Genomic DNA, 54684 nt, shown 5'->3' on the forward strand with positions numbered 1-54684 from the left:
CCGATGCGCGCAAGCATGGCGAAAGCGAGCGCCGCCTGAACCTGCTGCCGGCCTGGCGTGAAGTGAGCTGGTTCACCCCGCGCGAGCGCGCCGCGCTGGCGTGGACCGAGGCGCTGACGCTGCTGCCGCAAAGCCAGGCGCCGGATGCGGACTACCAGGACTTGCGAGAGCAATTCTCGGAAAAGGAAATGGCCGACCTGACGCTGCTGATCTCGGCCATCAATGCATGGAACCGCTTCGGCGTCGGTTTCCGTCGCCAGCCGCCTGCGCTCTGAGCCACGGCGCACATCCGCCCGACCCCAGCCTGACCCGCGCCGTGGCCTGCCGATTGACAAGCCGCGGCGCAGTGCATTAGCTTCTGTTGCAGATGCTGCACAAATGGCAACCGCCGGCGGCGCCGGCATTGGGGGCATGGTGGCGACACGTCAGGAGGGCGGGCAAGCCGTGGCCAAGGGTACTGTCGAGGCCCGGCGCGAGCGCGGCAGGGCCGCCCGCCAGCAGGTGCCGCGCGGTGCGCACGAGGCCATCGGCAACGTCGACCGCGACCCCGTCGAACTGCTGGAAATCAGCAGCCAGGGCCGGGTTGAGCGGCTGGTGCCGCTGCGCTACGGCCGCATGATCCAGTCGCCGTTCGCGTTCTACCGCGGCAGCGCCATCCTCCAGGCCCACGACCTGGCCGGCACCGCGGATTCCGGCCTGCATATGCAGATCTGCGGCGACTGCCACCTGGCCAACTTCGGCGGCTTTGCCACGCCCGAGCGCGCGCTGCTGTTCGACCTCAACGATTTCGACGAAACCAGTCCCGGTCCGTGGGAATGGGACCTCAAGCGCCTGTGCGCAAGCTTCGTGGTGGCGGCACGCCACCTGCGGCACAAGTCCGCTGTGGCCGAAGACATGGTGCGCGAGGCGGTGGGCAGCTACCAGCGCCGCATGCTCGCCTATGGCGAAATGGGCATGCTCGACACCTGGTACGACCGCATTACCTTCGAGCGGCTGCTTGAAGAAGACACCTTGCCCGAAGTCCAGAAGCGCATCCGGCGCGGCATGGAGCGCGCCGCCGACCGCACCCACGAGTCGCTGCTGCCCAAGCTGGCCGAGCGCATCGGCGACCGCTGGTCGATACTCGATGCGCCGCCGGCGATCTTCCACGTGCGCGGCGAGCAGACGCTGTTCGGGCCGGGCGACGACTGGCTGGCCGCCAGCGACGCGGACCTGGCGCTGGACCAGGCCTACCAGGACTACCTGTCCACGCTGGCTGCAGACCGGCGCCGGCTGCTCGGCCATTTCACGCGCCATGACCTGGCCTTCAAGGTGGTCGGGGTGGGCAGCGTGGGCAAGCGCTGCCTGGTGCAGCTGCTGGTGGACCAGCATGACAAGCCGCTGTTCCTGCAGGTCAAGGAGGCCACCAGGTCGGTGGTGGCGCGTTACTTCAAGAGCGCGCCGACCGCGCACGAGGGCCGCCGCGTGGTCGAGGGCCAGCGGCTGATGCAGGCCGCGAGCGACCTGTTCCTCGGCTGGACCAAGGGGCCGTTCGGGCGGCACTTCTATCTGCGGCAGCTGCGCGACATGAAGCTGTCGGCACAGATCGAGCTGATGGACGGCGAGCTGCTCGGCCGCTATGCCTCGCTGTGTGGCTGGGTGCTGGCGCGGGCGCACGCCAAGGCCAGCGGACTGGCCGCCGAGGTCAGCGGCTACCTGGGCCGCAGCGACCGCATGGCCGAGGCGATGGTAGGCTATGCCAATGGCTATGCTGACCAGGTCGAGCGCGACTACGATCAGTTTGTCGCCGCGTGCCGTTCGGGGCGCCTCGAGGCGCGCACCGATGCCGACATGGCTGCTGATTTCCGCGTGTAGCCCACGCGCCTTGCCTGGCCAGGAGTCTGCCCATGACAGAAGACACCCTGCTGCAACTGATGACGGAAGTCGAGAAGGAAGACCCCATCGACTACGCCGACCTGCCGTTCGACGACGCCGCGCTGCGCCGGCTGGCGTGCCGGCTGATCGCCGAGCGCTCCAGCGAGATGGAGGCGTCCGGCCTGCCGGTGGAAGCGCTGCTGGCCACGATGTGGGCCTCGACAGCCAAGCTGGTGCTGGAAAACCTGGTGCTGAACGCGCGCTTGCTGAGGCTGCAGGGCCTGCCCGACGACGCCCAGGCGCTGATCGAGCGCATCGCGCGGCAGTCGCGCGGCGGGGCCTGAACGCGCCAGCCTGACTTCCCGGCCCGCACCACGGGCCATGTGCCGCAATCGTCTCAAGCTGCGGCGGCTCTGCCGTTTCGCTAAAATACGCGTTTTCACCCAGCCGGTCCGCGCTGTGACTGACACGCGGCGGAGGCGGCTGACCAGGAGGATTTCGGTGATCAAGTGGATTATCGTCGCGGGCTACCTCGGTGCCGTGCTGTATGTGCACTTCCGCGGCAAGGTGCGCCTGCGCATCTGGCGCCAGCTGCTGGACCATTCGGCCCTGGTGGCCCCGATCAACTGCTTCATGTATGCGTTCTCGGGCGTGCCCCGCACGCCGTACATCCCGGTCGACAATTTCCCCGACCTGGAAAAGCTGCGCGCCGCCTGGCCCGAGATCCGCGACGAAGGGCTGGCGCTGACCGCGATGCGCAAGATCAAGGCAGCGGACAAGAACGACGACGCCGGCTTCAATTCCTTCTTCAAGTACGGCTGGAAGCGCTTCTACCTGAAGTGGTACGAGGCCCAGCACCCGTCGGCCGAGCAGCTCTGCCCCAAGACCGTGGCGCTGCTGCGCGAGCTGCCCACGGTGAAGGCGGCGATGTTTGCCGAGCTGCCGCCGGGCGGCAAGCTCAACCCGCACCGCGACCCGTTCGCCGGCTCGCTGCGCTACCACCTGGGCCTGGCCACGCCGAACGACGACCGCTGCTTTATCGAGGTCGACGGCGAGCGCCACAGCTGGCGCGACGGTGAGGGCGTGGTCTTCGACGAAACCTACCTGCACTGGGCCGAGAACCGCAGCGATGCCAACCGGCTGATCCTGTTCTGCGATATCGAGCGCCCGATGCGCTACAGCTGGGCTGCGAAGTTCAACCACTGGATGGGCCGCAAGGTCATGACCGCGGCCAGCTCGCCCAATGACGAGCACGACCAGACCGGCATGATCAACCGGCTGTTCCGCTTTGTCTGGCTGGGCGGCCAGTATCGCCGCCGCTTCAAGGCCTGGAACCGCCAGCTTTACTACGTCACCAAGTTCGGCCTGATCGTGCTGGGCGTGGGGCTGATCGTCTTCCTGTAAGAAGCAAAATCCGGCGGTTTGCTCCCCTCTCCCGCCTGCGGGAGAGGGGAGCAAACAATGGGCCCGTTTCTTTTGCTCGCGGAGATCCCGATGCGCACCCGTATTGCAGTGTTGCTGGCCTTCGCTGTCGTTGGCGCGGCCGCTTGCAGCAACACCCCGGCAGAGCGCCCGGGGAGCGCCCAGACAATCGGCAAGCCCAACCCCGCCTCCGTCAACTGCACGCAGCGCGGCGGCAAGCTGCAGATCGTGTCGACCCCGGCCGGCCAGTCCGGCATCTGCATCTTCCCGTCAGGCAAGCAATGCGAGGAGTGGGCGCTGATGCGCGGCGAATGCACCCCGGGCTGAGCCGCCAGGCTTCAATCGCGGCGGCGTTCGTTGGCCAGCGTGGTGTAGTAGTCGCGCTTGGCTTGATACATGCGGCTGTCGGCCAGCTTGACGACCTCATTCAGCCGGTCGCCCTGCAGACAGGTGGCGTGGCCGATGGAAAGGCTCAGGCGTGTGCCCGGGTAGAACTGGTTGTTCAGCTCCACCACCTTGCCGATCTGCTCGACCACCGTGGCGGCGCCGCGCTCGTCGCGCCCGGGCAGCAGGATCATGAACTCGTCGCCGCCGATACGCGCCACGCAGGCCTGCTCGCCCACCGCCTTCTTCAACACCTCGCCGGTGCGGCGCAGCAGCCCGTCACCGTCGGCATGGCCGAACTGGTCGTTGACCACCTTGAGGCCGTTCAGGTCCACCGCCACCACGCTGACCGGCCACGGGCCCTTGCGGCCCAGCCGCGCCAGCTCGTCCTCATAGTAGGCGCGGTTGTAGAGCTTGGTCAGCACGTCGTGCTTGCCCAGGAACTCGACATAGGCTTCTGCCTTCTTGCGCGCCGTGATATCGGTCAGCGACACCAGCACCTGGTCCCAGTCCGCTTCCCGCCCGGGGAATACCGACCACTGCATGAAGACGTCCACGGCGCGGCCATCGAGCGCGTAGTTGATGACTTCGCGCTGCTGCCACAGCTTCTCGTGCCAGAGGTCGATCAGCTGCTCGGCAAAATGGATGCGCATGTCGTCGCGGAACACATCGCCCAGCCGCGACAGCAGGGCCTGCTTGCTGTCCGCGCCGAACATCTGCAGCGTCTGCTGGTTGACGTCGAGCACTCGGATCTCCTGCATGCAGCGTGAGACAAAGTCCGGATGCACGTTGAGGAAGGTGCGGAAGTCGGTGATGCCGGCGCCGCGCACTTCATCGAGCAGCACCTTGACCGCGCTGAAGTCCTCTACCCACAGCGACACCGGCGAATGCTCGAACAGTCCCAGCGCATACTGCTCGCTGCGGCGCAGTTCACGCTCGGTGCGCATGCGCGGGGTGATGTCCCTGATCGACAACAGCACGCGCTCCCAGGTATCTTCGTGGCCCGGCAACACCGTGGCCTCCAGCTGGATATCGAGCCGCTCGCCATCCAGCGCGTAGTTGACGGACTGGCTGGCGAAGCGATTGCCGCCGTCCCACAACTGGCCGAGCTCCTCGACATGCTGGTCGAGCATGTCGTCGCGGAAGACTGTGTCGAGGTTGGCCACCAGGTCGTCGAGATCGGCTGCCCGGAACAGCTCCAGCGTGCGCCGGTTCACGTCGATCACGCGGATCAGCGCCGAGCACTGCGCCGCCTGCCGCGGGTCCGCGCGCAGGTGGGCGCGCAGGTCGGTGACACCTTCCTTGCGCAGTTGCGCAAAATACTCGCGCACGGCGCTGAAGTCTTCCAGCCACAGCGAGACAGGTGCCAGTTGGAACAGGGTTTGATAGTCGTCCAGGTTGTTGCCGGCAGGGTTGCCGGCACTCTTGCCGACGGACGTTGCCGCGGATGCACTGCTCAAGGCTTTTCTCCTTTTTCTTTTTCCCGTGGTGCACGGCGCCCCGTGGTCGGTCTTCGCCCCCGGAGACCAGCCGGGCCGCCCCTGCGCACCAGCGCATTAGCATAGGCGAGGCGCAGGCAAAAGGGGAGGGATATTGCAGGCAGGCGCCAGGGCTAGCCCGCCAGCCGCTGCACGATGGCGGCCAGCGTGCCCAGCGCCCGCTCGATCTGCGCCGAGCGCGGCGTGCCGCAGTTGACGCGCAGGCAGTGGTCGAAGCGGCCGGCGTTGGAGAACATCACGCCCGGCATCACGCGGATGCCGGCCTGCAGCGCCTGGTCGAACACCGCCTCGGACGATATCTGGGCGGGCAGTTCCACCCACAGGTGCATGCCGCCGCGCGGGGACCCCAGCCGCGTGCCGGCGGGAAAGCTTGCGGCGATGGCCTGCGCGAACCATTCGCGCTGCGCGCACAGCCGGGTGCGCAGCCGGCGCAGGTGGCGGTCGTGCGCGCCGGAAGCCAGGAAGTCGGCGGCCGCCATCTGCGACAGCATCTCGTTGGGCCGCGACAGGCCGAACTTGAGCATTTCCACGCGCGCCTGCCATTTGCCGGCGGCGATCCAGCCCAGGCGCATGCCGGGCGCCAGCACCTTGTGCAGCGAAGCGCAGTGGATCACGTTGCCGCTGCCATCCCAGGCCTTGGCCGCGGCCGGCGGCGCATCGCTGTCGGCGGTGGCCGAGAAGCAGTCGTCCTCGATCAGCGCGATGCCGCGCGCTTCGCACCACTGCACCAGCCGCGCCTTGTGCGCGTCCGGCATGATGCAGCCGAGCGGGTTCTGCAGGTTGGGCACCACCGCCACCGCACGGATGTTGTCGTAGTGCTGCGCGGCCAGCTCCAGCGCCTCCAGCGAGATGCCGGTCTGGGGGCTGCACGGGATCTCCAGCGCGCGCATGCCCAGGCTTTCCAGGATCTGCAGCAGGCCGTAGTAGGTCGGCGATTCCACCGCGATCACGTCGCCCGGCCCCGCCACCGCGCGCAGCGCGAGGTTGAGCGCCTCGGTGCAGCCGTTGGTGATGACGATTTCTTCCGGCGCGAGCTGCACGCGCGCCCGCAACGCCTGGCGCGCCAGCGCGGAGCGCAGCGGCTGGTAGCCCTCGGGCTCGACCGCTTCGCCGAACAGCATCGGATGCCGGCGCAGCGCACGGGTCGCGGCGCTGCGCAGCGCCTCGGTCGGATACAGTGACGGCGCGCAATAGGCGCCGCCCAGGTTGGTATGCACATGCTGGTGCTGGCCACGCGCCAGCAAGCCGGAAATGCGCTGGTGGATGCCGACATACTGCGCCGGATCAGGCAAGGCCGCGGCCGGCTCGGCCAGCGCCGCCAGCGGCGAACGCAGCGGTGCCGCGACGAAATAACCCGAGCGCGGCCGCGCTTCCAGCAAGCCGTCGCTCTCGAGCTGCCTGCATGCCTGCAGCGCGGTGGACAGGCTCACACTGTGCAGCGCCATCAGCGCGCGCACCGACGGCATGCGGTCACCGGCGGCGAGCGTTCCGGATTCGATGGCGCGGCGGTAGTGGCCGGCAACCTGGCGGTAGAGCGGGGCGGATTCCATTGGGGCCATCGTGGCGCGGTTGGCCGCATCAGTACAGATACAGAAGCGGGGCAACTGTATCGTAACAGGGCTGAATTCGCATGGCTGTTCCGGTCCAGGCGGTTCCGCGGTGTGCCTGCCGCGGCTGAGATCAGGTCGATAGGCTGGAGTCCTGTGCCTGTTACCGGAGTCCTGCCATGCAAAGCGATCTCAACGACACATCAACCGTGGTGCCGCTTCTGGCCGGCCAGTGCCTGCGCCTGCGCGTGGCGGCGGGCACCGTGCTGCATGCCGGCGCGGGTGAACTGGAGCTGGCCGGGCCGCCCCAATGGCTGGCCGAGACCTGCTACGTACCGCGGCGGCGCCTGCGCGCGGGCGATACGTGGACCGTGCCCGCGCGCGGCTGGCTGACGCTGTCGGCAAGCCGCGCCGGCGCATTGTCGATCACTGACCCGCCGGGCTGGCTGCCCCGGCTGCAAGCCTGGCTGGCGTTGTCCTGGCGCCGCACCGGCCCGGCCCGCCAGCCCGAATCCCGCCAGATTCCCGACTCCGCGCCCGAAAGCCTATAAAATTGCGCTCCGGCCGGCCTGGCACATTGGTGTGCCCAACCCCCCGGCCGCAGTTCTCGGGTTCCCCATGCTACGTCTAAGTGAAGTCAAACTCCCGCTCGACCATACCGAAAGCGACCTGGACGCCGCCGTGCGCACCAGCGCCGCGCAGATCGGCGTCAAGGGAGACGCCCTGATCGGCTATACCGTGTTCCGCCGTGCCCACGATGCGCGCAAGCGCTCGGATATCAAGCTCACCTACATCATCGATATCGAGGTCGGCGACGAGGCCGCGGCAATCAAACGCATGGCCGGCAAGCCGAACTGGAGCGTGACGCCCGACATGGCGTACCACTTCGTCGCGCGCGCGCAGGCGGGCAGCTCGCATCCGCGCCCGGTGGTGATCGGCATGGGCCCGTGCGGCCTGCTGGCCGGCCTGATCCTGGCGCAGTCGGGCTTCCGCCCGATCATCCTGGAGCGCGGCAAGGAAGTGCGCGAGCGCACCAGGGACACCTTCGGCCTGTGGCGCAAAAGCGTGCTCAATCCGGAATCGAACGTGCAGTTCGGGGAAGGCGGCGCGGGCACGTTCTCGGACGGCAAGCTGTACAGCCAGATCAAGGACCCCAAGCACTATGGCCGCAAGGTGCTCAACGAGTTCGTGCGCGCCGGCGCGCCGGAGGACATCCTGTACAAGGCGCGCCCGCACATCGGTACCTTCCGGCTGGTCAGCATGGTCGAGAAGATGCGCGCCGAGATCATCGAACTGGGCGGCGAGATCCGCTTCGAGACGCGCGTCGACGATATCGACATCGACAACGGCCAGGTGCGCGGCCTGAAGCTGTCCAGCGGCGAATACCTGGAAGCCGACCACGTCATCATGGCGGTCGGCCACAGCGCGCGCGACACCTTCGAGATGCTGCACAGGCGCGGCGTGTTCATGGAGGCCAAGCCGTTCTCGCTGGGTTTCCGCATCGAGCATCCGCAGGGGCTGATCAACCGCAGCCGCTTCGGCAAGTTCGCCGGCAACAAGCTGCTGGGCGCGGCCGATTACAAGGTCGTGCATCACTGCAGCAACGGGCGGTCGGTGTACAGCTTCTGCATGTGCCCGGGCGGCACGGTGGTGGCGGCTGCGTCAGAGCCGGGCCGAGTGGTGACCAACGGCATGAGCCAGTACAAGCGCGCCGAGCGCAACGCCAATGCCGGCATCGTGGTCGGCATCACGCCCGAGGACTATCCCGGCGGCCCGCTCGCCGGCATCGAATTCCAGCGCAAGTGGGAAGAGCGCGCGTTCGAGCTGGGCGGCAGCAACTACTGCGCGCCGGGCCAGCTGGTGGGCGATTTCATCGCGGGACGGCCGTCGACGTCGCTGGGTTCGGTCGAGCCCTCGTACAAGCCCGGCGTGACGCCGACCGACCTGAGCACGTCGCTGCCTGACTACGTGATCGCGGCGATCCGCGAGGGCATTCCCGAGATCGACAAGAAGCTGCCTGGCTTTGCCCTGCATGATGCCGTGCTGACCGGGGTGGAGACGCGCACCTCGTCGCCGCTGCGCATCCGCCGCAACAACGATGACTACCAGAGCATCAATGTGAAGGGCCTGTACCCGGCGGGCGAAGGCGCGGGTTATGCCGGCGGCATCTACTCCGCGGCGATCGACGGCATCGAAGTGGCCGAGGCGGTGGCGCTCAGCATCGTCGGCGGCAAGGCCGCCTAAGCCTGCTGCAGGTAAGCCGCGGCGCCGAGCGCTGCGGTGCGCCCGCTGGCAAAGCACGCCGTCAGCAGGTAGCCGCCGGTGGGTGCCTCCCAGTCCAGCATCTCGCCGGCGCAGAACACGCCCGGCAGCGCGCGCAGCATCAACCCTTCATCCATCGCCTCGAAGCGCACGCCACCGGCGCTGCTGATCACTTCGTCGATGGGCCGCGGGCGCAGCAGCCGCAGCGGCAGCGCCTTGATCGATGCGGCCAGCGTGCCGGCATCGTGCATCGCTTCCTTCGACAGGCATTCGCGCAGCAGTCCGGCCTTGACGCCGGTGAGGCCGAGCCGGCTTTGCAGGTGGCTCGACAGCGAGCGCGCGCCGCGCGGATGCGTTACCTGCGCGCTGACATGTTCGGCGCTATGCGCCGGCAGCAGGTCCAGGTGGATGGTGGCGCCGCCATCGGCCTCGATGCGGTCGCGGATCGGCGCGGACAGCGCGTAGACCAGGCTGCCTTCGATGCCGGTCGCGCTGATGACGAACTCGCCCTGCCGGTAGTGCGCTTGCCCGTCGCGGTCGGTCAGGGCGATGGCTACTGGCTTGACCGGCTCGCCGGCAAAGCGCGCCGCAAACGCTTCGCTCCACGCCACATCGAAGCCGCAGTTGGCAGGCCGCAGCGGCGCAATCTCGACGCCGCGCTCGGCCAGCCGCGGCACCCACGCACCATCCGATCCCAGCCTTGCCCAGCTGGCACCGCCCAGCGCCAGCACCACCGCGCGTGCCTGCACGACCGTTTCACCGTGCGGCGTGGCAAAGCGCAGCGCATGCTGCGCGCCCTCGTCCCAGCCCAGCCAGCGGTGACGCATATGGAACTGCACGCCGGACTCGCGCAGGCGGTGCAGCCACGCGCGCAGCATCGGCGCGGCCTTCATGTCGGTCGGAAAGACGCGGCCGGAACTGCCGACGAAGGTCTCGATGCCAAGCCCGTGCACCCAGTCGCGCAGGGCCTGCGGGCCGAAGCCCGCCAGCATCGGCGCGATCTGTGCGGTGCGGGCGCCATAGCGGCCGAGGAAGGCCGGCTCCGGCTCCGCGTGGGTCAGGTTCATGCCGCCCTTGCCGGCCATCAAAAACTTGCGCCCGACCGACGGCATCGCGTCGTAGACGGCCACGCTGGCACCTTGCGCCGCCAGCACTTCGGCCGCCATCAGGCCGGCCGGACCGCCGCCGATGACGGCAACGTCGACGCTGGCTTGGGAAGGGGAGGAAGTGGCGGAAGAGGGCATCAGGAGGCTCGGCAGGGGGCGGGGTGTTTCCGCCGCGGATTATAGAGCCTGCGGCAGCGCTAGAATGACGCTTTGCCGCGCATCGCCATCATGACCTCCGCCACTCACTCCGCAGACACCGTCATCGCCGCCACCCGCCACTGGCTGGAGCGCGCCGTGATCGGGCTCAACCTGTGCCCGTTCGCCAAGAGCGTGTATGTGAAGGAGCAGGTGCGCTACGCGGTCAGCACCGTCACCGAAGCGCCGGACGTGATGGACGACCTGGAGCGCGAACTGCGCCTGCTGGCAGACGCCGACCCCGACCAGATCGACACCACGCTGCTGATCCTGCCGGATGCCGTGGCCGATTTTCTCGACTTCAACGACCTGCTGTATTTTGCCGAGCGCCTGCTCGGCAGCCTCGGGCTGGAAGGCACGCTGCAGATCGCAAGCTTCCATCCGCAGTACCAGTTTGCCGGGACCGAGCCGGACGATATCGAGAACTACACCAACCGCGCCCCGTATCCGATCCTGCACCTGCTGCGCGAGGACTCCATCGCCCGCGCGGCGGCGGCGTTCCCGGATGCGGCGGATATCTACGAGCGCAACCAGGCCACCATGCGCCGCCTGGGCCACGAGGGCTGGCAGCGCTGGATGGCGGGCGAGGACGAGCCCGGCAAAGGCTGATTACGCAGCCGACACCGGCGCGGTGAAGAAGCGCTCGCGCATCTCTTCCAGCCCCAGTCTTTCCAGCACCTCTTCCAGCCGCTCGGCCGGGCGGCGGCGCGGCAGGTCCTTGTACTGCGCGATGATCAGCTCGTTCTTCATCGAGTGTTCCCAGCCCACCAGCTCGGTCACGCTGACCTGGTAGCCATGCGCCTCCAGCTGCAGGCAGCGCAGCACATTGGTCACCTGGCTGCCGAACTCGCGCGTGTGCAGCGGGTGGCGCCAGATTTCCGTCAGCGGATTACCCGCCAGCAGCTTGCCCTTGTGCTTGCGCAGCACGCTGGCCACCTCGGCCTGGCAGCACGGCACCAGCACGATATGGCGGGCCTGCTTGGCCAGCGCAAAGCGGATCGCGTCGTCGGTCGCGGTATTGCACGCATGCAGCGCGGTGACGACGTCGACGGTGGGCGGCAGCTGCGGCGAGGTGATCGAATCCGCCACCGACAGGTTCAGGAACGACATCCCAGCAAAGCCCAGCCGCGCAGCCAGCGCCTGCGAGGTCTTCACCAGTTCTTCACGGGTTTCGATGCCGAAGATGTGTGAGTCGTCCTGCAGCGCCTTGAAGAACAGGTCGTAGAGGATAAAGCCCAGGTACGACTTGCCGGCGCCGTGGTCCACCAGCGTGACGCGGCCGCGCTCGGCCTTGACCTCCTGCAGCAGCGGTTCGATGAACTGGAACAGGTGGTAGACCTGCTTGAGCTTGCGCCGGCTGTCCTGATTCATCTTGCCGTCGCGCGTCAGGATATGGAGTTCCTTGAGCAGTTCGATGGACTGGCCGGGGCGGATTTCGTGGGTATTTGACATGAGGGGGACTGCGCAGGCTGCGGGACGCGGCGCGTCCCGGAATGCCGACAGTTTACCGAAAAGTCCCGCTTGGTCCCCGAGTGACGCTGGCCTCACCGGTGCGGGGCGCGGTGTGGTTGGCGCTTTCGCATCGCCGGCACGGACTCTCGGCGGGCTCGATCGAGCTTGCGAGCTGCTGTCGGATAAATGGTAAAAGTATTAAAAATGCTGCATTGTTACCGTCACGGGATGCCTGCGTTTCTCCGGGCGTCTGCCGCTCGGCTCCGGCGAAAGCGCGGCAAATGGTCAGAAACCGCCTGCCTTGGCCACCAGCGGCGGCGTGTCGCATCTGGATCAAGGCTGAATTCCGAAATCGGCAATGATCCTGAAACAACATAATTGACACGATTTGTGTCATGAATTCGAAATACGCAAATTTGGCAGACGGGATTGTCGGGATGAGGTGCCGGGCTGGCGGCGCAGGCCCGCGCGGCGGGACGTCCGGCGGCGCGGCGCGCCGCCGGAACAGTGCCCTCTACTGCAGGGAAGCGCATTTCCCGCCAAGAAATGCGAGGACTGAGGAAATGCCGTCGGTGGTGGCGGAGTAAATCATGAACCGCCCTTGCTGGCGGCTTTTAACCAACCCCGTCCTGACCAATTCCTTCAAATGGAATGTTACGGAAGAGGGAGTTAAATCGGAAGATGCGGAGATAATACCTGCCGGTATTCCTTCCGGTCCGGAATCGGCGAGCAGTAAAAATATCCTGAGCCGATTTTCCTGTGCTAACGCCCCCAGTATTTCCACTGCATTCTTTATATCCAGTTCTGCCATTTTTTTGCTTCTTTATTTTATGCCGCGGGCAGCTGGCAGGGGCGGTATGACTGCCCCGGTTCGCCTTGAAGTCCAGCAGGCAGGCCGCATGCGGCCTGCCGCCCGTGGCGCGGCTTGTCATCCGTAAATCAACGCTCAACAGCACCCCATTGCTGGCAATGTGCCGGTTCCGAGAATAGTTCGTATAACCTCCGCCCATTGTGAAGGATTACTTTTTGTTACATTCGGGGGAGTCCCTGGTAGGGTTATTTCAACGCTATTAAAAATATTGAAATTATTCCTCTTCGGCCCTAAGGAACCTTTTGATAGCATGCACGCCGCTGCTGCCGGATAACCGTTCGCATCAGTGTTTTCCTTTACATATGGCTTCCATATGAGGCGCCTTTCATATGGCGCAACCGTTTCTGTGCATTCCCATGGAAGGAGTCGTTATGACATTCGCAAATCTGCGCCGCAAGGCGCGTCAGCAAGGTCAGGGCATGACCGAATACATCATCATCGTGGCACTGATCGCCGTGTCCGCGATCGGCGTCTATGCCATGTTCGGCCAGACCATCCGCAACCAGACCGCGGGCCTCGCCCAGGAAATGGCCGGCAAGAACTCGGCATCCAAGCAGGCCATCAAGCAAGCCGGCAGCGCCGCGGACGATGCCAGCTCCAAGGCCAACCAGGGCAAGGGGCTGAACAACTACAACGTCGGCAACGACACGGGCAAGAACAACTAAGCGGCATCGCCGCCAGTTGCTCGCTGCGCTCCAGCACTCGCGATCCCGGAACATGGGCAAAACAGGTCTTGCGCATCGACGCAGCCGTCCCGGCCAGCGCGGTCAGGCACTCGCCTTCGCGCTGGTGTTCCTCGCCATCGGCGGGCTGGCCCTGTATCTCGCCTTCAACGCGAGCCAGCTGACCAGCGCCAAGACCAAGCTGCAGAACACGGCGGACGCAGCGGCCTATAGCGCCGCGGTGCTGCAGGCGCGCGACTACAACTTTGCCGCCTACGCGAACCGCGCGATGGTGGCCAACCAGGTGGCCGTGGCCCAGGCCGTGAGCCTTAAGTCGTGGATCGACGAGCTGAAGGGCACCTACACGGAAAACACCTGGATCGACACGCTGGTCAAGATCTTCTCCGACGGGCAGTTGCTGTGGACCACGCCCAAGCAACTGGGCAAGGCCGCGATCACGCCGGTGCGATCCGCCCTGAACACGCTGCTGCCGCCGCTGGTGACCGGGCTTGATGACATCATCGCCGCGCTCAGCATGGCGCAGCGCGCCTACCACGCGGGCACCATCGCCGCGGTACCGCTGGTGACCGACGAAGTCGCCAAGCGCAACCAGCCGGATTCGACGGTCAGTTCCGGCTACTTCTTTGGCCCGCGCTATGGCGTTCAGCTGGCCCGCTGGACCAAGTTCACCACCGTGACTGATCCGCAGAATCCCAAGCAGGGTTCGGCCACCGGCAAGGACCGCTTTGCCGACGTCACCACCGACGGCACCACGCTCGACGGCTTTTTGAAGGACCGCGGCTCGCCGCGCTCGCCGACGGCGGTCCCCACTGCCTACAAGGGCTGCAAGGGCGCGGTGGTGGCCATCATGGTGACCGTCGTCACGCATGATGGCGGCACGCATCTGCGCCGCGACAAGAAGGGCTGGGAAGCACTCGATGCCTCGCAGGCCAACGGCACGCTTGCCTGTGTCTGGGCCACGCCGGCCGGCCCGGTCGGGTTTGCGATTCCCACGGTGTCCAGTGTCGGGCGCGGCGGCGCGGCCAATGGCCCGGGCGGGCGCTATTCGGGCCGCTCCGGCTATGGCGGCTACAGCAACTTCGGCGGTTCGCTGCTGAACCCGCTGACGCTGATCGCCGCGCAGATGCAGTACTCGTCGGGCCCGGGCAAGACCCTGCACAACAAGCCCGCGGGGCTGCAGGAGTACGCCGACCTGAGCAACCAGCCCAAGCCTGGCACCGGGCCCGTGGACGATTTCAACCGCGCGCCCTCGATCACGATCGAGGCGCAGCGCCAGGACACTTCAGTCGTCACCAGTTCGCGCGTGCTGCCGGGCGGAGATCGCCTGATGCTGGACGGGCGCATGGCCGGCGGCATGATGCGCGCGCTGGCCAGCGGCAGCGCGTACTTTATCCGCCCGACCGACAGCGGCGGCATGGCGGGTGCGCTGCGCAGCGCGGCGGGGTGGCGGCGCGCCGATTCGCGCATCGAATACCCGAGCCTCTTCAGTCCGTACTGGCAGGCATCGCTGACGCAGACCAGCGATCTCGAACGCGTTGCCGCGATCGCGGCACAGGGCAACTGAGGGAGCGGACATGCGCATGCGCAGGCCAGCCAGGCCGAACCGGGCAGCCGGACAGGCAATGATCGAATTCGTGATCGCCGCGATGACGGTGCTCGGCGTGCTGTTTCTCGGCATGGCGATGCTGGGCAAGTTCAGCGACGTGCGCAACAAGGCGCTGATGGCCTCGCGCTATGCCGGCTGGGAGCGCACGGTCTGGACCGTCGACCCGGGCTGGCGCGCGTCGCACGGCAGCTTCGCCAGCAAGGGCGACGAAGAGATCCGCAGCGAATTCGTGCAGCGCGTGCTGGGGCACGACCAGGCCGCGCTGGCGTCGAGCGACCGCACCGCGCGCCGCCTGCCCGGCGGCATGGCGCCGATGTGGAAGGACCATGCCGGCGTCGACATGCTGCGCAACTATGCCGACGTGACCCTGGGCAGCGGCGTCGACGAAACCCCGGCAGCCACGCTCAAGCCGATCACGGCTGCCATGGGTGCGGCCAACGCGGTCAGTGCCGGCTTCGACCTGGCCACGCGCAACCTCTACCGGGCCGAGGTGGGGTTGTCCGTCGCCGGCGACAACGCGGCCCTGCGCGCGCTGTGGCCGGGCTGGACCGGCTTCGGCATGCAGGACCACACCGTGCTGCTGACCAACGCCTGGACGCCCGAGGGGCGCAACGGCACGCTCGCCGTGATCAAGGAAGCGGTGCCCACCAGCAAGGGCGGCGTGATCGACACCGCGCTGACCGTCGGGCTGGCCGCCTTCGGGCCGGAAATCCTGAAACTGGACCTGGGCCGCATCCAGCCCGACGTGGTCCCCGCCGACCGCCTGGGGAGCCGCTGAGATGAAAGCCTGCATGCATGGCGTGCTGATGCGCTGCCTGGCCGCGCTGCTGCCGGCCGCGCTCGTCTGGTCCGCGGCGGCAGCGACCGCGACGGACTGCACGCGGCAGCCGGTTGCGCCTGCCAGGGCGCATGCGGTCGGCACCGACATGGTGGTCAACGGCCTGCCCACGCGGGTGCTGACGATGGAGTTCGCCGGCACCGCCGAAGCGGTCTCGGACGCGTGGCGCCAGTACTGGACGCGCGAAGGCGTGCCGGCGCGCGGGCAGCGGGCCGGCGGCCAGTACGTGCTGAGCGCGATCGACGGGCTTTGCCACTATGTGCTGTCGCTGGAGCCCAGGCCCGCGCCGGGCGGGCATGTGGCGGGCATCTTCTCGGTCAGCAAGCTGGCGCCGGTGGCGTCCGGCACCGGGCTGGGCGACCTGGGCCTGCCGCCCGGCGCCAAGGTCCTGTCGGATGTCCAGAGCACGGACCGCGGCCAGCGCGGGCGCACCCTGGTGGTCCGGCTGCCCGGCAACGCGCAGGCGGCGCGGCAGCGCGCCGCCGAGCGGCTGGCGGCGCAGGGCTGGAGTTCGGTGGTGCAGATGCCCGCGCCCGTGGCCGACGGTTCGGGCCGCATCGAGGGCCTCACGCTGGCCATGCAGCGGCAGCAGGAACGCATGGATGCCACCTTTGTCGACCGCGCCGGCCAGACCGACGCGGTGATCACCGTGGCGCGGCCGGAGTAGCGCGATGGCAATCCGTAGCAGGCGCCAGCGCGGGCAGGCCGCGTTCGAATACATCGTCATCACGCTGCTGGTCGTTGCCGTGCTGGTCGCCGGCGGCGACAACTCGGTCATCAGCATGCTGGCCGCGGCGTTCAGGTCCTTCTTTCAGGCATACAGCTTTTCCCTGTCACTTCCCTGACGCACCGCCAGCGGGCGGCGTCTGGCTACTGCAAGCACATTCATGCTGAAGAAAATCAAGATTCATTCAATCATCGGGAATCCCTGGGTCGTCCTTGTCATCGCCGTGCTGGTCGCCGGCCTGCTGACACTGTGGATCTACCGCTTCCTGAGCGGGCGCGAAGCGGCACTGAAAGAGCAGCTGGCCGCGCAGCTGAACGAGGGCCGCCGCGTGGCTGTCATGGTGCCGGTGCGCAACGCCGCGCCGGGCACGGTGATCGACGGCAATGGCTTCGCGGCACGGGAGATTCCGGCCGACCTGGTCTACGAAGACATGATCCTGGCGAGCAGCTTCGACAAGGTGGCGAACCTGCGCCTGGTGCGCCAGGTGCGGCAGGGCCAGCCGGTGCGGCGTGCCGACGTTGAAGCGCTGCAGTCGCGCGATTTCTCCGACCTGCTCAAGCCCGGCAAGCGCGCCTTCACCATCGAGGTCGACATGGTCAACTCGACGGCCAAGATGCTCAAGCCTGGCAACCATGTCGACCTGTTCCTGATCAGCTCCACCTCGCCCACCGCGGCAGGCACCGACAAGCAGACCGCGCGGCTGCTGATGTCGGACATGCTGGTGCTGGCCACCGGCCAGGACGTGCGCCCGCGCGACTATGGCGAAGCCATGGCGGCGCAGGCCGCGGAAGGCGCGGAGGGCGTGGACACCAACCCGGATTACGACAGCCTCACGCTGATGGTGTCGCCCGAACAGGCGGCGCGGCTGGCGCTGGCGCAGAAGGTCGGCAGCCTGCGCGCGGTGCTGCGCAATGCGGCCGACAAGACCGCGACCCCGCAGATCGCGGTCAGCGAGCACGCGCTCTTCGCCGGTGGCGACGAAGCGGCCATCGAATACATCGTCGGTGGCCGTTCCGCGGGCGCCAACATGATCTCCAAGCTGCCTACCGCGCAGGACATCGGCAACGCCATTTCTTCGGCGCTGGCCAATGGCGGATCCATGGGCGGTTCCGCGGGCGGCATCGCCCAGGCCCAGCAGGGCGCCGTTGCCAACGCCGCCAACGCCATGGCGGGCCGGCCGGCCTCGCGTTGAGCGCGGCGGCCGCACGACATCGGATTATCCAGAACACCAACTGACGGAACACGCAATGGATGGGTCTTTCGCGCAGCGCGGCGGCATCGCCGGGCGCCTGCAGGCGGTCACGGTACACGGAGCACCGGACGGGAAAACGGGTAAGGGGGCGCGCCATGCGGTGCGCGGGGGTATGGCAGCACTGGCGGCAGCAGCGTTGGCCTCGGGAGCCTGGGCCGCCGAGCCCGTGACCACCGCGGCCCGCACAGGCGCGCAGCCGCCGTCGTACGAGCTGCCGGCGCGCTTTGGTGCGATCGAGCTGTTCAAGGGCGAGGTGCGCGCGCTCGAGGTGCCGGGCACCATCAAGCGCGTGGCCATCGGCAATGGCGCGCTGGTCAGCAGCACCGTGGTCGACGGCCGCCTGCTGCTGCTGGCCGAGGAGATCGGCACCACCAGCCTGATCGTCTGGAACGAGCGCGGCGTGGCGCTGCAGGGCAAGCTGCGCGTGGCGCCGGCCGATACCGCCGACGTGGCCCAGCGCCTGCGGGCGTCGCTGGGCAGCGTGCGCGGCCTGAAGATCGAGGTGGTCGGTCCCAGCGTGGTGCTGTCGGGCATCGTCGATCCGCAGATGGTGCCGCTGATCAAGACCGCCACCTCGGGCCTGGACAGCGTGGTCAACCTGGTGCGCGCCGACGAGGGCGATGCGCTGAAGAAGACCGTGCACTTCAAGGTGCACATCATGGAGATCACCCGGCGCGGCATGGAGAAGCTTGGCATTGCCTGGCAGCAGAGCTTCAACGGCCCGCAGATCGCGTTCGCGGGCAATCCGGTGCACACCGGGCGCTATCGCACGCTGCCGTCCACCGATGCGGCCACCTTCACCGATACCCCGAGCCAGGTGGCCGGCGCCGCCAGCGGCTTCTATCTCGGCATTGCCACGACCATCTTCTCGCGCATCAACCTGGCCATTTCCGATGGCGATGCCTACGTGCTCGCCGCGCCGGAGCTCAACAGCAAGAGCGGCGGGCTGGCCACCTTCCTGGCCGGCGGCGAAGTGCCGATTCCCAAGGCCGGCGCGTTCGGCACCACCGACGTCGACTACAAGCCGTACGGCATCAAGCTCAACATCCGCCCGGCGGTGAACGTCGACAATGTCATCTCGACCACGCTGGAAACCGAGATCAGCCAGATCGACCCGTCGGTATCGTTCGGCGGCTTCCCGGCCTTCCTGACGCGCCGCACCACCTCCGAGACCTCGATCCGCGCGGGCGAAACGCTGGCGATCTCGGGGCTGGTCAATGCCGACGCATCCAAGGCCGTCGACAAGGTGCCGCTGCTGGGCAGCATCCCTATCCTCGGGCGATTGTTCCGTTCCGACGAATTCCGCAACAACAAGAGCGACCTGGTGATCTTTGTCACCCCGGTCGTCTATGACCCGGCCAGCCCGGAGAACGCCGCGCTGCTGCAGCGTGGCGCGGATGTCGATGCCAACTACCGCCACCGCTTCGGCGAGCCAAGCCCGCTGCCCGCTGCGAATGCCGTGCGTGAGCAGGAAGTGATGGAGCAGAAGCGGCCGCCGCTGCCCCCGCCCGGCGTCGATCCGATGAACGGAGGCTGATCCGGCCATGCTCAATATCCGCCTGCAGCAGCGCAATGGCAGCGCCGAGGTGATCCATGTGAAGGGGCCGGGCTGTACCATCGGCAAGGATCCCGGCTGCGACATCGTCCTCAAGGGCCTGCTGATCGGCAAGGTCCACGCCCGCATCGAAGGACACAACGGCGGCTGGTATATCGAGGATCAGGGCGGCATTGCCTCGACGCTGATCAATGGCGACCCGGTCACGCGCTATGGCCCGCTGGCGGCGGCCGACCAGATCGAGATCGGCGGCTTCGTGCTGTCCGTCGTGGCCGAGCCGGGGCGAGCGGGAGCGGGCGTGGCGGCGCAGCCATCGCCGCAGCAGCACCACGCCCAACCACCACAGGATGCCGCGGCGCCTCAACCGGTGGTGCCGGTGCCCATGCCTGTGCCGCCTCCGTCGCCGCCGCGGGAGGCGGTGACCCTGTCGCCATCGCCCCAGGCAAGCGTGCCGGTGCCGCGCGAAGCGGTGCCCGCACCCAGGCCGCCGGCACCTGCGCCGAAGCCAGCGCCGGTGGCCGCCAAACCTGCGCCGGTGGCGCCGCTCGACGAGGCCTTGCGCGCACCCATCAACTCGCCGCGCGGCGTGGAACTGCGCAAGCAGGCGCACCAGCGCCTGATCGCTGCGCTCGACCTGCGCCGCGTCAACGTCGCGCGCATGGCCGAGGACGAGCTATGCGAACTGGTCGGCTCGCTGCTCGACGACATCCTCAAGGAGAGCGTGTTCCGCAGCCAGGAGATCCCGCTGGACGCGCTCAAGCAGAGCGTCTTTGACGAAGTGATCGGGCTGGGTCCGCTCGAAGAGCTGCTGGACGATGACGCGGTCTCGGAAATCATGGTCAACTGCCATGACGAGATCTTTGTCGAGCGCGCCGGCAGGCTGACGCGTTCGCCGGTGATCTTTACCGACGACCGCGCCGTGCTGGGCGCCATCGAGCGCATCGTCGCGCCGCTGGGACGGCGCATCGATGAAAGCTCGCCGATGGTCGATGCGCGCCTGCCCGATGGCTCGCGCGTGAACGCGGTGATCCCGCCGCTCGCCCTCAAGGGGCCGAACATCACCATCCGGAAGTTCTCGCGCAAGAAGCTCAGGGGCGAAGACCTGGTCGGCTTCGGCTCGCTGTCGCCCGAGATGCTGGAGTTCCTGCGCACCGCCGTGGAGCGGCGCGCCAATATCGTGATCTCCGGCGGCACGGGCTCAGGCAAGACCACGCTGCTGAACGTGCTGTCCAGCTTCATCCCGGATGACGAACGCATCGTCACGGTCGAGGATGCGGCCGAGCTGCAGCTGTCGCAGCCCAACCTGGTGTCGCTGGAGGCGCGGCCGCCCAATATGGAAGGCAAGGGCGCGGTGACGATCCGCGACCTGGTCAAGAACTGCCTGCGCATGCGCCCGGACCGCATCGTCGTCGGCGAATGTCGGGGCGGGGAAGCGCTGGACATGCTGCAGGCCATGAATACCGGCCATGACGGCTCGCTGACCACGGCCCACGCCAACTCGCCGCGGGACTGCCTGTCGCGTCTTGAGGTGATGACGCTGATGGCGGGGCTGGACCTGCCGGTGCAGGCCATTCGCGAACAGGTCTGCTCGGCGGTCGACGTGATCGTGCAGCAGACGCGCTTCTCCTGCGGTTCGCGGCGCGTGACGCATATCACCGAGGTCAGCGGCATGGAAACGGGCGTGGTGCAGCTGCAGGACGTGTTCATGTTCCGCGAGGAAGGCTACGGTGCCGACGGCAAGGTCAAGGGGCGCTATGTCGCGACCTCGTATATCCCGGATTTCTACCAGGACCTGATCCGGCGCGGCATCCAGGTCAATACGGGCATCTTCACCGCCCGCGACGAGTAAGGAGGCAATATGAACGTTGCCCTGGTGCTGTGCGGCGCCTTCCTGATGACCGTGCTGATTGCGTGGGCCGTGCTGTCGCAGGGCAAGCGCTGGTTCGTGCGGCATACGCAGACTCTGGCGACCGAGGTCGAGGCCTCGCTGGCCGATCTCTTTATCTTCATCAATATGCGGCAGGTGGCCGGCATCTCGGTGGTGGCGGTGTTCGCGCTGCCGCTGCTGACCTGGCTGGTATCGCAGAACGTGTTCTTCGCGATGCTCAGCATTCCGGTGAGCCTGCTGCTGCCGCGCGCGCTGGTGAAGAAGATGCAGCGCAAGCGCCTGATGGCCATCGAAGACCAGATGCCCGACGCGCTGCTGATGATGTCGAGCGCGCTGCGCGCCGGCGCCAGCTTCCCGATGGCGCTGGAAAGCGTGGTGGCGGAGTCGCGCCCGCCGATCTCGCAGGAGTTCGACCTGCTGATGCGCGAAGTCCGGCTTGGCGTGGACCTGATGGACGCGCTGCGCAATATGGAAAAACGCATTCCAGTGCCCGACTTCCTGATGGTGACCGCGGCCATCACGATCTCGCGCGAGGTGGGCGGCAACCTGGCCGAGACGCTGGAGTCGGTGGCGCGCACGCTGCGCGAGAAGCATCAGATGGAAGGCAAGATCCGCGCGCTGACCGCGCAGGGCAAGATGCAGGGCCTGGTGATGACGGGCTTGCCGCTGTTCCTGATCGTGGTGCTGAACCACATGGAGCCGGTGGCGATGGCACCGCTGTTCAGTTCGCCGATCGGCTGGGGCACGCTGTCCGTGATCGCGGTGATGGAGCTGCTTGGCTACAAGGCGATCAGCAAGATCACCCATATCGATGTCTGACCGGGGCCGACCATGATGCTTGTTGTTGCCTTCGCCCTTGCCGCCGGCCTGGTCGGCGTGCTCGCCGCCACCACCATGGCCATGCGCCGCCTCACCGTGGCCGTTCCCGACGAGGCGCGCGACTACCTCGACCCGTTGCCGCCGTCGCTGCGCGCGGTCTGGCCGGTGGTGCGCTTCTTCGATCACCATCTCGTCTGGATCACGCCGAAGTCGCTGCGCGCCGCGGTGGACGAGCAACTGCGCCTGACGGGCATGTCGTTCCTGATGACGGCGCGCCAGTTCCTGTCGCTGTCGATCGTTTCGGCGCTGGCGTTCTGCCTGCTGGCGGGCATAGCCATGCTGGGGCTGGGCGTGTTCTCGCCGCTGCTGCTGCTTGCCGCCAGCGCGCTGGGCTTCTTCTATCCGCGCATCTGGCTACGCGACGTGCGCAAGCGCAACCTGCTGCAGATCACGCGCCACCTGCCGGTGTTTCTGGATTTCCTGACACTGAGCGTAGAGGCCGGCCTGAACATCAACGGCGCCCTGCTGCAGGCGGTGGAGAAAGGGCCTGAGGGCCCGCTGCGGCGCGAGTTCGAGCACGTGCTGCGCGACCTGAAGTCGGGCCTGAGCCGCGCCGATGCGCTGCGCCGCATGGATGACCGCCTGCGCGTGAAGGAGGTCACCAATTTCGTCGGTGCCGTGATCCAGGCGGAGCGCATGGGCTCGGGGCTGGCCGCCACGCTGCGCTTCCAGTCGGAGCAGCGGCGCACCGAGCGCTTCCAGCGCGCGGAGAAGCAGGCCATGGAAGCGCCGGTCAAGCTGATCTTTCCGCTGGTGGTGTTTATCTTCCCGGTCACCTTTATCGTGCTTGGCTTCCCGATCGTGATGAAGTTTATGCAGGAAGGGCTGCTGTGAGGCAGGCGCGCCTCTACCTGCGGGCCGGCCACAGCACGCTCGACACCGGCGTGCGCGTGTCGGTGGCGGCCACTGCGCGCGAACGCATGACGGGGCTGCTCAGCCGCGATTCGATGGCACCGGACGAAGCCTTGCTGCTGTCCCCCTGCGGCGCAGTCCACACCTTTGGCATGCGCATGGCGATCGACGTGGTGTTTCTCGACAAGCGGCAGCGCGTGCTGGCGGTGCACCCGTGCGTGGGACGCCTGCGCGTGCGTGCCCACTGGCGCGCGCGCCAGACGCTTGAGCTCGGCGCGGGGCGCGCGGCGGCATTGGGGATTGCGCCGGGCCAGAACCTGGAACTGCGGGAGGAGGGGCCATGACGCACCAGCAAAAGCACGCGGCGCGGCGCGGGGCACGGGGACAGTCCGCGGTGGAATTCCTGATCATCGCGCCGGCGCTGCTGCTGCTGTGCCTGGGCGTGATCCAGTTCGGGCTGCTGTACCAGGCCAAGGCCACGCTAGACCACGCCGCCTTGCAGGCCACGCGCGAAGGCGCCGTCGACCACGGCCGGCTGGCCAGCATGCGCAAGGGGCTGGCGCTGGGGCTGACGCCGCTGTTCGTGCGCTCCGCCGACCGTACCGCGCATGCCACCGGCTATGCCAAGGCCCAGTTCGAGGCCCGCACCCAGGCCAGGATCGACGTGCTGAACCCGACGCCGGCGGCGCTGCAGGATTTCGGGCGAAGCGGCTACTACGCCGGCAAGACCACGCGGGAGATCCCCAACGACAGCCTGATGTACCGCGCCACCAGCGCGGGGCCGTCCTCTGGCGTCAATATCCAGGACGCCAACCTGCTGAAGATCCGGGTCACGTACTGCTACGAAATGTTCGTGCCGTTTGCCGACCGCACCATCTACTCGCTGGTCAACGGCATCCGGAATTTTGTTGCGACCGGTTCGTACCGCGGCATGGAGGTCCCGACCACGCCCAATTTCTGCACCGGACGGGCCACGCTGGCGTCGGAATGGCGCATCCCGCTCGAGTCCGAGGCGATCGTGCGGATGCAATCGCCGTATCGCGGCAACTGACGCATCCGCAGTCGCCGTTTTTGTAAGTATTTGTGAAAATTTGCCGGGATAAGCCCGAAGACACCGATGCCAGAATCGACAAGGTCGACAAAATTGCCGAAGCGGGGTTGTTTGGCGTTGCTGTTGTTGTGTAACCTCGGGTTCGTGCCGCAACCGGCGCTGGCGGCGATGGAGGTTTCTCGCTCCGAAGGCGTGCAGATCATCACCACGCGGCGTGCGCCGCCGGCGGTGAGCGGCGCCGTGCCGGCGTCGGCAGCGCGGGCTCCGGCGGCTTCCGCGCCCCAGGCAGCGGCACCGTCCGCACGCGGCAACGCGCCCGACCTGGCGCAGGCCGCCGTCGCGGGGGCCGCGCAGGCGGCGATTCCGAGCGTGGCGGCCAGCGATGAGCGCGAGCTGGTCAAGCGTGCGCTGGCCGAAGAGCAGCGCGGCATGAACGAGGCGATCGCGAACTACGCGCGCGCCAGCAAGGCCGGAGCCGGCCCGGAAACACTGGCGCCGCTGGAGCGCGAAGTCCGCGTGCGGCTGCAGAAGATCGACATGCTGATGCGCGCCCCGCATTGAGGCGCGTACCGGACAGGCCGGCATCACAAAAAGAAGAAGGGGAAGTACCTTGAAGGGAATGACGTTTGGACTGACGACCCGCAAGGCCGCCATTGGCCTGGGCGTCGTGGCCCTGCTGGCCTTGGCGGGCTGCAAGAAGAAGCCTGCTGACAGCGCCGCTGCGCAAGGCGATGCGCAGCCCGCGCCTGCAGCGGCATCGGCGCAGCCCGTGGCATCGGCGCCGGCAACGCCCGCGCAAACCAACGTTGCCGGGCTGTGGTCGGGCGCGTTCGTGGTCAACCGCGACAAGGAAGACCGCTCGTGGTATCCGCTGCTCAATGAGATTCCGGACCATGCCGGCTTTATGCGCAACGGCAGCCGGCAGGAGCTGGTGATTGCGCTGGCGCAGGCCTCGTCCGTCGACGTGCTGCGCTTCCGCGGCCTGTCCGATGCCGGGGCGCGCAGCAATGCGCGCCATGCCCGCGTCGAAGCCTCGGCCGGCGGCACGCAAGGCCCCTGGACCGTGATCTACGATGCGGACCTGCCGGGGCAGGACGGCTACGATACCCGCGTGCCGCTGGCCCAGCCCGTCAAGGCCGGGGCCCTGCGCCTGACGCTTACCGGCAACCGCTGGCCGGGCGACCAGGACGAGGGCCAGATCGGCCTGCAGCAGTTCATGGCCTACGGCAAGCCCGAGGCCGCGGCCGACAAGGTGCGCCAGGTGGGCGGCATCTACCAGTTTCCGGTGGAATTCGGTTCGTCCGGCTACGTGCTGCTGCACCAGGATGGCGCCGCGGTGGAAGGCTGTTACGTGGAAGGCGACTACAGCAACAAGCAGATGAAGATCACGCAGGTGCTGGGAACGATTTCCGGCGGGCTGGAAAACGGCGCCCTGCTGGCCTTCCGGCGCACCACCGAGGGCACGCCTGAGAAGGGCGCCATGGCCTTCAGCCCCGACGGCAGCCATGCCTACGCAGCGCTGGTGAAGGGCGATGCCCGCACCTTCGACAGCGTGCGCGAGGCCGGCGGCTGGCGCCTGGCGGACAAGGCGCCGCCGTGCTTCCCGAAGGCCGAGGCCGCCCCCGATCCCATCGGCCAGGCGCTGGAAGGCGCGGGCCGCGTGCAGCTCTACGGCGTCAACTTCGAAACCGATTCCGACGTGCTGAGCGCGGCGGCCCGGCCGCTGCTGGACCGTGCCGCCAAGGCGGTGCTGGCGCACCCCGACTGGCGCCTGCGCGTCGAGGGGCATACCGACAGCACCGGCGGCGACGCGCGCAACCAGCCGCTGTCCGAGCGCCGCGCCGCCGCCGTCAGGCGCTATCTGGAAAGCGCCGGCGTGCCCGCCGACCGGCTCGATGCCAAGGGCTATGGCGCCACCCATCCGCTGATGTCCAACGACACGCCGTTCGGCCGCGCGCAGAACCGCCGCGTGGAGCTGGCCAAGCAGTGATGCCTGCGCTTGTGGCCGCGCCGGCGCGCGGTGTGGTGGCGGCAATGCTGCTGGCGGGCGCGGTGCCGGCCGGCGCCGAGATCGTGATGCATGCCGACCGCGGCAGCGGCGTGACCTTCCTCACGTCGCGCAGCGCCGCGCCGGCACGGCTGGCGTCCACCGCGGCGCCCGCGGCATTGCCAGCGCGGGCGTTTATCGGGCTGCCAACGCTGGCGGCGGCAAAGGCCGCGGTCGTCAGCGCCAAGTCCCCACCCTCTGAGCTGGTTGCCCTCGCGCACCGCGCGGCGCAGGCCGCGGCGGTGGACCCGCATCTGCTGATGGCCATGGTGGAGGTGGAGTCGGGCTGGAACCCGCAAGCCACCTCCGACAAGGGCGCCATCGGCCTGACGCAGCTGATGCCGGCCACGGCTCGCATGCTGGGCGTGACCGATGCCTATGACCCGGCCCAGAACCTGCAGGCCGGTGCGTCCTACCTGGGCGGCCTGCTGTCGCGCTTCAACGGCGACACCAGCCTGGCCCTGGCCGCCTACAACGCGGGCGAAGGCGCGGTGCTGCGCCACGGGTCGCGCATCCCTCCGTTTGCCGAGACCCAGGCCTACGTGCCGCAGGTGCTGGGCCGCTATGCGCGCTTGCGCGGCGGCCAGGACGGCAGCGCCGCGGCGCCCTTGCGCCAGCCGGCGTCGCCGGCGCAGCACGGCGGCCTTGCCATTGTCTCGTATCAGAACCCCCCGCCTCCGCGGTGAAGAAAGAGGAGAAGTCATGATGTCGTACTGGATTCCGCGTGCCTGCCTGCCGGTCATGCTGGCGCTGGCCGTTGCCGGCTGTGGCAAGGAAGAAGGGCATTCCGTAGCGGCCAGCGATGCCTTGCCGAAGGCCTGCCAGGAAGCCGAGGCCGCGCAGCGCGCCTGCACCGAGAACATGGCGGCCAAGCTCGACAAGTCGGGGCAGGCCGCGGCCGCCCAGACCCTGCGCGACGGGCTGCCCGGCGAGCTGGAATCGATCCGCACGCGCTGGGCCGGCGTCTCCGACAAGGATGGCCTGGCGCAGTCCTGTGCGACGGTGCGCGACAGCTTCCGCGACATGCCGCAATGCAAGGACTGACTGCCGGTGCTTTGCTGAACTGACCAATGGAGAGGCGACAGATGCCGAAGAATTCCGACCGCGCTAGCGCGCGGCAATCCCTGGACCGCCGCACGGCGCTTGGCGCAAGCGTGGCCTTCGCTGCGCTGCTGCTGCCGGCAGCCGCAGCGGCCGGCGTTTGCGATGCGCCGTGGATGCATGACGGCGGCGAGATCCGCATGACCATGCAGGGCGGTGCGCCGGGCACGGCGACCATGTCCGTGTCCGGCGTGCGCAAGTCGGGCAAGGGCCAGTGCAATGCCAATATCAGCGTCGTGTCGAATGTGGCCGCGGCCGGCTCGGGCAACGAGACGCGGCTGGACTACACCATGGCGGTGATCGAAGACCGCCTGTCCATCTCGCGCGGCGGCGCGCCGGGCAAGGTCGAGGGCAAGAGCGCCGCCGGCACGGCATCGGGCATGCTCGACAGCAGCGCGGTCGGGACCCTGGCCTATGGCGGCGTCATTGAAGCGGAAGGACAGCGGCTGCCGGGCGAATCGCAGACGGTGCGCATGGACCTGCAGATGACCGCCGCCGGCCAGAGCGCCGGCCAGGCCAGGATCCCGTCCGCCAAGGTCACCATCGGCGGCAAGGTCGTCGGCAAGCGCGCGACCATCCCCACCCGCCTCGGCCAGAAATCCTGCTGGCCGGTCCGCTACGAGCGCAGCACGACCATGGCGCCGGTCACGGTGGCGGGCCACACCGTGTCGGTGCCGCCGGCGAGCGCCAGCGTTACGGACTGGTACTGCCCCGACATGGGCCTGGTCATGAAGCAGGAGGTCGTGCAGAACGGCCAGACCGGGACCATCGAGGTGGTCTCGGTCAAATAGCCCGGACATCGTCCGGATCGTCCCCCAGGCTTCTCCACGAAGGCGATGGCAGCCCGGCCGACGCGGCAAGGTGTGCGCTAAAGTTCTCCGCGCTGCTGCCGTTGGTTTATGGATCGATAACAAGCGGAGCGCCGGCACCCGCCGCGCGGCTGCACAAGACGATTCAGGGGACGCATGACGCATGAGTCGGGTTTGCGCCTGGAGCTTGCCGAGCCAGGCGAGCAGGTGCATGCGCGCTACACGCCGCAGCCAGGCAGGCTGCCGCCGGACCAGGCCAGCCTGCGCCAATGCCTGGACAGCCTGGGCTGGGCCGGGGCGCGGCTGGATGCGCGCGCGGTGGCGCAGTTCCTGGCGCAATGCCAGCGCGCCGAGCATGAGATCGATGCCACCATCGGTGCGCTGATCGACGGCGCGTTCGAGCTCGACATCACCGCCGACGGCCTGGCCGTGCGGCTGACGCTGCTGCCAGCCGAAGGCGGCCGTCCGGTCGGCGCGGAGGACATCCGCTGCGCCGCGGCGGCGCGCGGCGTGGTGGCGCCGATCCAGACCCTGGCACTGGACGCCGCGCTGGCCGAAGGCCGTTGCGAGCTGCGCACCATTGCCGCCGGCGTCGCGCCGCGCCAGGGTGAGCCGGCGCGCTTCATCAACCTGCTCGAACCGCGCAAGCCGGCGCAGCCTGACGACGAGGCCGGCAAGGTCGACCTGCGCGACCTGGGCAACCTGCTGCTGGTCAGCCCCGGCACGCCGCTGATGCGGCGCGTTCCGGCGGTGCGCGGCAATGACGGCGTCGACGTATTTGGCAAGCCCGTCGCCGCCGATCCGGTCGATGACCCGCCCTTTGCCGAAGGCCTGACCGGCGCTGCCGCCGATGCCGACGATGCGGAGCTGCTGCGCGCGGTGATCGCAGGATCGCCGGTGGTGGGCGTGCACGGCATCTCGGTCAGCCCCGTGGTGCAGGTGGAATCGGTCGACCTGCACTCAGGCAACGTGGCGTTCGACGGCACGCTGCGCGTGTCGGGCGACATCCGCACCGGCATGTCGGTCAACGTCAGCGGCGACGTGGTGGTCGAGGGCACCATCGAAGCCGCCAATGTCGAGGCCGGCGGCAATGTCATCGTCAAGGGCGGCATCATCGGCAAGGCCGACACCGGCCGCACCGAAGGCGGCATCAGCCGCGCCAGCGTGCGCTGCAAGGGCGCGGTGAAGGCGCGCTTTATCGAAAACGCCGTGGTCGAGGCCGGCACCGAGGTCAACGTCGAAAGCGGCATCCGGCAGAGCGATGTTGCTGCCGGCGAGCGCATCGTGGTGGGCGGCACCGGCGCGCAGGGCAGCATCAGCGGCGGCCGCAGCCGTGCCTTGCTGGCGGTGCGCGCCGCGGTGCTGGGCGCACCGGCCGGCACCGCCACCAGCATCCAGGTCGGCCTGAATCCATTTGCCGACGCACAGCGCGCCGCGCTGGAAGCCGAGCGCCGCGGCATGCTGGCAGAGCAGAACAAGGTCAAACAGCTGGTGGATTTCTTTGCCAAGCATCCCGAGAAGGCCGTTGGCGACCTGCGCGAGAAGGCGCGCGCGACACTGTTCAAGCTGTCGCGTGACCTGTTCGAGCTGGAGGCACGCTTGACCGAACTGGGGCAGCAGATGCAGCCGGCCGCCGAGGCCGTGATCGACGCCGCGCGCCGCATCCATGGCGGCGTCACGCTGCAGGTAGGCAGCCGCGTGCTCAAAGTGATGGAAGACAAGCCTGGCGGCCAGATCCGCCTGGTCGACGACCGCATCGCCGTCAACTGAACGCGCGCTGTTATCCGCGGGGATTTGTACTATGCTGCAGTTATGTCCTGGGGTGCCGCAGGATGGGCGAGAGAGCTAGAGTCGGGCAGTGAATGAAGAAGCGGATCAGCACTCTGCGGAAGCGTTACACGGAACCAACTCACGTGGCACTGGAATAACCGGAAGGCCAGCCAGCAAGGCTGGCCTTTCTGCTTTCCGTGACAGCTGCCAGGCGAACTACACTGAAGGTGCAACCATTACCCAAAGGAGGTTGCTATGGCCGCGACCTTGATTACCGCGCTGGTCCTGATCGCCCTCATTGCGTGCGCCGCATTTGCCATCTGGATGTTGCGGGAAAAGAACCCGACGCTGCTGCAGCAGCAGGAGCAGTCAGTGCGCACATGGTTTGATCACATGATCCATCGCCACTGACGCCTGGCGATTGGCTTTCGTGCAGCCCGCCGCAACGGCGGGCTTTTTCATGGGCTGGGGTTTATGCCGCCCGCAAACGCAGTTCATGCAAGCCGCTGCGCTCCACCCGGGTGCCGAGTGCCCTTCCCTCGTCTTCAAACATGGCCTGCAGCCACGCCATATCCACTTCGCGCGCGTAGGCCAGACGGAAATGGCTGCGCCGCAACGGCACCAGCCGCAGGTCGGCGCTGCCGCCGGCATCGAAGCTGACAAAGGCCATCAGCGCCAGGTCCGGCCGGTATTCGTCGTAGCCACCGATGCCTTCGTAGTCGTTGATGAAATCGCCGCAGCCGTACAGGATCGGCTTGCCGGCATGCAGCTCAATCCCGAGCGGATGATGCGAGGAATGCCCGTGCACGATGTCGATTTCGCCGCCCTCTGCCAGCGCGCGGGCGAAGGAGCGTTGCGCGGGGTCGATGTGGTAGCCCCAGTTCGGGCCCCAGTGGATCGATACCACCACGATGTCGCCGGCACGCCTGAACTTGCGCACCTGCGCGGCAATGCGTTCGCGCGATGCCACCGACCAGTCTTCCAGCAGGTTCACGCCGGAATGTCCGGCGCTGGCGCGCCAGGCCGCGGGGGTGCCGGCATTTTCCATGGCGAGGGCCAGCACCAGCACGCGGCCGCCGCCGGGCCGCGGCAGCAGTGCGGCGTGCGCCGCGCTTGCCTCGTCGGGGCCGGCGCCGGCATGGGCGATATGCGCGCCGTCCAGCGCTGCCAGCGTATCCGTCAGGCCCGCGCGTCCCCAGTCCATCACATGGTTGTTGGCCAGCACCGCGCAGTCGATGCCGGCGGCCTGCAGGCAGGCGACATTGCCCGGATGCATGCGATAGTGCACCGCCTTGCCGGGCCAGACATCGTCGCTGGTGGTGATGGCGGTTTCCAGGTTGACGATGCGCGGCCGCGCAGCGCGGCTTTCCAGTTCCGCCAGGGCATCGCCCCAGGGGTATTCCGGCGCGGCGGGGCGTGCGATCGGGCCGGCCTTATGCTCGGCCAGGCGCACGTAGTCGAGCGCTGAATGTACATACGATTCATGCAGCAGCGGCTGGCTCGGATGCGCGAGGATCTGGTCGATGCCGCGCCCGGTCATCACGTCGCCGCACAGGAACAGGGGAGGGTGGCTGGCTGTGTTCATGGTGCGGACGGACGGCGCGAGGGCGCCGTCCCGGCTGTTCATTCATGATAGGCCGGCAGGGTGGCGGGGCGGCATGAACGCGTTGCGGCACTTGCCATGGGGATTGTGCGCGTGGGGCCAGAGCCCCATTTACATTCAAGCGGTGACTGCCTTAAATGATCTAGTCATCGGTCCTCGTGGCCATTTCCCTGCACCCAGACGCCGCGCGCCGTCCGATGTTTCCAACCAGCATCGGGAGGCACACTATGGCCCAGCCATCGCAGGAACACATTGAGGCACTCAAGGCGCAGCTGCGCGGGCGCCTGCTGCAGCCGGACGACAGCGGCTACGACGAAGCGCGCCGCATCTGGAACGCGATGATCGACCGCCGTCCGCCACTGATCGTGCAGGCCGCGGGCGCTGCCGACGTGATCGCCGCGGTCAACTTCGCGCGCGACCATGGCGTGCTGCTGTCGATACGCGGCGGCGGCCACAATATCGGCGGGCTGGCGATCTGCGAGGACGGCATGGTGCTGGACCTGTCGCAGATGAAATCCGTGCGCATCGATCCCCACGCGCAACGCGGCTATGTGGAGCCCGGCGCCACGCTGCGCGATTTCGACCATGAGGCGCAGGCCTTTGGCCTCGCCACGCCACTGGGCATCAACTCCACCACCGGCGTGGCCGGGCTGACGCTCGGCGGCGGCTTCGGCTGGCTCAGCCGCAAGTTCGGTACCACCGTCGACAACCTGGTATCGGCACAGGTCGTGACCGCCGACGGCAAGCTGGTGCGCGCCAGCGCCGACGAGAACGCCGACCTGTTCTGGGCGCTGCGCGGCGGCGGCGGCAACTTCGGCGTGGTGACGATGTTTGAGTTCCGGCTGCACCCGGTCGGCCCCGAGATCTATGGCGGGCTGATCGTCTATCCGCTGGAACAGGCCGCCGCGGTGTTGCCGGCCTACCGTGAACTGTTCAAGTCGATGCCTGACGAGCTGACCGTCTGGGTGGTGCTGCGCCAGGCGCCGCCGCTGCCGTTCCTGCCGCCCGAGACGCACGGCAAGCCGGTCGCGGCACTGGCGATCTGCTATATCGGCCCGCCTGACAAAGGCCCCGAACTGGTCGAGCCGTTGCGCAAGCTCGGCACGCCCTATGGCGAGCATCTCGGCCCGATGCCGCTCACGGCATGGCAGCAGGCCTTCGATCCGTTGCTGACACCGGGCGCTCGCAACTACTGGAAATCGCACAACTTCGCCGGGCTGGACGACGGCCTGATCACGATGCTGATCGAACAGATCGGCAAGCTGCCCTCGCCGCAATGCGAGGTCTTTATCGGCGCCATGGGCGGGCAGACCAACCGCGTCGCGCCCGATGCGACCGCCTATGCCAGCCGCGATGCCAACTTCATCATGAACCTGCACGGGCGCTGGGACGCGCCCGCTGACGACGACAAGTGCATCAGCTGGGCCCGTGAAGTGTTCCGCGCGGCAGCGCCCTTCGCGCTGGGCAGCGTCTATGTGAACTTCCTGACGCAGGAAGAAACCGACCGCATCGGCGCGGCCTACGGGCCCAACTACGACCGGCTGGTCGAGGTGAAGCGGCGCTATGACCCGGGCAACCTGTTCCGCCACAACCACAACATCAATCCGGCGGCGTAACTGGCGTAATCTGCAGGGACAGGCAGGAAGGCGGGGCAGGGCGGGTGGCCTGCCCCGCTTTCACGCGGCTGCAATACCGGCATGCGAGTATCGGCGCGACCGCGTTGTATCCACAGGGAGAGCAGATCAGATGAGACCGGGCGAAGCAGAGTTGGTGCGGCGCATCCACAACGAGGTGGCCGACTACTACGACGAAGAGATCGAACTGGAACTGGACGACCGCGAAGCCAGCGAGGCCTTCGGCGATCCGGTGCACCTGGACGACGAGGCCGAGCAGGACAGCCGCCGCCACTATTTCCGCGAGCTGTTCCGCCTGCAGGGCGAACTGGTGCGGCTGCAGAGCTGGGTGGCAGCCACCGGACACAAGATCGTCATCATCTTCGAAGGACGCGACGCCGCCGGCAAGGGCGGCGTGATCAAGCGCATCACGCAGCGCCTGAACCCGCGCGTCTGCCGCGTGGCGGCGCTGCCAGCGCCCAACGACCGCGAACGCACCCAGTGGTACTTCCAGCGCTACGTGGCACACTTGCCCGCCGCCGGCGAGATCGTGCTGTTCGACCGCAGCTGGTACAACCGCGCCGGCGTCGAGCGCGTGATGGGCTTCTGCTCCGACGACCAGTACGAGGAGTTCTTCCGCTCAGTGCCCGAGTTCGAAAGGATGCTGGTGCGCTCCGGCATCCGGGTGATCAAGTACTGGTTCTCGATCACGCACGACGAACAGCGCCTGCGCTTCCTCAGCCGCATCCACGATCCGCTCAAGCAGTGGAAGCTGAGCCCGATGGACCTGGAATCGCAGCGCCGCTGGGAGGACTACACCAAGGCCAAGGAAATCATGCTCGAGCGCACGCATATTGCCGAGGCGCCGTGGTGGGTGGTGCAGGCCGACGACAAGAAGCGCGCACGGCTGAACTGCATCCATCACCTGCTGAGCCAGGTGCCCTATGCGGAAGTGGAGGCGCCCAGCGTGGTGCTGCCGGGGCGCGAACGGCATGAGGACTATGTGCGGCAACCGGTGCCGAAGGAGATGATCGTTCCGGATGTGTATTGAGGGAACAGCCCTAGGGTTTGCACGGGTGCGCCATCGTCCCCCTGGGGTAGGCGGCTACCTATAATGAAAACAGCCACCTGTAAATCCAAGGGTGGCCGTTATCGTGGAACTGCTAGTTTTTTGGGCGGCCATGGTTGCTGCCTACCTCCTGATGAAGCGTGCCGGCTGCTTCAGCCAGCCGGTGCTTTATCCCGATTTCGACCATCCTTTCCGTTACTGGTGGGCGCATCGGCTGGGGTGCCCGCTGCCACCGCCGACTTTGCCCGATCACAGGCAACAAAAAACCCGGAGAGCGTGATGCTGTCCGGGTTTGCTTGTGTGGGCGATGCCCTGGAATTCTGTGGTGCGAAGAGAGGAATCGGAAAGTTCCTCCAAACCGGCTACCAGCATGGCCTCAATCCAATTCGGCGGGATTCGTACCACCTTGCATACCCCCAAAATTTCCCAGTACCCCGTCAAGGGAGCCGCCGGATCAAGCCGTGAGGCCCAGCGGTAGCGCTGTAGCGTCGGAGATATCCACCTCGGTGCCAACCCGAGCGCGGATACTGTCTCTGGCCTGGGCGACGTGGGGGAAGCCACGACGCAATTCCTGCCACATTTGCGCCACCAGCGCCCGCAGGGTTTGACGGCTGGCAGCTCGCAGCGAATGCACCCAGACCGCCGTGGCCGCATAGGCGGTGGTGTTGCCCTGCTTCTGCAAGTCGATGGCCAGCGCCGTCAGTTGGGTTTCGGCGCTAGGCTTCTTGACCATCAGGGTGAACGGGTCGAGCACCGTTGTCCCCGCCGCCTCTAACCCGTGGCGGACGTGGGTCGCGAAGACGACGAGTTCGGCAATCTCTTCGTCTGTCATCCGGGCCAGCCCGCTGAGGAACGAGTCGAGTTGCGCGGCATGCGCGCGGTCTGTCCGGCGGTCGAAATAGCGAAAAATCGCGGTCATGAATCCCATGCCTCTATCCCCTCTTGGCGTCACATTGCTGCTCATTGTAGGCGGCAGTGGGCAACGTTGGCGAAATGTGGAGACGGCGTGCGCGGTGTCGGAATTATGACTAAGGGTAATAAGGCCGGCACCAGAGTCTTGGTCTTTTTGATATAAAGCCGGCAGTTGGCTCGGGGAGACGGCGATGCAAAGCGCTGAATTGGTGGTGGACTGGCACGCGTTGCTCATTCAATTGCAGCGCGCTGGCCAGAGCACGAGCAAGATTGCCGCAGGCTCAAACGTGAGGCGCAGCACGTTCCTCGGGTGGAAGAACGGCGGCGCCCAGCCGCGCCACCCCGAGGGCGAGCGAATGATCGCCTTCTGGTGCCACATCACTGGGAAGAGTCGGGCGGATCTGCCGATGAGGCGGATGGAGTTTTCGGCCGCGCGGATGAAGAGCGATCGAAATGAAAAGTCCAGACTTGATGGACAATTGTTCGGGCCGCTTCAAAACGTATGGGGGGCGGCCCAACATCAGGTCTGATCGCTTCCTTAGTTCAAAAATGTACGAATCACTCTATTCCAAAATTTCCGCCGCTTGCTGCCATATCAACGTTTTTCTTGGGGATGAGCAGATCAGCGAAGGAACAGGCTTTGCGTTCACGGAAACCGGCCAGGTCGTTACGGCAGTGCATGTGTCGGCAGCTAAGGTGCCTATCAGCACCAAGGAATTCAATGACCCTGAATGGAGGATCTTCTGCAAGTTTCCGGGGCGTGCGATTGTGGAGTACGCGCAAGTCCTGCCGGTTATCGGCATCAGCGTTCAAGGTTTCACCAAGCCGCTCTACATTGACCAGACGGTGCTTGTGCCCAAAAAAGCTGACGGTGCGGCGTATCCCTTCATTCCGATTTCACCAGCGAACGTAACATTGGGCCAAGAAGTCTTCGTGGCAGGGTTTTCCGACGAAGTCGTTCTGCCGTTCGAATTCGATCGATACATGTCCCGATCTGTGCCGGGTGCTGCAGAGTTCTTCGATGCCATGGCGAAGGGCTATGGAGCGGATATGGCAAACCTCATGATTAAACGCTGCGTCGTTGGCAATTTGCGACGGACCGTCGCTTCTGTAGCGGGAGACGATGACTTCACGTGCAGCGTGTTCTATGCCGACAACGGCGTGCATTCTGGGGCCAGTGGTGGGCCGGTGGTCGATTCAAAAGGCATGGCGGTCGGAATGATCACCAAGCGTGCCTTGACCGACGCATCTCAGGCAAGTCACACAGAGAAACTATGGATTCCCTCTGGATCAACTCTTTGTTTGGGATTGGAGCCAGTGAAATGGGCATCGGCAAAGAGTCACGCTGCTAGCTAATCGCCCGCATTTCCTCGCGTGCGCGCGTGTATTTCGCACGCGCACGCGATATGGGGGCTACTCGACCTGCTTCAGTCGCGCGATGGCGGCCATCAGTTCAGCATGCCGGGTGCCGCCGAGTGCCTGCGGCTCTGTCGCGGCCACCTTGGTCTTGCGTTGCTTCGCCGCCTTCTTCATAGCCCGTTGAGCTGCTTCCTCCGGTGTCCAGAAGGGCGGGCGCGGTACCGCCTCGCCGAGGATCAGCCGTTCGAGAGTGCGGCCCATGCACTCTCCTGGCAGCCGTAATTCCTTGATCTTCACAAGGAAGTCCTCGTGCACACACGGCCGAATCTCGCGAAATCCAGCCTCCTTGCGGTCCGCTTCGTACTTGCGCAGCCGAGCCTTGTCCATGGGGTTACTCCTTCTCGGCAGGAAATGGGATGACGTTGGATGGCTGGGCCGGCGGCTCATGAGCGCGGTCGGCGGCGCCACAGCCGTTGCCGATCAGGATCTTCAGCATGGTCCAGTGGCCGTGGTCGAAGGAGCTTGGCAGGGCGCCAACCCGGCGCGCGAAGGCCTCCAGGCTGTCGGTTTCCTCCATCGCACGGCGCGTCGCTGGGTCATTCACGTCGATGATCCGCATCACGAACGGCCTCCTACCGCGGTGGACACGTCAGGCGCGCGATCGGGAGCGGCCTCGCCGGGGGCCCACCAGAACCCTGAGCCCCATTCCTTTTCCTGCCGGCGGCGCATGCGCGACAGGTAGCCCGGGGAGAGCGTCTCCTGCATGTCGTGCACGAAGGCGTGGTCGACCGCCGCGCGCAGGTACCACAGGTTTGCGAATGGGATGTTCTGCCGGCCAAAACGCACGAGCTCAGCGCCGGCATGCGTCTCCTTGCCTTGCATCGCCTGGCCGACATTGCCCAGCGTGACGTTGCCCAGGTCGAACGCGGTGCCGGCCACCGGCCCGAGGAGCCCGGTCCAGTTGGCCTGGCCGCCGCGGCTGTCGCCCCCAAGACCGGTGTACAGCACGTCGCCGAAGATGCCGAGCCCGCCGCCTTGCATGAAGGCCGCACCCCAGAACTTCGGCGTCGTCATGTCGCGAGGGTCCTTGCCGGTAGCCAGATCCTTGAGCTGCATGGCCAGCGCACCGAACAGGGTCAAACCCGTCATGACCGACGCGGAATAGGCAAGCTTGCCACCGGCCGTCTCGATGCTCTGCAGGCGCCGCAGGTGTCGCGAGATCATGGCAAAGGCGAAGGACTTGAACAGGGTGGTCGAGCGTGCCAGTTCGCCGCCCACGGTGCCGGCCTTTGTACCTTGGGTGAGGGTGGCGCGGGTCATCAGATCCGGGCCCAGGACGGCGGTGTGCGCCTCGTTGTCGACGAAACCCAGAAGCTTTGCCGATGCCTGGTTGACTGCCGCCACTGGGTCGGCAATGCCGGCGGCCCGAAGTCGCTCGTCTGGAATGTTGCGCAGCGCCTCTGCCGTGAGCAGGGTTTGGCCGCGGTACTCGGTGGCGTCCGCCATCTGCCAGATGCGCCAATCCTGCTCCGTGACGCCAAAGTCGGCAAATTGCCGGCGGTCAGCGGGTTTGAGCGTCGCCCAGTCCGCCTGCCGCATGCCCTCGAGGCGGGACGCCAGAGTGAGGGAAAAGCCCCGGCGTAGAGCGTTCGTCCAGGCTTCGACCAGCGTCAGGCGCATGGTGGTGTTCGCCAGCTTGGAAGACCATCCCTGCGCCAGGTTGTCGCCGTGCCAGCGCTGCATTTCGCTGGAGATGCTCTCGACGGCCAAACCCATCCGTGCGGCCTCGGCGCGCGTGTCGCCGCCGAATGATCGCAACGTGTTGGTGAGGGTCTGGCCCAATGGCATCCCGTTGTACTTGGCTGCGGTGAGCATCAGCGGCACATCGGTCACGGAGGAGAGCATCACCCCCTGCAGCTTTACCGCTGTGGTGAAGTTGCGGATGCCTTGGCCGAAGTCGGCCAATCGTTGGGATACAGGCTGGGCGGTCGCACCGTTCAGCGTGTCCCAGGCCATGTCCAGCGTGGCACCGAACTCCCGCGCACCGGCTGCATTGTCGGCCTTCTCCGCGGTGTCCTTCAGCAGGCGGTAGGTGGCGCCGGCGTTCGGGCCCATCGATTCCATCAGGCCGATGTTCTTGCCCATCATGGTCACGTGGCCCTGGATCTGCTCGAAGACGCTTCCCCGGCCGAACTCGCTCAGGTATTGCAGGTAGCTGTCCGCGTCCTTGAAATGGATCGAGCGGTGCGCTTCGTCGAACCGGCTCGCCCGGCTGGGGCGTGCAGTCTGCCCAGGCACCAGCTTGTTGCGCCCCTCGGTGGAGATCGTGTCATAGGCGTGGCCGAGGAACGCCACCATCTCGGCATCGGACATGGCGCTAGCGTCTTCGTTGACGTAGCGCTCCCGGTCTACCCGCGGCATCACGTAGTCCACCCATGCATCCTTGCCCGCACGTGCCACATCGCGAACGCTGTGGGCCTGCGGCAGATAGCCGTAGTCCAGCTTGCCGATCATGGCGCCGGCCGAGTTCGCGCGTTGCCGAGTGGCCTCCATCGTTTCGAGATAGGCCTTGGCGCCTTGCTTCGCCGCCTGGCTGCCGCTGTCCTGCCCGTAGACCTCCTGAGCGAAGGCACGTACGGCCGCAGGATCTTCCATCAGGCCAAAGAATCGGGGCTCGGCGGCAGTCACCGTGTCCACCATCCGGCTCCACAATTCGGACTGCACGCCGCGCACATACCCATCCACCTGCCGCATGCGCTCAAAGAGAGCCGCGTGGAAGGGCCGGCGGCGGCCCGCGATGGTCAGCTCGACGCCGCGGGTCGTCAGGCTGTTTGCCTCCCGGGTTTGGGCCAACAGGTTCTGGGCGGATCGCTGTGCCTTCTTCGCTGCGACCTCAGCGTCTTGCTCCATAGCCCGGCGGGCGGCGCTCATCAGGCGCTGCTCAGGCGTCATCTGAGCGAAGCTGTCGTAGTCGGTGCGGGCCATCTCGCGCAAGTTGCCGCGCAGGCGCGCCTCGATTCCGGCGATCTCGGCTTGGGTGAGCTGGCGGCCGATGGCCTCTTCGGTGGCTTTGATGCAGTTCGGGTTCATGCTCCATTCCTCAGGAAACAGGCCGCGGCGGCGTCATATGCCTTTGCGTCCTGCAGGTCGGCTCGGTACTCCGCTTCGATGTCGGCCAGTGCTTCGTCCAGGCGCACGCGGATCGGCTGGCCGTCGGCGTCGTAGCCGGCAATGACGAACGCGTCTGGCTGGTCTGCGAGCGCCTGGCGCACTGCGGCGATCTCCGCGGGGGCGCGCTCAGGGCCGGCTACGGGCGCGGCGCCGGCGCCTGACGGCGGCGTGGCAGCGGTTGCAGTGCTACTTGGCGATTCCTGCAGCGGCGGGATGCCGCCGGCGGGCTCGCCACCCTCTGCCGGGCGCGCGGCGCCCGTCCCGGCCGGCTCTGCAGCAGCCTGTCGGGCTGCGAGCGCCGTCGCACGCGGCGCGCTTGGGGGAGCATTCAGACCGCCGCGAACGCCAATGAGCCCCTCGATCTGCCGATCCAGTGCTTCGAGTTGCTGACGCGCCTGTTCGGCGACGCGGTTTGTCTCGACCTGCTGCTCCAGCGCGGTCACGCGCGATTCGTGCTCGGTCCCCAGCGCGGCTATTTCCTTGCGGGCTGCTGCCAGCGCTTGCCGGTAGCTCAGTCGGTCCTCGCCGCCTTGCAGATCCTTGGCTCGTGCCTTGATGGCCTCATCGCTGATGTCCGGCGCAGCGCGGCGTAGCTGTTCGATCTCGGCACGCAGCGCGCGGATCGCTCCAGGCTCGGCGGCCATACCAGCGGCAGGCAGCAATTCGGCACGCAGCGCTTCGACGTGGGCGATGGCGTCGGCGAGGCCACGAGCCTGGCCCATCTCGCGCAGAGATACGCCGCCCCAGGGATCGAGCCTGCCGACTTCCGCGGGAGCGGTTGCCACTCTGGCGATTTCATCCAGATGGCTGCGCACTGCTGCGATCTCGTCCGCGCCCTTTACGCCCCAACTGGCAATCAGGTCGTCGGGCAGCGAGGCGCGGGCATCCCGGCCGGCCTCGATGCTGGCGGCAGAGCGGGCGGACACCGCGGCCTGGCGCTCGGGAATGGTCCCTGCCAAGTAGCGCTTGACCCGGTCCAGGTATGCCCGGGTTTCCTCGGCTGCCGGGGTCTTGCCCTCCATGACCAGGCGGGCTTGCCGCGGGCCGCCGTTGTAGTCCGCAATGACGGCGTCAAGGTTACCGCCGTACTGCCTCATGGTTGACTGCACGTACCGGCCGGCGGCATCGATCATCTGAGCCGGATCTGTGGGATCGGTGACGCCGAACTTGCGCAGGTTCTCCGGCATGAACTGCATCACCCCGCGCGCGCCGGCGGGGCTGACCTGATTGCTGTTGGACCGCTCCCCGGCGTTCTTCAGGGCATTGAGGATGCCGGACGGCAAACCCAGGCGCTGCTCGACCAGTGCGGCGTAGCCATTCAGTTCCGGGGCGTCGAAGCGCAGCGCGCGGCGTTGAGCAAGGGGGACGCCATGAAGGGCTTCGGACGGCGTGAAGCGCTCAGCCACCTGGGTTTGACGGCCTGCGGGTGGTACGGACGTGCGGAACTCGGCGCCCCCAATGGCCTTGGCCACGTCCACCCGTTCCCCGCGCATGAGCTGGTTGATCGCCGCATCGAGCGCCGCCTGATGCTTGGTCAGAGATTCCGGGCCGGCGGGCGTGCCCGGCGAGGTCTGCTCGGTGTAGTGGTGGATGTTCCTTGCCGCAAGGGAGGCATCCTGATCGACTGCCGCGGACCGACCGGTCACATGGGCCACGCCCCCAAAGGCTGCGCCCATGAAGAGGTCGAGCGTGCGGGCAGTTGGGTCTGCAGGGTTGAAGCGCTTGGCCTGGTCGGCATAGCCCCGCAGCTCCAGCGCCTGCGACGAAACAATATCGCTCCCCGCGCCGACTGCTACGTTGCCCGCGGCGCCCGTCACTACCTTCTTGGCCAGCGTACTGCCAAGCGCCCCCATCTTCAGCCCGAGGGCATTGGCGGCGCCGATGCCGGCCCCGACGCCTACCGCCGTGGTCGGATCCACGCCTTCGCGCGCCAGATCAATCGTTGCGCCCATCTGAGCGGTGGCGATCATGGTTTCGGGGCCGAGCAGCAGCGGCGTCAGTCCTTCCCCGAGTCCGGCGATCACGCGGCCGACGCTGCCGGTCGTGCGGGCGTCGGTGGTCCAGTAGTCCACTGAGCTGTTGATCGGGTCAACCACACTGGTGAAGTACTTGTCGGTGAGGCTGCTGCCGCTGAAGTTGTCTCGGGCGGTCACCTTGTCCAGGGCGATGGGCACCACTGTGCCTGCCATGGCCACCGTCTGCCCTATGCGCGCCGCACCCTTCATGACACCCTTGCCGGTAGCCACCAGGGCGCCGTCGAACGCGCCGCCCTCCGGTGTCTCCGCCGTCAAACCCCGCTGGGAGAGGAGGTTGGCGTTGTCCTCGTCTGTGCCAAAAGTCGCAAGCCAGGTCATCAGCGCACCTTCACGATAAGGGGTTGACCGGTCCGCGGGTTGGCCTGGAACTGCCGCCCGTTCTGTAGGTAGTAGCTGCCCTCGGCGTTTGGCACCGGCACGAGTGGGAGACCGCGAAGGGCACGGCCGGCAAGCCCGCTCTGGTAGGCAAGTAGCTCGATCTGCGCTGCGACACGGTCCGTGAAGTCCGCATCAGGCATGCCATATGGCTTCACCACCTTGGCGCCGGCGTATTCGATGATCCCGCCGGTGGCGAGGCCGAGGGCCTGACTTGCCAAGAAAGTGTTGACCTCTGGGTTTGTGCCATCGTGCTTCACGCCGGATTGGCTGGCCATGCCGGCGTACATGGCCTTGAACGCCAGAAACGCCTCCTGGCGGGCTGTGCTGCCTTGGGGTAGGGCAGTGCCCACCCCGTCGGAAAAATCGGCCTGTAGCTTCGAATCGCTGGGCAGATTGACCGATTTGTCGGCTAGGACCTTTGCCCCGAGCAGCAGCGTGCCCGCCACGTCGGTGCCGGCATCTCCCTGCAAGCCCCGATACCGTGCCATCCCCGCCAAGACCGTGATCGGTTGGTCAGCCGCAAGGGGCGCGAGAGCGTCGCGGTACGACTTTCCGGAGGGCGAAGCCGCGGCGATCATCGACAGCATGGTGAGTTTCCCAGCATCGGGTGCCGCTTGCATGAATGCCTTGAGCGCAGTGGCTTCTTCCGGCCGCCATGGGTTCATGGCTACTTCGGGGCCATACTGCCGGCGCACCGCTGCCACGGTGTCGAAACGCTCGCGGAGCTGCTCGCCGACCTGCTGGGCGCCGCCGGGCTGGAGGACGGCGGAAAGGTCTAGAGGGGCCAGGTCGGTGCCCGTACGCCGCGCGCTGAACAGCAGGGGCTGTTCCCGCATCAGCTTTTTGTTTTCCTCGATAGCTCGGGTGAGACGGTCCATGTTCGCTTGGTCGCGCACCGAGGCACCGTTCTTGGCCATGTCGTCGCGCTTCTGGGCGAGGTACCGCTCCTGCACGTCCAGAGGCGAGCGCAGCAGCTTCTGTACCTCGTTCATCTCGTTCACGCGGCTCTGGTACTCGGCCTCAGCCGGCGTGCCGAGCGTCATCGCGCGCCAGCGCTCTTGATCGGCCAGCGTGGGTGGCTCGCCGCTGGCGGCCTGCTTGTCCATTTCGTCGAGTGCACGATTTGCCTTGGCGTCGCGGCGGTCCTGCGCGCGTGCCTGGCGCTCGTCCAACTGGTAGATCCGGCCTTCAACGGCATTAAGCACCTGCGTGCGCTTGCCCGAGTCCAGCTTGTCGGCATAGAAGCCGTCGGCCGCAGTGAGGTCATGGCGAAGCTGGGTGAGGGATTCCATGTCGCGGGCCGCGCCGAGGCGCCCCATTGCCTGGTTGCCCCAGTTCGCATCGCGCCAGTCCTGGACGGTCTTGGTCGCCTTGTCCAGCGGAATGCCAGCCTCGCGCGCCAGTTGCGCGTAGGCGCTGCCGGCCGTCTCATTGATGGCAGCAACGTCGGCGCCCGGCAGGCCCGCCAGCTTCCCGGCACGATCGAGCAGGGCGCCCGCGTTGGTAGCGAACTCGCGCTGCTGATCCTGCCGGATGGCCGCATCAGCCTGCAGCAGCACGCCGCGCTCGATGCCATTGGCTTGCTCCTGGGCGACGCGGCGGTAGTGGCTATCGGGCAGGGCGCCAATGGTGTCGTTCTGCGACTTGAACAGTGTGTCTTTCACCTCGGCCAGGTACGCGAGGCGGTCGATCTGGCCGGACTGCAGCCGGGCAGTGCTGTCGGCGAGCGCGGTCTTGGCGTTCAGTTCGTGGTCCTGGTACGCCAGCACGGACTTGCTGCGGGCAAGGTCGTCCTCCAACCGCTGCTGCTCGTTCGCCATCTCTGTGCCGATCTGGGCGACAGTGCGGCCGAGATTACCGGCGGCCCGGCTGATCTGTTCCCCGCTGGCGCCGTCAGGGACGTTGATCTGCGGGGCCGGCCTGGCCACGACATTGCCGAAATTTCCGAGGCTGATTTTCATCGGTCAGCTCCCTTTCAGTTGGCCGCGCTTCGCCCAACCGGTATATGCGGCTGCTGCTCCACTCAGGAGGGATGTGCCCGCATTCAGGTAGCCGGCGGTAGCCGCATTCTGCCCAGCAGTCTCAAGCATCCCGGCCTGTGCCGCGCCAGCGTCGTTGGCACGTCGGCCGCTGAGAATGGTCTGGTAGGCATCCTGCTCGGACGTCCTGTAGATCTCGTTGCTGATGCGCAGCGGCGTGCCGGCGCCGATGGAGACGCCGGACGCTGCCAGATTGGCTGTTGCCTCAGCCTGCTGCTGCCGGCCAGCGCGCCGGATTTTCTCGGCCTGCGCGAGTGCTGCATCCTGCTGCTGCGCAGCGTCGCGCCGTGTCAATTCCGCCTGCGTTTCTGCTTGCGCATTTTGCTGCTGGCCTTGAACGATGGCCGCACCAGCACCAAGCACGGAGCCGGCGGCTGCCAGCCCGATACCGATGGTCAGAGGATCGAAACCCATCTATTGCTCCTTTTCAAGGTTGGAAGGTGACTTCGAGACCGATGGCACATCGCCGAAAACCAAGTCGCTCATACAGGCGTGCGGTGTCTTCGGTGGAGATGCCAGTGGAGGCGCCCACGATGAGCGATTTGGCGCCGCGGATTCGGGCCCATGCCTGCATCGCGCAGATGAGGCGGGTGGCAGCAAAGCTTCCCCGGATTTTTGGGTGCAGGAAGAATGAGATTTCCTCCGCAACAAGGTCATCGCTTGACCAGTGGGAAAAGGAAAGGGCGGCAATACCGCCCAGCACTTCGCCTTTGCTTTCCGCGACCAGCAGAAGGCCGTCAGGGCTTTCGACGAGGTGCTGCATCAGGGCAAGCACCTTCGTACGGTTGAAGGACAGGCGGGACCACCGGGGCGACTCGGCATGCAGCATTTCGCCGAGTGCCAGGACTTCTGGAAGGTCTTCGAGGGTTGCGGTGCGAATCATCGTGTCATCCGGGTGTCAGAGCTCGGCGGCAATGCCGCGCCGGCGTGCTGGGCTTCCGCCATGAGAAGTGGGCGTCGGTCCGGTCCAGGGCTCGAACCTGGTCACGGAACCGCGGTAGCGCAGCGGGATGTCACCGAGTGCGCCGTTGCGCTGCTTGCGGACCAGCACCTCCGCAAACCCCTTCAGATCCGGGTTGTTCGGCTCATACATCTCCGGCCGGTGCACGAACATCACCACGTCGGCGTCCTGCTCTATGTCGCCCGAGTCGCGCAGGTCCGAGAGGATCGGCTTGCGGTCGGGGCGGTCTTCGTTCTTGCGACTGAGCTGTGCCAGTGCGATCACAGGGACGTTCAGTTCTTTCGCCAGCGCCTTCAGGCCGCGCGAGTAGGCGCCAATCTGCTGGGTACGCATCTTTTCCTCGCCGCCTGTCATCAGGCCGAGGTAGTCGACGATCAGCACGTCCAGACCATGTTTGCGCTGGTGCGCCTTGGCCTTCATTCGGACTTCCAGCAGCGTCAGGGCCGGCGAATCGTCCACTGCGAAGTTGAGGCCGTCGACGTGCTGCACCGATTGGGTGAACCGCTGCCAGGCAGCCGTATCGCCCGGATCGAGCTGGCCGAGTAGCTTGGCCAGCGATGGCCCGCCGCGGTTCGCGACGGCGCGCGCGACGATCTCCTGGTCTGACATCTCCATCGACAGGAGCAGGACGCTGTGGCTGGAGGCGATATTCAGGCCAATGTCGGTGGTCAGGGCTGTCTTTCCCATCGACGGGCGGCCGGCAACGATCACCAGATTGCCGCGGCGCAGGCCACCGTTCAGAGCCTTGTCCATCGGTTCCAAACCCGTCCGGATTGCCGTTTCCCCGGAGCCGTGCGCTCGGGCGTCCACGGTGTCGCAAAACTCGGCCAGCAGCTCGCGAAGCATCTTCGGCTCTTTGCGCACGCCGATCTGAGCCAGTTTGGCCAGCATGCCCTGTGCGCGATCGAGGATCTCGGGACCCTTCATCGGCCCGGGCGTCTCGACCATTTCCTGCACCTTCCGCGCCACTGCAAGCGTCTCGCGGAGCAGGGCGCGCTCGCGCACGGTCTCGGCATATCGGGCAATGTTCGCGGTGCTGGGAGTGCGGTGAGCCAGTTCGGTCAGATAGCCCAATCCGCCGATGCGCTCGGCCTTGCCATGCGCCTGCAGCATCTCGAACACGGTCACGATGTCGGCTGGCCGGTTGGCCACCACCAGGCGGTAGATCGCTCCGAAAACCTCGCGGTGGTCATCGCGGTAGAAGTGCGCCGGCTCCAGGCCGTTGATGCGGTCCACAGCGTTGTTGTCGAGCAGGAGGCCCCCAAGGACTGCCTGCTCGGCTTCCAGGCTGTACAGCGCCCGCGGCTGCGGGAAATCGTCTGGTGTGGTCATGCTGAAGTGTCCTCGTGGTGATAGCGCCCCTCACGGATCTTCGTGAAGTTCTCGGGCTTGACGATCCAGTCCAGGCTGGCAATGAAGGGTTTGCGCCCCTCCTGGGTCTTGGACCTGCCGGTGAGAAAGTCGGACTCTGCGATGTAGATGAAAAACCGCTGCCAATAGTCGAGGCTCTGGCGTTTGGCTTCTTCGTTCCAACGCGCACGCAGGTTGGCTTGCCGAGTTGGCGTCCAGTCTCGGATGCTTGGGCACATCGGCAGAACCTCGTGGTAGAGCGCCACGATTTCGGAATGAGGACATGCCGGCTTCTGCTGCTGGCTGGCAGTCTTGCTGCCGGCAGGTGACCCGGAAGGGTCGCCAGAGTCTTGCTGTTCCTGTTCCTGTTCCTGTTCCTGTTCCTGTTCCTGATTACCGCATGCCTTCCCGGAAGCCTTTCCGGAAGGCATACCGAAAGCCTCTGTGAAAGCCTTCCCGAAAGCCTCGGAAAGCGCGCAGGTATTGGCTTTCAGGGATTCGAAGGCCTCGCGCTTGAGTGCGCATTCGGGGATTTGCGACCACTCCGAAGCCCAGGACTTCACCACGTTTGGCGACTCAGGTTTGTTGCATTTCAGGGCATTGGGGATCCACACAACTTTGGCCTTCCAGTCGGCTTTCGCCATGCCTTCCCGAAAGACTTCCCGGAAGGCTTCATCGAAGGCTTCCACCGGCCAGTCCAGTTCCTCGGCGAGCGCGGCGCGGCCGGCGCGGAACAAGCCCGGGATGGGGCCAGTGTGCGGACCAGTCAGGAGGAAGACCCACAGCGCCTGGGCGGATGGCTGCAGTGGGGAAAGGGCGCGAAACTTCTCGTCCCCCCACATGCGAACCTCGATCTTTCGGTAGCGAGCGCGCGGCGCTGCTTGCGGTTCGGAAGTGGTCGCCATCATGCCCCTCCCCACCTGACAATGCCTGGAGGATGCCGGTCAAACTCGGCTTCGCGCAGCATGTCCATCACCCACTGCAGGGTGTCCGGCGTGAGATCGTGGAAGTAGGCCCAGCAGTACCCGTCGTTCCAGACGACGGCAGGCCAGATCATGTCCTTGGTGACCCGCCATTCGCCGCGGATTTGCGTACGACGCACCGGCGGCCAGCCAGGGCCGCCGAAGCGGCGAGGGGAGGATTGAGCTTCGGGCGAGCGCTGGCTATGCTGACGCCGGCTGACACCGGTCGAGATCGCGTTCATGGCCGACCTCACTGGGCGGCGCGGTAGTTCACCGGATCGGCGAGCCAGGCATGCACTTCCGCATTGCGATAGACAGTGCAGCGGTCGCCCATTTTGATTGGCTGCGGTGCCTTGCCAGCCTGCACGAGCTTTCGCCAGGTTTCCCGGGAGAACGGGATGAAAGGAGCGATCTGTCCGAACCGCGAGACCCCGTCCTTGGGAAGGATGGTGGGGGTTTGGCTCTGGTCTTTCTTCTTTGCCATCTTGCTTCCTCACTTGCCGTAGTTTGTTGGCGGTGGAAGCATTCTTGGCTGTTGGCAGGGAACTTAATACGGGCGACTAGAGTTCGTCAGGTAGCTTGTCGGCCTCGCTTGGGTATCCGCGCCTTGTACTGGCCCGATGCGATCTTGAGCATCCGGCGCACATGCTCGGCGTTGTCGAACACGAGTTTTGGCAATGCGATGCCGTCTTCCTGCTGCTTTTGTCGCCACTTACGAACCGTTTTCTGAGTGACGCCATAGGCCTTTGCGACGGTCGCTACCGGTGTGGGATCGTCGATGCGCCCGTCTTGCGCCCACTCGATATACCGTAGGCCATCCTGTTGCAGGTACTTGGCGATCGGAGGCTCTGCGCCGCCCGCCGCGATGACAGAGAAGAGATCGGGCTTGATCCCGGCGCAAAGGTCCTCGAAGGCAAAGCGGAGCTCGACCAGCATTTCTTCCGGCATGGGCTCGCCTGACTTGAGCGCGCGCGCAAAGGCTTGCTGCATCGTACGGACAATGTCACGGGAGAAGGCGCCGGTCTCCAGGCGCTTCTCCTTCGCCCTGAGATATTGGGCGTAAGGTGATTCGCCATTGCTCTCGGCGGTGTCGGCTCGCGGCTTCTGGTCACTGGTCTCACTCATGGTCCTTCCTTGTGGAAGCCGGCAATCCGCCGGCATTCCTCGTTGCTTGGCTACCTAGTTGCGCGCGTGTAACCGCCAGCGTCGCCACGATTCGGCGTCGGCCGTGCACAGGTAGCCGCGCTCGGCGGCGAAGCCGGCGCCGGAGACGATCCGGCCCAGGCCGTAGTTGTCGACCTCCTCGGCGCGTGCCAATGCTTCAGCAAGGCTCAGGTACAAAGGCTTGCCATTGGCGTCCTCGAATTCGATTGTGGCTGGCCTGCTGGCATCGAAGGAGATGTTGTCGCCGAGCCATCGGAGGGTAGACGCCGATGGTCTCACTGCTTCGTTTGTCTGTTCCATGTCGTTTCCTAGTAGTGGTCATCGTTGGCTGCGCTGCGCTGGGCGAATCGCTGGAGTTGCCACCCACGAATCTGCAGCAGTGCTCGCGCCCATTCTGTCGGGGTGAGTTCCCGCCAGCGTTGCTCAGGGTGTGGCCATAGTCTCCGAACTCGAAAATGATCGATGTCCGACCAGTTCGGATTCGCTGGGTTTGGTAGGTCGGAAGGGGTGTAGAGGGCGACGTATGCGGGCACATCGGCGAGCCGTGCCAGGCCCTGGAGCACACCCGCCGGCTTGTCCTGGCCGATATCTCGGGCAACTTCCACCAGCACCAGCGGCACTTTCCCGCGACCCTCATACTCGGTGAACACGACAGAGTCCAGGTCCACCATCGTCAGCGCTTCTGCCTCGTTCGGCGCGATGAAACGTTGGATAGACGGCGCGCGATGCCAGGCCCCATAGGACCTATCGCGAGTGTGAAATTGCTCGAGCCTCATGGTCAGCTCCAAGAGAAAGGCGCGCCCGCCAACGGGAGAGCACGAATCGCGGGTTATGTTGTGTGTTTCAAGAGCGTGGTCTTCAGATGGACGGGTTGTTGCTCAGGCTTCGATTTCCTGCTTGTCCCTGAGTTGCTTCATAAATTGGCCCATCAAGCAGTAGCAACCGACCAAAGCTTTGAATGCATCTTCGTCTCGAAGATTGCTGTGGCTGTAACCAATCGTCCCGTCGGGATTGAGGTTGATGCTGATCGTTGTCGGCTCTGGTGCCCTCTGGGCACGGTACTCGGCAAGGCTGACAATATTGCGCGTGGCATGCGAGTTCATTGCTTGCTCCCAACAAGGCTTGAGAGTTCACCCGCGAGATCTCGGGCAAGCCAGAGCAGGTTGTCCTGATGTTGATCAGCGAGTCTTTGGAACGACTTGAAGCCTTCGCCCGAGATCGCGACGAGCAGGGAATGCAACTGCATTGAGGCCGACTCGATGCGATCCAGGCGATCGACATCAATCGATACCGCTGGTTGGGCAGGGGCGGTGATTTGAGTGACTTTGGGCATTGCAACCTCCAATTTGGGGTACAAGGCCTGCAGCCTGTTGAGCGCAGTAGTGAGGCGGCGGGCCGGACGGCGGGGTTGGCGAACCGGTACCTACGGAAACCGGCCAGCCCGAAGGCTGCCCCACCCGGCCCGCCATTGGAGAGGCGCGCGCGAGCGCATGCACGGACAAAAAAAAGCCGCAAGAGCGGCAGTCCGCCGTAGGTAGTTCAGGTCGCCAAACCCGGTCTTCTTTGTCTCGAAGACAACTGCAGTATATCCAATTGGCCGCGGTTTACAAGTACTTGCAAGCGTTGACCAATAGCGCTGTCTGAGCGCTAGTCCGCTGCCTTGTAGTTCAGTGGGTCAGCGAGCCACTGATGCACGTCGCTGTTCTTCCAGACCGTGCATCGAGCGCCCAGACGGACCGGTGCAGGCGCCCGTCCGTCGCGCGTCAACTGCCGCCACTTCTCGCGGCTGACCGGCAGGAAGGGCTGAAGCTGCTTGAAACGGGAGTAGCCGTCGCGTGGCAAGGTCTGGGGCTGAATGCCTTCAAGTGCCGGCACCTGCTGGCGGTCTGGTGCCGCTTCTTGGGTTTGACGGCCAGGCGCAGCGGCGGCAGCGCGCCGCGTTGGCCTTTGCTTCGTGGTGAGGATGGGGCCAGAGGAGGTGTAGATCGTGTTCAGCTTCGGCATTCACGGTCGAGAATCGTGGAGGGCCGCGTCTAGTAGCGCGGGCGGTGCGGGTAGCGAGGACTGGTCTCTCACAACCTGGCGGCGATTCTAGACAGGGCTCCTGGCGCTCGATGCAAGTGGCTTCGCCTATTTCTTCAGGTGCGTGACAGCGATTTCACAAAGCGTTGTTTTCCTGCTGCGCCGAAAATATAGGCGATGCTGTCTATTGCAATTCGCTGTGCAGAATGGCCGTCAAACCCAAGCTGGTGGCGGGTTTTGCAATACCTCTATTTCCGTCTATTGTCTGGCGCCTGGGCTAGTCATGTTCGATGAAGGCCGCAGGCGGATCTCCATCGCTGGCGAAGTAATAGAGGGCGCCATCGAGTTCTCGATTGGCAAAGCGCCAGCAGAAACGATGATTGCGCTCCTGCCCCAAGAAGTCTCGGTAGCGGATGCAACCATAGAACCACAGCCATTGTGTTCCCTCGGTCGTTGCCAGCAGCTCTTCCGCGGTCAGGTCTATCCCGTAGTGTTCGTCAACGTACAGGTCGTCTTCCGGTTTGAGGATTGATGCGTGATTCAGCCTGGTTGCCTTCAGGTATTGAGGTATTTCTGGTAGTGCTGATGCGACTTGCCAGCCAGCGGCGAAGTGCACGGGGAAGGCCGGTGTTCTTCCGTGGTTGGTGATCCTGAAGCCGCCGACGCCAGAATGCGCAGTCGGCGGCCCATCGTTCACATAGCCGCCATAGGGGCCATCTCCAACTGGCTCGTTGGTCGCAAGAAGCTCTGGCGGTTGCACTGCCAGAACAGGGATTTCCATGCCAATAGCCGCGCGAGCGTTTAGTTCGGCAGCCTTCGCGGCGGCCATGGCTGCACCCGCCGATTCCGCTGTGTCCTTCATTGATGCTCGCATGAGCCGCAACTGCCAGAAGAACAGGAATAACTGAAGCGTGCCGATGGTGGCTGAGCAACCGGTAAAAATCATTGTCCACCGGCTGTCAAAGGCTTGCTGTTCTTCGCGCCCCTTGCGGCCGCCATCCGATATCGGTGCGATCGGGTTGGTGGCTGCCGGTGCCTGTTGTCCTTGTGGGCTTGTCGCGACGGTGGTGGCGGCTTCGTTGTCGCTCGTTGGGGGTTCCGCTGCGCTGGCGGCAATTGAGGCTGCCGCGGCCAAAGTCCAGATCAGTCGCTTCATCTTTTCGTTCTATGCGTGTAAAGCGCTTGTTGTTGATTCTCGATGTTGGTCTAGCCCGCGCGCTTCAGTGGCACGACGTTCGCGCCGCTCTTCTGGTCGATGTAGTCCCCCCACCACTGCATAAGCAGATGGCGCTCTTCCAGTCGCTCGGAGTGGTCGTAGGCGCGGCTGACTTTGTTGCCGATCGCATGGCTGAGCTGCAGCTCGATTGCCCGGTGATCAAACCCGCTGCGCTCGTTCAGGATGGTGGACGCCAGGCCGCGGAACCCATGGCCAGTCTGCTTGCCTTCGAAGCCCAGGCTCTTCAGCGCCTTGTTGATGGTCTCCGCTGAGATGGGCACCTTCCCAGGATCTTTGGTGCCGGGGAAGAGGAGGGCATAGCGGCCTGTCAGTTCGCGCAGTTCCTGAAGGATGGCGATGGCCTGCTTGCTGAGCGGCACAACGTGCGTCTCATCTGCTGCCTTCTGCTCGAGGGTTCCTTTCATCCTGGTCGCGGGGACATGCCATTCCTGCGCCTCCCAGTCGATTTCGTCCCATCTGCCCCATCGGAACTCGTTGGTGCGAAGGAACGTCAGGATCATCAGCTTGATGGCCAAGCGTGTTTCCGGCGCTCCCTTGTAGCCGCTGACCAACTCCAAGAGGTGAGGGAGTTCGGCTTCTGTGACGCGCGGATAGTTCTTCGTTGGGGGCTTCGGAGACAGATGCTCGCGCAGACCTACGCTGGGGTCGCGGTCGGCCGCCCCGATTGCACTGGCGCGCCGGCAAATACCCCCGCAGGCCTCCAGTGCCTTGAGGGCGATGTGGTGCGCCCCTCGTTGCTCGATCTTCCGCAGCACGGCCAGGATGAGGGGGCCGCTGATCTCTGAGAACGGCCGTTTCCCGATCTGTGGGTAGATGTCATTCTTGAGGATGGCTGTCACGCGCTTGTCATGGCTGGCGCTCCAGCCTTTGCGCTTGGTGCTGAGCCAGTCCTCGGCGACGGCTTCGAAGGTGTTCAGGGCAGCGACTTTGGCTTTCTCCCGCTCCATGTCGCGGTGCAGGGCCGGATCGATTCCGCTGGCAAGCAGCTTCTTGGCTTCCGCCCGCTTATCTCGGGCTTCAGCCAGGCTGACGCCGCGGGAGTTCGGGAGGTAATCGCCGAAGGACAGCAGGTTCTCCTGCTTTGTGCCAGGGCGCTTGTACTTCATGCGCCATTTCTTGGCGCCAGAAGGGAGGAGTTCCAGATATAGGCCGCCACCATCACGCAGGCGGTTGCTGTTCTCCTCGTCGTATTTTGTTTGCCTGCAGTCCGCATCGGTCAGGGGGAGGATTCGCTTCGGCATTTCGGGCCATCAGAAGTCCATACCCCCAAAAATATACCCCATACCCCCAACCGTACCCCAAAAAAGTGTGGTTATCGTTAGGTGACGATGGGCAACCGTGGGCAACAAAAAACCCGCAGAGCTATACGCTGTGCGGGTTATTGGGCAATGCTGGTCAAACTTGGGAATGCTTTTGGTGCCGAAGAGAGGAATCGAACCCCCGACCTTCTCATTACGAATGAGCTGCTCTACCGACTGAGCTACTTCGGCAACATGTTCCGGTGAACTGGAACAGCCCGCAATAGTAGCAGCGTTTTTCCGCCTTGTGAACCCCTTTTGTGTCGCCCGTGCCATCCGGCCGGGGCCAAAAGAAAACGGGGCGCCACCTGGGCGCCCCGTCCTGTTGCCGCTCGGCCGGAATCAGGCCTTGTCTTCGGCTTCCAGGTGGTAGCGGGTGACGCGTTCCACTTCGTTCTTGGAGCCCAGGATCACGGAGACGCGCTGGTGCAGTTTTTCGGGCTGCACGTCCATGATGCGCTGGTGGCCGTTGGTGGCGGCGCCGCCGGCCTGTTCAACCAGCATGGCCATCGGGTTGGCTTCGTACATCAGGCGCAGCTTGCCCGGTTTTTCCGGCTCGCGCTTGTCCCACGGGTACATGAAGACGCCGCCGCGGGTCAGGATGCGGTGCACGTCGGCGACCATCGAGGCGACCCAGCGCATGTTGAAGTTCTTGCCGCGCGGGCCTTCTTCGCCGGCCAGGCATTCGTCGATATAGCGGCGCACGGGCGGGGCCCAGTGGCGCATGTTCGACATGTTGATGGCGAATTCCTTGGTGTCGTCCGGGATCGTCACATTGGAGTGTGTCAGCACGAAGCTGCCTGCCTCGCGGTCGAGCGTGAACATGTGCACGCCGTTGCCGACGGTCAGCACCAGGGTGGTCTGCGGGCCGTAGACAGCGTAGCCGGCGGCGACCTGGTGGGTGCCGGGCTGCATGAAGTCGGCCTCGGTCACGGTCTGGCCCGGCTTGGGCATGTGCAGCACCGAGAAGATGGTGCCGATCGAGACGTTGACGTCAATGTTCGACGAGCCGTCCAGCGGGTCGAACATCAGCAGGTATTCGCCCTTCGGGTAGCGGTTGGGAATCTCGTAGAACGATTCCATTTCTTCCGACGCCATCGCGGCGAGGTGGCCGCCCCATTCGTTGGCGTCGAGCAGCACTTCATTGGCGATCACGTCCAGCTTCTGCTGGGTTTCGCCCTGGACATTGCCGGTGCCGGCCGAGCCCAGCACGCCGGCGAGGGCGCCCTTGCTGACAGCGTTGGAAATGGCCTTGCAGGCGCGCGCGACCACTTCGATCAGCAGCCGCAGTTCGGGCTGGATCGTGTTGTGCTTGCGCTGCTCCTCGACCAGGTAGCGGGTGAGGCTGATGCGAGTCATGGTTGGTTCTCCTTGGATGGCCGCAATTCTACATGCCCGGCCGCGCTTGGCCGGGCAAAGGGGGCGTTGGCGGGCCTCCTTGTGTCGTTCCCGCCGCTCAGGCGGCCAGCGCCTTGCCCACGATCTCGCGCACGTCGCGCGACAGCGTGCTGCTGGCGGCGACGCGTTCCAGTTCGGCGCGCATGCGGTCGCGCAGCGCCAGTTCGTACTTCTGCCAGCGGTCCATCACCCGCGCCAGGCGCGCCGCCACTTGCGGGTTGATGGCGTCGAGCGCCAGCACCTGGTCGGCCCAGAAGCGGTAGCCTGAGCCGTCCTGGGCGTGGAACTGGGCCGGGTTGCCGGAGCAGAAGCTGAAGATCAGCGAACGCGCGCGGTTGGGGTTGCGCAGGTTGAAGGCGGGGTGCTCCATCAGCGCGAGCACGGTGTCGATGGTGCGCTTGCCGGCGTGCGGGCCGACTTCACCGCGCTGCATGCCTTGCAGCGAGAACCATTTGTCGATCA

Annotated in this window: 59 protein-coding genes and 1 tRNA gene (2 of these 60 cut by a window edge); 31 read left to right on the forward strand and 29 right to left on the reverse strand. The window is 66.1% G+C overall.

The features are described 5' to 3' along the window. From AC1Q6V_RS04485 to AC1Q6V_RS04505, 5 genes are all read left to right on the forward strand, one after another. Window positions 1-275, forward strand: the 3' portion of a protein-coding gene (locus tag AC1Q6V_RS04485; protein WP_010809217.1) for a carboxymuconolactone decarboxylase family protein. It extends 169 nt beyond the left edge of the window; the window shows 275 of its 444 coding nt (coding positions 170-444); its start codon lies off the left edge, out of view; it ends in the stop codon at window positions 273-275. A gap of 136 nt (window positions 276-411) precedes the next feature. Beyond that, window positions 412-1854, forward strand: a complete 1443-nt coding sequence (locus tag AC1Q6V_RS04490) for a DUF2252 domain-containing protein (protein WP_052181627.1) — start codon at window positions 412-414, stop codon at window positions 1852-1854. A 32-nt stretch (window positions 1855-1886) separates the two neighbouring features. Beyond that, complete coding sequence (locus AC1Q6V_RS04495; protein ID WP_010809215.1) at window positions 1887-2198, forward strand: hypothetical protein; 312 nt, start codon at window positions 1887-1889, stop codon at window positions 2196-2198. Window positions 2199-2355: 157 nt separating this feature from the next. Further along, window positions 2356-3258 carry a lipid A hydroxylase LpxO gene (gene lpxO, locus AC1Q6V_RS04500; protein ID WP_454751000.1) on the forward strand — a complete coding sequence of 301 codons (903 nt, stop codon included), beginning with the start codon at window positions 2356-2358 and terminating at the stop codon, window positions 3256-3258. Between the two features lie 90 nt (window positions 3259-3348). Next, window positions 3349-3603, forward strand: a complete 255-nt coding sequence (locus tag AC1Q6V_RS04505; RefSeq protein ID WP_041687227.1) for a putative hemolysin — start codon at window positions 3349-3351, stop codon at window positions 3601-3603. An 11-nt stretch (window positions 3604-3614) separates the two neighbouring features. Here the strand turns inward: AC1Q6V_RS04505 and AC1Q6V_RS04510 are convergent, their stop codons facing one another. Both AC1Q6V_RS04510 and AC1Q6V_RS04515 read right to left on the reverse strand, forming a co-directional pair. After that, the gene (locus tag AC1Q6V_RS04510; RefSeq protein ID WP_454750999.1) at window positions 3615-5120 is read right to left on the reverse strand and encodes a sensor domain-containing diguanylate cyclase; all 1506 of its coding nucleotides are present in this window, start codon (window positions 5118-5120) and stop codon (window positions 3615-3617) included. A 152-nt stretch (window positions 5121-5272) separates the two neighbouring features. Further along, window positions 5273-6709: an aminotransferase-like domain-containing protein gene (locus tag AC1Q6V_RS04515; protein ID WP_010809211.1), complete on the reverse strand. Its 1437-nt coding sequence runs from the start codon at window positions 6707-6709 to the stop codon at window positions 5273-5275. A gap of 176 nt (window positions 6710-6885) precedes the next feature. Between AC1Q6V_RS04515 and AC1Q6V_RS04520 the strand changes: the two genes are divergently transcribed. Both AC1Q6V_RS04520 and AC1Q6V_RS04525 read left to right on the forward strand, forming a co-directional pair. Then, the gene (locus AC1Q6V_RS04520; protein ID WP_010809210.1) at window positions 6886-7257 is read left to right on the forward strand and encodes a hypothetical protein; all 372 of its coding nucleotides are present in this window, start codon (window positions 6886-6888) and stop codon (window positions 7255-7257) included. Between the two features lie 67 nt (window positions 7258-7324). Then, window positions 7325-8950 carry an NAD(P)/FAD-dependent oxidoreductase gene (locus tag AC1Q6V_RS04525; RefSeq protein WP_010809209.1) on the forward strand — a complete coding sequence of 542 codons (1626 nt, stop codon included), beginning with the start codon at window positions 7325-7327 and terminating at the stop codon, window positions 8948-8950. On the opposite strand, the gene AC1Q6V_RS04530 is transcribed toward AC1Q6V_RS04525, so the two are convergent. Further along, entirely contained in the window at window positions 8947-10212 is a 1266-nt protein-coding gene (locus tag AC1Q6V_RS04530) for a TIGR03862 family flavoprotein (protein WP_058696950.1), read from the reverse strand. The genes AC1Q6V_RS04525 and AC1Q6V_RS04530 overlap by 4 nt on opposite strands. A 90-nt stretch (window positions 10213-10302) precedes the next feature. On the opposite strand from AC1Q6V_RS04530, the gene AC1Q6V_RS04535 reads away from it, so the two are divergent. After that, window positions 10303-10878: a DUF1415 domain-containing protein gene (locus AC1Q6V_RS04535; protein ID WP_011614817.1), complete on the forward strand. Its 576-nt coding sequence runs from the start codon at window positions 10303-10305 to the stop codon at window positions 10876-10878. Here the strand turns inward: AC1Q6V_RS04535 and AC1Q6V_RS04540 are convergent, their stop codons facing one another. Together AC1Q6V_RS04540 and AC1Q6V_RS04545 are read right to left on the reverse strand one after the other, a co-directional pair. Continuing rightward, window positions 10879-11721, reverse strand: a complete 843-nt coding sequence (locus tag AC1Q6V_RS04540) for a class I SAM-dependent methyltransferase (protein WP_011614818.1) — start codon at window positions 11719-11721, stop codon at window positions 10879-10881. Between the two features lie 514 nt (window positions 11722-12235). Continuing rightward, window positions 12236-12532 carry an ArsR/SmtB family transcription factor gene (locus AC1Q6V_RS04545; protein ID WP_010809205.1) on the reverse strand — a complete coding sequence of 99 codons (297 nt, stop codon included), beginning with the start codon at window positions 12530-12532 and terminating at the stop codon, window positions 12236-12238. A 431-nt stretch (window positions 12533-12963) separates the two neighbouring features. Between AC1Q6V_RS04545 and AC1Q6V_RS04550 the strand changes: the two genes are divergently transcribed. From AC1Q6V_RS04550 to AC1Q6V_RS04640, 19 genes are all read left to right on the forward strand, one after another. Continuing rightward, the gene (locus AC1Q6V_RS04550; protein WP_010809204.1) at window positions 12964-13257 is read left to right on the forward strand and encodes a Flp family type IVb pilin; all 294 of its coding nucleotides are present in this window, start codon (window positions 12964-12966) and stop codon (window positions 13255-13257) included. Between the two features lie 52 nt (window positions 13258-13309). After that, window positions 13310-14839, forward strand: coding sequence for a pilus assembly protein TadG-related protein (locus AC1Q6V_RS04555; RefSeq protein WP_454750998.1), 1530 nt, complete (start codon window positions 13310-13312; stop codon window positions 14837-14839). Between the two features lie 58 nt (window positions 14840-14897). Continuing rightward, the gene (locus AC1Q6V_RS04560; protein WP_010809202.1) at window positions 14898-15659 is read left to right on the forward strand and encodes a hypothetical protein; all 762 of its coding nucleotides are present in this window, start codon (window positions 14898-14900) and stop codon (window positions 15657-15659) included. 1 nt (window position 15660) lies between these two features. Continuing rightward, window positions 15661-16386, forward strand: a complete 726-nt coding sequence (locus AC1Q6V_RS04565; protein ID WP_454750997.1) for a hypothetical protein — start codon at window positions 15661-15663, stop codon at window positions 16384-16386. Between the two features lie 4 nt (window positions 16387-16390). After that, entirely contained in the window at window positions 16391-16564 is a 174-nt protein-coding gene (locus AC1Q6V_RS04570) for a hypothetical protein (RefSeq protein ID WP_010809200.1), read from the forward strand. A 42-nt stretch (window positions 16565-16606) separates the two neighbouring features. Continuing rightward, the gene (gene cpaB, locus AC1Q6V_RS04575; protein WP_058696948.1) at window positions 16607-17638 is read left to right on the forward strand and encodes a Flp pilus assembly protein CpaB; all 1032 of its coding nucleotides are present in this window, start codon (window positions 16607-16609) and stop codon (window positions 17636-17638) included. A 55-nt stretch (window positions 17639-17693) separates the two neighbouring features. Further along, a complete protein-coding gene (locus tag AC1Q6V_RS04580) occupies window positions 17694-19235 on the forward strand; it encodes a type II and III secretion system protein family protein (protein ID WP_010809198.1) in 1542 nt (513 codons plus the stop codon). Window positions 19236-19242: 7 nt separating this feature from the next. Next, window positions 19243-21102 carry a TadA family conjugal transfer-associated ATPase gene (locus AC1Q6V_RS04585; RefSeq protein ID WP_010809197.1) on the forward strand — a complete coding sequence of 620 codons (1860 nt, stop codon included), beginning with the start codon at window positions 19243-19245 and terminating at the stop codon, window positions 21100-21102. A 9-nt stretch (window positions 21103-21111) separates the two neighbouring features. After that, window positions 21112-21960 (forward strand): type II secretion system F family protein, encoded by an 849-nt coding sequence (locus AC1Q6V_RS04590; RefSeq protein WP_439671439.1) that lies wholly within the window; start codon window positions 21112-21114, stop codon window positions 21958-21960. A gap of 12 nt (window positions 21961-21972) precedes the next feature. Next, entirely contained in the window at window positions 21973-22854 is an 882-nt protein-coding gene (locus tag AC1Q6V_RS04595) for a type II secretion system F family protein (protein ID WP_058696947.1), read from the forward strand. After that, window positions 22851-23216 carry a DUF192 domain-containing protein gene (locus tag AC1Q6V_RS04600; RefSeq protein WP_010809194.1) on the forward strand — a complete coding sequence of 122 codons (366 nt, stop codon included), beginning with the start codon at window positions 22851-22853 and terminating at the stop codon, window positions 23214-23216. Before AC1Q6V_RS04595 ends, AC1Q6V_RS04600 begins: the two co-directional genes overlap by 4 nt. After that, window positions 23213-23923, forward strand: a complete 711-nt coding sequence (locus tag AC1Q6V_RS04605) for a TadE family protein (protein WP_454750996.1) — start codon at window positions 23213-23215, stop codon at window positions 23921-23923. Before AC1Q6V_RS04600 ends, AC1Q6V_RS04605 begins: the two co-directional genes overlap by 4 nt. A gap of 168 nt (window positions 23924-24091) precedes the next feature. Next, on the forward strand, window positions 24092-24484 hold the full coding sequence (locus tag AC1Q6V_RS04610) for a hypothetical protein (protein WP_041687668.1): 393 nt from the start codon (window positions 24092-24094) through the stop codon (window positions 24482-24484). A 58-nt stretch (window positions 24485-24542) separates the two neighbouring features. Continuing rightward, the gene (locus tag AC1Q6V_RS04615; RefSeq protein ID WP_062804616.1) at window positions 24543-25913 is read left to right on the forward strand and encodes an OmpA family protein; all 1371 of its coding nucleotides are present in this window, start codon (window positions 24543-24545) and stop codon (window positions 25911-25913) included. Next, the gene (locus AC1Q6V_RS04620; protein ID WP_011614830.1) at window positions 25913-26656 is read left to right on the forward strand and encodes a lytic transglycosylase domain-containing protein; all 744 of its coding nucleotides are present in this window, start codon (window positions 25913-25915) and stop codon (window positions 26654-26656) included. Before AC1Q6V_RS04615 ends, AC1Q6V_RS04620 begins: the two co-directional genes overlap by 1 nt. Before the next feature lie 16 nt (window positions 26657-26672). Beyond that, window positions 26673-27014, forward strand: coding sequence for a hypothetical protein (locus AC1Q6V_RS04625; protein WP_011614831.1), 342 nt, complete (start codon window positions 26673-26675; stop codon window positions 27012-27014). A gap of 41 nt (window positions 27015-27055) precedes the next feature. Beyond that, a complete protein-coding gene (locus tag AC1Q6V_RS04630) occupies window positions 27056-27862 on the forward strand; it encodes a hypothetical protein (RefSeq protein WP_011614832.1) in 807 nt (268 codons plus the stop codon). A gap of 174 nt (window positions 27863-28036) precedes the next feature. Then, window positions 28037-29650, forward strand: coding sequence for a flagellar assembly protein A (locus AC1Q6V_RS04635; RefSeq protein ID WP_010809187.1), 1614 nt, complete (start codon window positions 28037-28039; stop codon window positions 29648-29650). A gap of 255 nt (window positions 29651-29905) precedes the next feature. Further along, window positions 29906-30061: a hypothetical protein gene (locus tag AC1Q6V_RS04640; protein ID WP_454750995.1), complete on the forward strand. Its 156-nt coding sequence runs from the start codon at window positions 29906-29908 to the stop codon at window positions 30059-30061. 61 nt (window positions 30062-30122) lie between these two features. Here the strand turns inward: AC1Q6V_RS04640 and AC1Q6V_RS04645 are convergent, their stop codons facing one another. After that, window positions 30123-31235 carry a CapA family protein gene (locus tag AC1Q6V_RS04645; RefSeq protein WP_454750994.1) on the reverse strand — a complete coding sequence of 371 codons (1113 nt, stop codon included), beginning with the start codon at window positions 31233-31235 and terminating at the stop codon, window positions 30123-30125. A 245-nt stretch (window positions 31236-31480) separates the two neighbouring features. Here AC1Q6V_RS04645 and AC1Q6V_RS04650 point away from each other — a divergent pair, with 245 nt between their 5' ends. Further along, window positions 31481-32869 (forward strand): FAD-binding oxidoreductase, encoded by a 1389-nt coding sequence (locus AC1Q6V_RS04650; protein WP_010809184.1) that lies wholly within the window; start codon window positions 31481-31483, stop codon window positions 32867-32869. Window positions 32870-32999: 130 nt separating this feature from the next. Then, window positions 33000-33917, forward strand: coding sequence for a polyphosphate kinase 2 (gene ppk2 / locus AC1Q6V_RS04655; protein ID WP_439671441.1), 918 nt, complete (start codon window positions 33000-33002; stop codon window positions 33915-33917). A gap of 472 nt (window positions 33918-34389) precedes the next feature. Here ppk2 and AC1Q6V_RS04660 read toward each other — a convergent pair whose 3' ends face one another. After that, window positions 34390-34863 carry a hypothetical protein gene (locus tag AC1Q6V_RS04660; RefSeq protein WP_454750993.1) on the reverse strand — a complete coding sequence of 158 codons (474 nt, stop codon included), beginning with the start codon at window positions 34861-34863 and terminating at the stop codon, window positions 34390-34392. Window positions 34864-35038: 175 nt separating this feature from the next. Between AC1Q6V_RS04660 and AC1Q6V_RS04665 the strand changes: the two genes are divergently transcribed. Next, window positions 35039-35377, forward strand: a complete 339-nt coding sequence (locus tag AC1Q6V_RS04665; protein WP_454750992.1) for a hypothetical protein — start codon at window positions 35039-35041, stop codon at window positions 35375-35377. A 19-nt stretch (window positions 35378-35396) separates the two neighbouring features. Continuing rightward, a complete protein-coding gene (locus tag AC1Q6V_RS04670) occupies window positions 35397-36203 on the forward strand; it encodes a S1 family peptidase (RefSeq protein ID WP_454750991.1) in 807 nt (268 codons plus the stop codon). 57 nt (window positions 36204-36260) lie between these two features. On the opposite strand, the gene AC1Q6V_RS04675 is transcribed toward AC1Q6V_RS04670, so the two are convergent. The 22 genes from AC1Q6V_RS04675 to pepN form a co-directional block, all read right to left on the reverse strand. After that, window positions 36261-36593 carry a hypothetical protein gene (locus tag AC1Q6V_RS04675; RefSeq protein ID WP_454750990.1) on the reverse strand — a complete coding sequence of 111 codons (333 nt, stop codon included), beginning with the start codon at window positions 36591-36593 and terminating at the stop codon, window positions 36261-36263. 4 nt (window positions 36594-36597) lie between these two features. Further along, complete coding sequence (locus tag AC1Q6V_RS04680; RefSeq protein ID WP_492316432.1) at window positions 36598-36825, reverse strand: hypothetical protein; 228 nt, start codon at window positions 36823-36825, stop codon at window positions 36598-36600. Continuing rightward, complete coding sequence (locus AC1Q6V_RS04685; protein ID WP_454750988.1) at window positions 36825-39296, reverse strand: hypothetical protein; 2472 nt, start codon at window positions 39294-39296, stop codon at window positions 36825-36827. Before AC1Q6V_RS04685 ends, AC1Q6V_RS04680 begins: the two co-directional genes overlap by 1 nt. Continuing rightward, complete coding sequence (locus AC1Q6V_RS04690) at window positions 39293-41731, reverse strand: lytic transglycosylase domain-containing protein (RefSeq protein WP_454750987.1); 2439 nt, start codon at window positions 41729-41731, stop codon at window positions 39293-39295. Before AC1Q6V_RS04690 ends, AC1Q6V_RS04685 begins: the two co-directional genes overlap by 4 nt. Further along, a complete protein-coding gene (locus AC1Q6V_RS04695) occupies window positions 41731-43752 on the reverse strand; it encodes a hypothetical protein (protein ID WP_454750986.1) in 2022 nt (673 codons plus the stop codon). The genes AC1Q6V_RS04690 and AC1Q6V_RS04695 overlap by 1 nt, the downstream gene beginning before the upstream one ends. Before the next feature lie 3 nt (window positions 43753-43755). Further along, window positions 43756-44244: a hypothetical protein gene (locus tag AC1Q6V_RS04700; RefSeq protein WP_454750985.1), complete on the reverse strand. Its 489-nt coding sequence runs from the start codon at window positions 44242-44244 to the stop codon at window positions 43756-43758. 13 nt (window positions 44245-44257) lie between these two features. After that, complete coding sequence (locus AC1Q6V_RS04705) at window positions 44258-44713, reverse strand: GNAT family N-acetyltransferase (protein WP_439671450.1); 456 nt, start codon at window positions 44711-44713, stop codon at window positions 44258-44260. Between the two features lie 15 nt (window positions 44714-44728). Next, window positions 44729-46123, reverse strand: a complete 1395-nt coding sequence (gene dnaB / locus AC1Q6V_RS04710; protein WP_454750984.1) for a replicative DNA helicase — start codon at window positions 46121-46123, stop codon at window positions 44729-44731. Beyond that, window positions 46120-47049: a hypothetical protein gene (locus AC1Q6V_RS04715; protein ID WP_454750983.1), complete on the reverse strand. Its 930-nt coding sequence runs from the start codon at window positions 47047-47049 to the stop codon at window positions 46120-46122. Before AC1Q6V_RS04715 ends, dnaB begins: the two co-directional genes overlap by 4 nt. Then, the gene (locus tag AC1Q6V_RS04720) at window positions 47046-47345 is read right to left on the reverse strand and encodes a hypothetical protein (RefSeq protein WP_454750982.1); all 300 of its coding nucleotides are present in this window, start codon (window positions 47343-47345) and stop codon (window positions 47046-47048) included. The genes AC1Q6V_RS04715 and AC1Q6V_RS04720 overlap by 4 nt, the downstream gene beginning before the upstream one ends. Before the next feature lie 8 nt (window positions 47346-47353). Further along, window positions 47354-47587, reverse strand: coding sequence for a helix-turn-helix transcriptional regulator (locus AC1Q6V_RS04725; protein ID WP_062797548.1), 234 nt, complete (start codon window positions 47585-47587; stop codon window positions 47354-47356). Window positions 47588-47673: 86 nt separating this feature from the next. Then, entirely contained in the window at window positions 47674-48228 is a 555-nt protein-coding gene (locus AC1Q6V_RS04730) for a hypothetical protein (RefSeq protein ID WP_454750981.1), read from the reverse strand. Between the two features lie 54 nt (window positions 48229-48282). Further along, window positions 48283-48567, reverse strand: coding sequence for a hypothetical protein (locus tag AC1Q6V_RS04735; protein ID WP_454750980.1), 285 nt, complete (start codon window positions 48565-48567; stop codon window positions 48283-48285). A gap of 8 nt (window positions 48568-48575) precedes the next feature. After that, on the reverse strand, window positions 48576-49043 hold the full coding sequence (locus AC1Q6V_RS04740; RefSeq protein WP_454750979.1) for a hypothetical protein: 468 nt from the start codon (window positions 49041-49043) through the stop codon (window positions 48576-48578). A gap of 102 nt (window positions 49044-49145) precedes the next feature. Next, window positions 49146-49370: a hypothetical protein gene (locus tag AC1Q6V_RS04745; RefSeq protein WP_454750978.1), complete on the reverse strand. Its 225-nt coding sequence runs from the start codon at window positions 49368-49370 to the stop codon at window positions 49146-49148. Beyond that, window positions 49367-49600, reverse strand: coding sequence for a hypothetical protein (locus tag AC1Q6V_RS04750; RefSeq protein ID WP_454750977.1), 234 nt, complete (start codon window positions 49598-49600; stop codon window positions 49367-49369). The genes AC1Q6V_RS04745 and AC1Q6V_RS04750 overlap by 4 nt, the downstream gene beginning before the upstream one ends. A gap of 314 nt (window positions 49601-49914) precedes the next feature. Beyond that, window positions 49915-50271, reverse strand: a complete 357-nt coding sequence (locus AC1Q6V_RS04755; RefSeq protein WP_454750976.1) for a helix-turn-helix transcriptional regulator — start codon at window positions 50269-50271, stop codon at window positions 49915-49917. 295 nt (window positions 50272-50566) lie between these two features. Beyond that, on the reverse strand, window positions 50567-51445 hold the full coding sequence (locus AC1Q6V_RS04760) for a hypothetical protein (RefSeq protein WP_454750975.1): 879 nt from the start codon (window positions 51443-51445) through the stop codon (window positions 50567-50569). A gap of 50 nt (window positions 51446-51495) precedes the next feature. Further along, window positions 51496-52767 carry a tyrosine-type recombinase/integrase gene (locus AC1Q6V_RS04765; RefSeq protein WP_454750974.1) on the reverse strand — a complete coding sequence of 424 codons (1272 nt, stop codon included), beginning with the start codon at window positions 52765-52767 and terminating at the stop codon, window positions 51496-51498. 173 nt (window positions 52768-52940) lie between these two features. Beyond that, window positions 52941-53016: transfer RNA gene (locus AC1Q6V_RS04770), tRNA-Thr, on the reverse strand. 150 nt (window positions 53017-53166) lie between these two features. Then, on the reverse strand, window positions 53167-54183 hold the full coding sequence (locus AC1Q6V_RS04775; protein ID WP_011614834.1) for a class 1 fructose-bisphosphatase: 1017 nt from the start codon (window positions 54181-54183) through the stop codon (window positions 53167-53169). Between the two features lie 97 nt (window positions 54184-54280). Beyond that, window positions 54281-54684 carry the end of an aminopeptidase N gene (pepN, locus tag AC1Q6V_RS04780; protein ID WP_454750973.1) on the reverse strand. Its footprint extends 2293 nt past the window's final position, so only the last 404 of its 2697 coding nucleotides appear in the window; its start codon lies off the right edge, out of view; its stop codon occupies window positions 54281-54283.

Source organism: Cupriavidus sp. GW823-FHT07B10 (assembly GCF_058794355.1).

Bases quoted from the DNA above. Each gene is read 5' to 3' on its own strand.
- AC1Q6V_RS04745 (WP_454750978.1), bottom strand. From the start codon at position 49,370: ATGAACTCGCATGCCACGCGCAATATTGTCAGCCTTGCCGAGTACCGT.
- cpaB (WP_058696948.1), top strand. From the start codon at position 16,607: ATGCTGAAGAAAATCAAGATTCATTCAATCATCGGGAATCCCTGGGTC.
- AC1Q6V_RS04705 (WP_439671450.1), bottom strand. From the start codon at position 44,713: ATGATTCGCACCGCAACCCTCGAAGACCTTCCAGAAGTCCTGGCACTC.
- AC1Q6V_RS04505 (WP_041687227.1), top strand. From the start codon at position 3,349: ATGCGCACCCGTATTGCAGTGTTGCTGGCCTTCGCTGTCGTTGGCGCG.
- AC1Q6V_RS04620 (WP_011614830.1), top strand. From the start codon at position 25,913: ATGCCTGCGCTTGTGGCCGCGCCGGCGCGCGGTGTGGTGGCGGCAATG.
- AC1Q6V_RS04525 (WP_010809209.1), top strand. From the start codon at position 7,325: ATGCTACGTCTAAGTGAAGTCAAACTCCCGCTCGACCATACCGAAAGC.
- AC1Q6V_RS04595 (WP_058696947.1), top strand. From the start codon at position 21,973: ATGATGCTTGTTGTTGCCTTCGCCCTTGCCGCCGGCCTGGTCGGCGTG.
- AC1Q6V_RS04775 (WP_011614834.1), bottom strand. From the start codon at position 54,183: ATGACTCGCATCAGCCTCACCCGCTACCTGGTCGAGGAGCAGCGCAAG.
- AC1Q6V_RS04650 (WP_010809184.1), top strand. From the start codon at position 31,481: ATGGCCCAGCCATCGCAGGAACACATTGAGGCACTCAAGGCGCAGCTG.
- AC1Q6V_RS04695 (WP_454750986.1), bottom strand. From the start codon at position 43,752: ATGAAAATCAGCCTCGGAAATTTCGGCAATGTCGTGGCCAGGCCGGCC.
- AC1Q6V_RS04670 (WP_454750991.1), top strand. From the start codon at position 35,397: ATGTACGAATCACTCTATTCCAAAATTTCCGCCGCTTGCTGCCATATC.
- AC1Q6V_RS04685 (WP_454750988.1), bottom strand. From the start codon at position 39,296: ATGAACCCGAACTGCATCAAAGCCACCGAAGAGGCCATCGGCCGCCAG.
- AC1Q6V_RS04555 (WP_454750998.1), top strand. From the start codon at position 13,310: ATGGGCAAAACAGGTCTTGCGCATCGACGCAGCCGTCCCGGCCAGCGC.
- AC1Q6V_RS04605 (WP_454750996.1), top strand. From the start codon at position 23,213: ATGACGCACCAGCAAAAGCACGCGGCGCGGCGCGGGGCACGGGGACAG.
- AC1Q6V_RS04725 (WP_062797548.1), bottom strand. From the start codon at position 47,587: ATGGCAAAGAAGAAAGACCAGAGCCAAACCCCCACCATCCTTCCCAAG.
- AC1Q6V_RS04520 (WP_010809210.1), top strand. From the start codon at position 6,886: ATGCAAAGCGATCTCAACGACACATCAACCGTGGTGCCGCTTCTGGCC.
- AC1Q6V_RS04750 (WP_454750977.1), bottom strand. From the start codon at position 49,600: ATGCCCAAAGTCACTCAAATCACCGCCCCTGCCCAACCAGCGGTATCG.
- AC1Q6V_RS04715 (WP_454750983.1), bottom strand. From the start codon at position 47,049: ATGATGGCGACCACTTCCGAACCGCAAGCAGCGCCGCGCGCTCGCTAC.
- AC1Q6V_RS04535 (WP_011614817.1), top strand. From the start codon at position 10,303: ATGACCTCCGCCACTCACTCCGCAGACACCGTCATCGCCGCCACCCGC.
- AC1Q6V_RS04530 (WP_058696950.1), bottom strand. From the start codon at position 10,212: ATGCCCTCTTCCGCCACTTCCTCCCCTTCCCAAGCCAGCGTCGACGTT.
- AC1Q6V_RS04635 (WP_010809187.1), top strand. From the start codon at position 28,037: ATGACGCATGAGTCGGGTTTGCGCCTGGAGCTTGCCGAGCCAGGCGAG.
- AC1Q6V_RS04720 (WP_454750982.1), bottom strand. From the start codon at position 47,345: ATGAACGCGATCTCGACCGGTGTCAGCCGGCGTCAGCATAGCCAGCGC.
- AC1Q6V_RS04700 (WP_454750985.1), bottom strand. From the start codon at position 44,244: ATGGGTTTCGATCCTCTGACCATCGGTATCGGGCTGGCAGCCGCCGGC.
- AC1Q6V_RS04675 (WP_454750990.1), bottom strand. From the start codon at position 36,593: ATGGACAAGGCTCGGCTGCGCAAGTACGAAGCGGACCGCAAGGAGGCT.
- AC1Q6V_RS04690 (WP_454750987.1), bottom strand. From the start codon at position 41,731: ATGACCTGGCTTGCGACTTTTGGCACAGACGAGGACAACGCCAACCTC.
- AC1Q6V_RS04755 (WP_454750976.1), bottom strand. From the start codon at position 50,271: ATGCCGAAGCTGAACACGATCTACACCTCCTCTGGCCCCATCCTCACC.
- AC1Q6V_RS04760 (WP_454750975.1), bottom strand. From the start codon at position 51,445: ATGAAGCGACTGATCTGGACTTTGGCCGCGGCAGCCTCAATTGCCGCC.
- AC1Q6V_RS04495 (WP_010809215.1), top strand. From the start codon at position 1,887: ATGACAGAAGACACCCTGCTGCAACTGATGACGGAAGTCGAGAAGGAA.
- AC1Q6V_RS04660 (WP_454750993.1), bottom strand. From the start codon at position 34,863: ATGGGATTCATGACCGCGATTTTTCGCTATTTCGACCGCCGGACAGAC.
- AC1Q6V_RS04665 (WP_454750992.1), top strand. From the start codon at position 35,039: ATGCAAAGCGCTGAATTGGTGGTGGACTGGCACGCGTTGCTCATTCAA.
- AC1Q6V_RS04645 (WP_454750994.1), bottom strand. From the start codon at position 31,235: ATGAACACAGCCAGCCACCCTCCCCTGTTCCTGTGCGGCGACGTGATG.
- AC1Q6V_RS04615 (WP_062804616.1), top strand. From the start codon at position 24,543: ATGACGTTTGGACTGACGACCCGCAAGGCCGCCATTGGCCTGGGCGTC.
- AC1Q6V_RS04540 (WP_011614818.1), bottom strand. From the start codon at position 11,721: ATGTCAAATACCCACGAAATCCGCCCCGGCCAGTCCATCGAACTGCTC.
- dnaB (WP_454750984.1), bottom strand. From the start codon at position 46,123: ATGACCACACCAGACGATTTCCCGCAGCCGCGGGCGCTGTACAGCCTG.
- AC1Q6V_RS04590 (WP_439671439.1), top strand. From the start codon at position 21,112: ATGAACGTTGCCCTGGTGCTGTGCGGCGCCTTCCTGATGACCGTGCTG.
- AC1Q6V_RS04625 (WP_011614831.1), top strand. From the start codon at position 26,673: ATGATGTCGTACTGGATTCCGCGTGCCTGCCTGCCGGTCATGCTGGCG.
- AC1Q6V_RS04680 (WP_492316432.1), bottom strand. From the start codon at position 36,825: ATGCGGATCATCGACGTGAATGACCCAGCGACGCGCCGTGCGATGGAG.
- AC1Q6V_RS04490 (WP_052181627.1), top strand. From the start codon at position 412: ATGGTGGCGACACGTCAGGAGGGCGGGCAAGCCGTGGCCAAGGGTACT.
- AC1Q6V_RS04730 (WP_454750981.1), bottom strand. From the start codon at position 48,228: ATGAGTGAGACCAGTGACCAGAAGCCGCGAGCCGACACCGCCGAGAGC.
- AC1Q6V_RS04515 (WP_010809211.1), bottom strand. From the start codon at position 6,709: ATGGAATCCGCCCCGCTCTACCGCCAGGTTGCCGGCCACTACCGCCGC.
- AC1Q6V_RS04570 (WP_010809200.1), top strand. From the start codon at position 16,391: ATGGCAATCCGTAGCAGGCGCCAGCGCGGGCAGGCCGCGTTCGAATAC.
- AC1Q6V_RS04585 (WP_010809197.1), top strand. From the start codon at position 19,243: ATGCTCAATATCCGCCTGCAGCAGCGCAATGGCAGCGCCGAGGTGATC.
- AC1Q6V_RS04610 (WP_041687668.1), top strand. From the start codon at position 24,092: ATGGAGGTTTCTCGCTCCGAAGGCGTGCAGATCATCACCACGCGGCGT.
- AC1Q6V_RS04550 (WP_010809204.1), top strand. From the start codon at position 12,964: ATGACATTCGCAAATCTGCGCCGCAAGGCGCGTCAGCAAGGTCAGGGC.
- AC1Q6V_RS04740 (WP_454750979.1), bottom strand. From the start codon at position 49,043: ATGAGGCTCGAGCAATTTCACACTCGCGATAGGTCCTATGGGGCCTGG.
- AC1Q6V_RS04580 (WP_010809198.1), top strand. From the start codon at position 17,694: ATGGATGGGTCTTTCGCGCAGCGCGGCGGCATCGCCGGGCGCCTGCAG.
- AC1Q6V_RS04565 (WP_454750997.1), top strand. From the start codon at position 15,661: ATGAAAGCCTGCATGCATGGCGTGCTGATGCGCTGCCTGGCCGCGCTG.
- AC1Q6V_RS04630 (WP_011614832.1), top strand. From the start codon at position 27,056: ATGCCGAAGAATTCCGACCGCGCTAGCGCGCGGCAATCCCTGGACCGC.
- AC1Q6V_RS04640 (WP_454750995.1), top strand. From the start codon at position 29,906: ATGGCCGCGACCTTGATTACCGCGCTGGTCCTGATCGCCCTCATTGCG.
- AC1Q6V_RS04765 (WP_454750974.1), bottom strand. From the start codon at position 52,767: ATGCCGAAGCGAATCCTCCCCCTGACCGATGCGGACTGCAGGCAAACA.
- ppk2 (WP_439671441.1), top strand. From the start codon at position 33,000: ATGAGACCGGGCGAAGCAGAGTTGGTGCGGCGCATCCACAACGAGGTG.
- AC1Q6V_RS04735 (WP_454750980.1), bottom strand. From the start codon at position 48,567: ATGGAACAGACAAACGAAGCAGTGAGACCATCGGCGTCTACCCTCCGA.
- AC1Q6V_RS04545 (WP_010809205.1), bottom strand. From the start codon at position 12,532: ATGGCAGAACTGGATATAAAGAATGCAGTGGAAATACTGGGGGCGTTA.
- AC1Q6V_RS04560 (WP_010809202.1), top strand. From the start codon at position 14,898: ATGATCGAATTCGTGATCGCCGCGATGACGGTGCTCGGCGTGCTGTTT.